A 57,671-nucleotide genomic window follows, 5' to 3' on the forward strand; every position below is an offset into this window, starting at 1 on the left:
CCGGCAGACTGTTCCTTCGGCATACCTGCATCCTCGTTTCCAAGGTCAGGAGCCTCCAACATTTCCAGGGCGATTCAGGAATGCCATTGGCGACGGCCTCAGCAAGCCGGAGGCAAACGCTCTTGGCTGGATAGTCAACGAGCAGTTCCTCCAAACCCAGATGGAAAGGGGCGTTCCTCGCATCGACTACATCGTCGAAGGCACGCGATTCACGTCGATTGAAGACGTGATCCGCACCGACCCAAATTCTTTCTCAGCGAGGGAGATAAAGTTCCTCGTGCAGAACGCAGCAACATATGGATATGAGCGCGTTGGCAATTCGTGGGTGAAGAAGGAAGGTTGATGGAAATGGATGACTTCTTGAGCCAAGTGCAGTCCACCGTCGGTCCTCTGTTGACTGAACGAGGATTTGAGCTGGAAGACGTCGACCTCAGCGTGGACGAGGGGGGAAGGTCGGGCGGTGTTGTCTACTATCGATCTAGTGACTGCAAGATCCAGGTCTACGAATCCTCTCGCGAGGGCAGTATCAATTGCATGATCGCCCCTCTCAATGCGCCCAACGAATTCGGACCTCATGACAGGTCGCATCGGTGGCAGTACTTGACGGAATTCGCCCCCCCACCTAATGCGCCCCTCGAAGAGTTAGTCGAATCTGTCAGCTTCAAGACGAAGACGACAGCTGAGCAACTACTTTGGGTCCGAGACATCATTGGCGAACACTACGAAGCAGCGCATGCTGGAATCCTCGAAGCGAACGGACACCGCTGACTTCCGCACGCAACGAGATAGCAGAGTCCACGGACCGAATACGTTCTAGGCAAGTACTTCCGCATTAGAGGACGTGCTGCTGCAGCGACAGGCTTCACTATCGGAAGCCTTGAGGCGCCTAATGAACATGGAAACGCGAGGGTGTTCGGTACATGCCAGTTTTTCGGAGCGTGGAGTCGATGAAAGAGTTCTACGAGCGCATGAACCGCGCCGCGTAGCACGGCAACCACACGCCTAGGTCGCGGGACTGAAGCCGTCAGACCGGTACCGGCTTTCTCGCCAGCAGCCACGCTTCGCCGTTACCTTCGCCCGCTGCGATAACCGTGAGTTCGGCGAACGCGGCGACCAGTTCCCCAGGCGCGACTCGAAAGCGCCCCGGCTCCGCGTCGACCACGCTCAGCGCCGAGATCGCCAGTAGTCCACCGGGCGCCAACCGCTCAATGATCGGTTGATCAAGCCGAGTGTCCCGGAACCGGTGGCAGACAACGGCATCGACGGACAGGCCTGCGGGCAGGCCCAGATCGAGATCGACGACGTCGAACCGACATCGATCGCTCACGCCGCTACGCGCGGCGAGGTCCCGTGCCCGCCGGATGGCCGTCGCCGAGATATCCACTCCCCAAACCTCCATGCCGCGACGCGCGAGCCAGACGCTCGCTGAACCCAGCCCACACGCCAAGTCCAGTGCTCGTCCCTCGGTCGGAAACTCGTTCGCAAACGGAGCGAACACGGCAGGGAGCTCGGCCGCAACCGCTCGCGGTGCCTCGCGGCTCTGATACCGCTCCTCCCAGCGGACGCGGTCCTGCTCGCTCACGCCCGCAGCTTACGCAGCGTCCTGACTTTAGGACGCGGCGGTCAAATGCGTGCCTGATTCTCCTCAGGCGTCAACGACTTCATCCCAAGTTGTCACCGACGACGCGCTTTTCAAGCGAATCGAGAAGCAGGTGCGCGCAGCCGCGAAAAGCTAGCGCCCGGGCGGCAGTTCGCGCGGACCGCGATGGCCGCTGAGCTCACGCGCACCGCCGCCGGCGAGTTCGGCGTGGCCCTCGCTCGTCACTGCGGCCGATGCGGGCCCCGCGCCGCGCCCGACGTGACCATAGCCGTAGTCGCAATCGTCGTCCCGGACGGTCGTCGCTCTCGCGCTACCCGACGCATCGGAAACACTTTCCTCCATGTGGTTCGTCACCTTGCGGGTGCGCCGCATCGAGAAGTGAATCTCCTCGGTCTCCTCGAGAATCTGCCGCACACCGCGCAGCGGCTTGGTGGTGGTGTCGATGGCGTTGGCGATGATCGGCGGTACCAGCGGACGAATCCACCGCGCGGCGGCGCGGGTGACATCCGGGATACCGGGAATCAGCGAACGCCCGCCCTCGCCGGTGGGCTCCACCGAGCGGTCGTCGTCGACCGGCGCGGGCAGGTTCTGGGGTGTGACAACCTCAGGCGTCTCGACGGAAGGCGCCTCGGCCGCAACGAGACTCGCCGCTTCGGCCTCCGCGGCGATCGGCAAGTACACATCCTGAGGCTCAATGATGCGCTCGGCGCGTGCGGAAACAGCCGGCTCGATCGCCTCGATCACCCGTCGGCGCTGCTGCTCCCGGTCGATCTCCAGCTGCGCCTCGACCGCCATTCGGGCACTGGCCAGCTGCTGTTCGGCCCACATGTTCTCGATCGCGGCGCGCACCTCGGCCCGTTTCACCGCGACTGACGTGTCGGCCTGCAGCTCGGCTCGATCCCGCTCGGCATCGGCGGCGATCCCACGATCCTGTGACGTCTCCCCCCGCCACAGCCGCAGGATCAGCGGCAGCAAGGCGAGCAGGACGAAGAACGCGTCGACGAGCAGCCGCAGCATCAGCGCACCAGCCTCGCCGAGCGTGTGATCGTTCATGGCGACCCACCGCGCGCCCAGTCCGCGATCCGCGCCGGCCGCCGCGGCCTGCCGGGCCTGCGACAGCGCCTGCTCGGCGTCGGCAACCTGGGCGTCGAGCTCGGGCGCAAGGCGGTCCCGTTCAGCCAGCGTGGCGTCGAGCGCGAGTTGAGCGTCGGCGAGGAAGTCGTTGGCCGTCCGGTTCTCCGGCCCGGCGCCGGGCACACCGGTGATGAATGTCTGGGGGCAGTCGGGCCTCGGATTGAACTCACAACGCGCCACCACGAGCGCTTCCTGGCGGCGTTGCACCGCCTGCTCCACAGCCGCGTCGAGCCCATCGCGCGCCGCACGACTTCGGTCCAGGTCGGCCGCGGCTCTCGTTACCGCGGGCGTCCCGTCGGCAGCCATCGCCGCGCGCTCCTCCAGCAGCCGATCGACCGATCCGGAGAACACGACGACGGCTGCGAGCTCGCCGACGACGAGCCCGACAGCAACCGCGACGGCCGCACGTCCCACCACGCCGGCGCCTCGGACCGCCCCAGCTGCGAGCACACGGCTCACCGCGCCGACAAGCAGGCCGAACGTCGAGGTCACCGCGACGACGGCCATCAGCGGCCAGGTGGTCGACGAATCCAGCGCGACGGCCGCCACGAGCCACGCCAGCAGCGCGGCGACCAGCACCACCACACCTGCGCTGACCAGCGTCGACTGCTCATGGCGGGCGCTCAGGTCACGCCGATCGCCGCCGCCGAGCCAAACGAGCGCAGACGCGACCGGTGAGACATCGTGGTTCTGCTGAGATGCTCTGTGAGCGGACATGGAAACTCCAACATCTTCCGTGCTCTACCAGGCGTGATGAGGCGCAGACCGACGACCATGTCGGTGCGGTGCACCAGGCGGAACCCCCCGCGGATCGCACCATCACGCCGATGCGAATGCCGAAAGTCTCCCATACGCCACCGCCGCCTGTCCGTTCCGGACGACGCCGCGGCGGCATCGCCTCGTATCGTGACCGAATGCGCAAGGATCGATTCCTCCACATCGCCCGGCAGGTCGCGGCGCTGGTGGTCACGGCGGTGACAGCGGCCTCGACGCTCAACGGCTACCGGCCGTTGGCGCGTAGGGGCTATCCGTCGATCTTCTCGTTCGGCTTCGGTCTGGTGGTCAGCGAGTTCCCGCTGCAGACGCTGGTGAGCCAGCTCGGTGGTCTGGCGTTGACAGCTCGTCGGCTGACCCGTCCGGTGCGGATCATCGCCTGGCTGACGGCTGCTGTCTCGGCGGCTGGTCTGTTGAACTTCAGTCGCGCGGGTCACAAGGCGGCGGCCCCGCTGACCGCCGCGCTCGACAAGGGCCTGGGGACGCGTCGCCGCACCGACTCGACGGGCTTGTGGCGCCGAGCTGCCGGGGGCGGCACCGCCAAGAGCCCGGGCGCGTTGCGGATGCTGCGGATCTACCGCGACTACGCCCATGACGGTGACATCAGCTACGGCGAATACGGCGGCGCAAACAAGCTCGACATCTGGCGGCGGTCCGATCTCGACCGGAACGGTAAGGCACCGGTGTTGTTCCAGATCCCCGGCGGCGCGTGGGTGACGGGAAACAAACGCGGACAAGCGCATCCGTTGATGAGTCATCTCGCCGAGCTCGGCTGGATCTGCGTGGCGGTCAACTACCGGCACAGCCCGCGCAACACGTGGCCCGACCACATCGTCGACGTGAAGCGCGCGCTGGCGTGGGTGAAGACGCATATCGCGGAGTATGGCGGCGACCCGGACTTCATCGCGATCACCGGAGGCTCGGCCGGCGGGCACCTGTCGTCGCTGGCCGCGCTGACGCCCAACGACCCGCGGTATCAGCCGGGCTTCGAAGACGTCGACACAAGCGTGCAAACCGCGGTGCCGTTCTACGGGGTGTACGACTTCACCCGCTTCGAGGACGCGATGCATCCGTCGATGCCGGAGCTGCTCGAGCAGATGGTCATCAAGCAACCGCAGAAGACGAGCTTGGAGACGTACGCCGACGCGTCGCCGGTGAACCATGTCGCCGCCGACGCTCCGCCGTTCTTCCTCCTGCACGGCACCAACGACTCGCTGGTTCCCGTCGAGCAGGCGCGGGCGTTCGTGTCGAAGCTGCGCGACGTCAGCACCCAGCCGGTCGTCTACGCCGAATTACCGTTCGCACAGCATGCTTTCGACATGTTCGGCTCGGCGCGCGCCGCTCACGCCGCGGTCGCCGTCGAGCACTTCCTGGCCGAGATCTACGCGAACTGGCAGCAGACGACGCAGCCGGCGAGCCTCCGCTCGTCGTGAGGCAGGGACCGCTGCTATTGCGCGGCGCGGACGACGAAAGCGCGACGGCCACGATTCATGCGTTGGACAGGGCGGGGACGGCGGTAGGCTCGGGAGCGTGGAGCCTGACAACCTCGAAGCCCGCGTGGAGGCGTTGGAAACCCAGGTGCGTGGGCTTGCGCAGCGGGTACAGGCGAGTGAGCAGGACGCCGCAGCTGCCCGTGTCCTCGCCGGCGCGGCCGACCGCGACGTCACCGAATTCCACAACGAGCTTCGCGACTTTCGTCGGGCCACTGTCTCCGGCTTCAACGCCTTGCGCGAGGACCTGACTGATTTGCGCAGCGAAATGCGCGGAAAGCTCGATGTAGCGGCCGAAGGCCAACAGCACATCGTTGACCTCCTGGAAAGGCTCATCGCCGATCAGGGCTGAAGCTCGGCGAGCCGGCCAATCACAGCGTTGCCATGCAGCGTCCGATTACTGGTTTGTGGTACCGAGCCAATACCATCGCTACCGCTATGACCGACACTGCTCTGACGGCTGCGCCGAGCGCCGATGCCTCCCCACCTGGCCGTATCTCCGCCGAGGCGGGCCGCCGCAGAACCTTCGCCGTCATCAGCCACCCCGACGCCGGCAAGTCCACGTTGACCGAGGCGCTGGCGCTGCACGCCCGGGTCATCACCGAGGCTGGTGCGGTGCACGGCAAAGCGGGCCGTCGCGCGACGGTGTCGGACTGGATGGAGATGGAGAAGGCCAGGGGCATCTCGATCACGTCTACGGTGCTGCAGTTCCCGTACCGCGAATGCGTCATCAACCTGCTCGACACTCCCGGCCACGCCGACTTCTCCGAGGACACCTACCGGGTGCTGACGGCGGTCGACTGCGCGGTGATGCTCATCGACGCCGCCAAAGGCCTTGAGCCGCAAACACTGAAGCTGTTTCAGGTGTGTAAGCACCGCGGCATCCCGATCATCACGGTCATCAACAAGTGGGACCGGCCCGGCCGGCACGCCCTCGAGCTCGTCGACGAGATTCAGACCCGCATCGGATTGCGACCCACTCCCCTGACCTGGCCGGTCGGCATCGCCGGCGACTTCAAGGGGGTACTGGACCGCCGCGGCGGCCAGTTCATCCGGTTCACCCGCACCGCGGGCGGTGCGACCGCTGCGCCCGAGGAACACATCGCAGCCGACGACGCGCACGCGGCCGCCGGCGACGACTGGGACACCGCAGTTGAGGAGTCCGAGCTGCTGAGCGCCGACGGCGGCGACTACGACCGCGAGGAGTTCCTCGCTGGGACGGCCTCGCCGACGCTGTTCACCTCGGCGGCGCTGAACTTCGGGGTGAACCAACTCCTCGATGTGCTGGTCGAACTCGCGCCGTCGCCGAGCGGAGCGGTCGATGTCGACGGGGCTCGCCGTGCAGTCGAATCACCGTTCAGCGCTTTTGTTTTCAAGGTGCAGGCCGGTATGGACTCCGCGCACCGCGACCGCATCGCCTACGCGCGCGTCGTCTCGGGAACATTCGAGCGCGGCGATGTGCTCACCCACGCCGCCACCGGTAAGCCGTTCGTCACCAAGTACGCGCAGTCGGTGTTCGGCCAGCAGCGCGCCACGCTCGACGATGCTTGGCCCGGCGATGTGATCGGGTTGGCCAACGCGGCTGCGCTGCGACCCGGCGACACGCTGTATCGCGATGTGCCCGTGCAGTTCCCGCCGATCCCGAGCTTCTCCCCCGAGCACTTCGCGGTCGCGCGTGGCACCGATCCGAGCAAGCACAAGCAGTTCCGGCGCGGTATCGAACAGCTCGAGCAGGAGGGCGTGGTGCAGGTGCTGCGTTCGGACAAGCGCGGCGAGCAGGCGCCGGTGTTCGCGGCGGTGGGCCCGATGCAGTTCGAGGTGGCGGTACACCGGATGGCCGCCGAGTTCAGCACGCCGATTGCGCTGGAGTCGTTGCCGTATCAGGTCGCGCGGGTCGTCGACCCCGCTGATGCGGAGTTCATGGACAAGCAGGTCTCGGCCGAGGTGCTGACCCGCAGTGACGGAGTCATGCTGGTGTTGTTCTCGACTCCGTGGCGGCTGGAGGGTTTTCAGCGAGACAACCCCGACGTCAAGCTCGGGTCCTTGGTGGCGGCATAGGGAGTCGGAGGGTCGCCTACGGGCTAGGGTCAGACGCGGATTATCACGAGGCCGGCGATGCCCTCGAGGGCATCGAAGTCGCTGTCCTGCGTGACGACTGGTAAGTGCTTGGCAGCTGCGATGGCAGCAATCCATAGATCATTGACTCGGACGCGTCGCCCCGCCTCGGCCAAGCGGACACGTAGCAGCGCCCAAAGTTGGGCCGCCTCCTCGTCGACCGGCAACGCGGTCATATCAGCAATCGCATCCAACGTTCGGAGGCGACGCGCCCGGATCTCAGAGGTCTTCGCCGCGAGCACGCCTGCATTCAGTTCGGCTAGTGTCACGACAGTCGTGGCGAGTTCATCCGGAATCAGCGACGTCTTCAGTTGACGCCCGCTCTCGTCGGCGATGAAGACCGAGGTGTCGAGGATGCCGGCCGGCGGCCGATCTGTTGTCACAACTCGTCGAGTTCGTCGGTCGTTTCGCCGGCGAGCTCCGCGAGGTCGTCACGCAAACCGGGGTCCGCCTGGCTGGCCTCGAGCCGTTTGACCAACTCTGTCTTTGTTATCCAACGTCGACGCATCGGCTGCACGGCGGCGATCACCGCGACGGCTCGCCCGTTCACCGTGATGGTCACCTCCTCGCCCCCCTGGACTCGACGAAGCACGCCTGCTGTGTCGTTTCGCAGTTCGCGGGACGCAACCGTGGACATGCTACGACCGTAGCACATTTGTAGCACACCGGCCGCGCGCAGTTTCGGTGCGCTGAACGGTCAAGCCGGCTGGAGTTATGCCGCTGAGCGGTCGTAAGGGCCTTCGGCACCCGGTTCTTTAGCAGCCGCTTGGGGTTGGCCCGTCGCTGTTCAGGAGACCGCTGCGCCGAGCTCGGCGTAGACCGCGGCTTCGAAGCCGAGGATCGTCTCGACCATCTTTGCGTCGAAGAATGGCAGCAGCTGCGTCGCGATCACGGCGCCGATCCCCGCTTTGCGGTCGATCCAGAAGAAGCTGTTGAACAGCCCGGACCAGTCGGCGGAGCCGGCGCTGCGCATGCCGGGCAGATCGACCAGATACAGGTGGAAGCCCAGACCCCATCCCTGCGGGACGTCGAGCAGCTGAACAGGATTCGACAGTTCGGGCACTGTCGGTTCCATCGACATCGGCAGCGGCACTCCGTCGAGGTGGTCCCGCAGGGCGAGCTGCACCGTCTCTTCCTTGAGGATGCGCGCACCGTCGAGCTCGCCGCCGTTGAGCCAGGCGCGCACGAATCGGCCGTAGTCGGCGATCGTCCCGTAGGAGCCGTGGCCGGCCGCGTCCCACTCCGGTTCGGCGGGCAGGTCGAGCTCGGTCTCCAGAAGGCTGCCGTCGGGCGCGCGGAATCGAACCGGTAGCAGCCGATCGCGCTGCTCATCGCTGGGGGCGAAGGTCGAGTCCGTCATCTTGAGTGGGCCGTAGACGTGCTCGGCGAGGTAGTCGGCCAGTGTCTGGCCGCTGACGGCCTCGACGACCAGACCGAGCCAGTCGGTGCTCACGCCGTACTCCCAGACCGTGCCGGGATCGTTGACCAGCGGCACGTGCAGGCCCTGCTTGACCCCGTCGAGCGGCGTGGGGAGGCCTTGCTCGGTGCAGTAGGTGTAGAGCTTGTCGTTGAGGAAGTGGTAGCCGCAGCCGGCTGTGTGGTTCATCAGCTGGCGGACAGTCGCCTGCGCCTTGGGTGCGCGCAGGACCGGCTCGCGGCCGTCGAAGCTGTCGAGCACCTGGAGTTCGCCGAATTCGGGCAGGATCGAGGCGACGGGCGCGTCGAGCTGAATACGATCTTGTTCGACGAGCTGTAGCGCCGCGGTGGTGGCGACGGCCTTGGTCATGGACGCATTGCGGAACATGCTGTCGGGCTTGGCATCTCCGGCCGCGCCTTGGTAGAGGACGCCGTCGCGGCCGACCACTGTCGCGGAGACGCCGTGTAGCGACCCATCGGCGGTCACGCCGTTCAGCAACTCGTCGATTCGCTCAAATCCCATCTCAAGCTCCTTTGCTTTCGAGATATTCGCCATCATCGCACGCGGCTCGGGGCATCACGACGGAGCTCAACTGCTGCAGTCACTCCGAGGAAAAGGCTCGCAGCTTCGGTGCGAGTTCTGAAAGCTGCAGATCCCCCTCGGTCGCAACCGAATTCATGAAGTTCTCCGTGTCGTCGACGTCGAAGTCAGGGTCCAACTCGACGCCATTGAGGTACAGGAACGTCCATGCAGCGGCCCATGCCGTGCGCTGTTGCCATCGACCAGCGCATGGTTGCGCACGAGGAACTGCAGCAGCGCCGCCGCCTTGGTGAGAGGTCGGGATACGCATCAACGCCGAAGGCGGTGGCTTGGGGTCGAGCCACCGCCGCGTCGAGCAAACCGTAGTCGGCGACCCTGAGCTCCACTCCTACGGCCGCAGCACCGGCGACGAGAACATCGTCGCGGTCGAGGTATTCGCTCACGCCAGACGGCGATTGAGCTCTGCGCTGCGTTCGGCGACGATACGCGCGCCTTCGCGCACGCGGCACTTGTGATCGCTCGCGGCATCAAGAACGGCACGGTGCACGAACGCGCGCAGCGACAGCTCGCCCGCCGACGCCGCGGTACGCAGCTGCTCCATCTGCTCGTCACTGAAGTTGACGTTCAAGGCAGGCATAGTCCGAAGGTATCGGCATCAGTACCGACCTTGGTACCAACGCGTCTTTGCCTGCATGACGAGCAGGTATAGGGCACCGCCTCAACGCGGCGGGTCGAAGCTGACGACCTCGCCGCGGTTGATCGAGACCCAGTCCCGAGCCCCGAGGTAGGGGCGGAAGGTCTCGGTGATCGCCTGCTGATCGGCGGGCGTCTTGGGGCGTTGCAGTTCGTAGAGGTGCGGAAACTCCGTCCACGCGGCGACGGCGTCCCACAGCCGCAGCGCCGCCTCCCCGGTCGGCGGGTCGATGAGTACCGGCCCGAACAGGCACTGCCCGTCGGGGAAGAACAGGGTCGGCACGCCGTAGCCGCCGGCGTCGACGACGCGCTGGTGGTCGGCCATCACCTCGTCGTTGGTGGTCGGGTCGGCGATGGCCTGGTCGACGAACCCGGGGTCGAAGCCGAGTTCCTCCAAAAGAGCTCGCGCGACGGCCTTTTCGTGCGGCTTCTGTCCGTCGACGTGCAGGGCCCGCGCCGCCCTTTCGTACCAGGCGTCGAGGTCGGCCATCGACTGCCGGCGCAGCAGGGCGCCGATGCGCATCATCGACCACCCGTAAGACCACTCCCGCTCCCACGGGTGCTTCTTGCCGTCCTGACGGTTGATCTCCTCGAGGCTGAAGAAGCGCCAGTTCACCTCGAGGCCCGTCAGGTTGCGCACCTCGCGGATCCATCGCGACGTCTGATACGCGAACGGGCACATGACGTCGAAGTGGAAGTCAACGGAGACAGGACGATTGATCACATCGAAACCCCAGACTAGGCGTGAACGTGAGCGTCATCCTGCCAGCTGATCACGCCGGAGTCGATGGCCGACCATCACCGATCCGGAACGAAAATTGCCGCGCGGCCGCGACCCACAGCGGCGTTAGGGTTGATTCGCGACGCTCGTCGAGGTCCAAGTGATCAAAAGGGGGACTCTTGCTTGTCGATCCGGAAGTACTTCGCGCCTTCGCAGGACAGGTAAGTACAGCGTCAGAGGCCATCGATGGCGCCGACGTGGGCTCGCACGCGATGACATCAGCCGACGGTCTTGCCGGGTCAACCACACAGTGGGCAATGCGCCTCGTCGGCGAACACTTGGCCAAGAAGGCGGATGCGATCGCCACGAACGTCGAGGATATGGGGGTGGCCGTTCGTGGCGCAGGAGACCGGTACGAGGTGACCGACAGCTCCCTTGCGGGAACGTTCGACGGGCTGTTTTGATCCGTGCTGCCCTCACGCCCGCGCCTACAAGCGTGGAATCCCGAATCGCCGACGGCCGGCGCGTCGGCTCTAGCAACGGCGGGTCATTCCGTGTACACAGCGGTGCGCGATCTCGACGATGGAATCGACCGGATGTCGGCGGCGCAGACATGGTCGGGTGGGGCCCATGACGCGGCCACGGCGATGTTTGGCCGGGCCACCGATGCGACCTCCGAATTCGCCCACTACACCGAAGCGGTCGCCACAGCGCTGAGAAAGGGCAGCGGTTCGATCGGAGGTGCCCGCGCTGCCCTGCTCGAGCACGCGGAGTCGGTGGATGCCGGTGAGCTCCAGGTCACTGATATGTGGGTAGTGCTCATCAAGCCTGCCCGCGTCTCGGCCGAAAAGGCAGCCAGCCTATTGGCACAGGCCCATGCAGAGCAGAAGGAGATCAACCGCCTACTGACCGCAGTCGGCGACGCGGATGACGCGACCGCGGAGTCGGTGCAGGCTGCTGCTCAGAATCTCGGCTTCGCTCTGCCCAGGCCGAATGACTTTCCGCATCTGAATCCTGCAACGGGAGCTGCCCGACCCGCTGACGAAGTCCCGGATCCGATGACGCTCCACGGGCTTATCCAACAGGGAGTCGTTCGAGACAACGACATGGCGCAGACGGTTCGTGAGAGCCGCGAGTGGGTGACCGAAGACGGGCAGGTGCGACAGACGCTGATGATGATGGATGGCAGCCGGCACGAGATATATGAGTGGAACGATTTCGCTCCGTGCGTCGAGGACACCTACTACGACAAGCACGGCAACGAAGTGTCCAGCACGTTCTCACAGGACAAGACCAACTACGACGGCACGAAGTACACGTCCATCAGATTCGCTGACGGCATCGAAGTCACCATGACGCAAACTCCAGATGGCAAGACCACCGGAGGCGTGACGGCGGCCGACGGCCGCCATGGCGTCTTACCCGACGAGTTCTTCACTCATCCGATGGTCACGACCGTCGGGGGTGCACTCACGGGCCTGGAGGAACAAGCCAAGCGCGGGATCCCCATGCTCTCACCGCAGTCGGTCGAAAACCTCGGGAAGGCGGCCAAGTATGGCGGCCCGACGCTGGGTGTGGCGACGGCCCTGTACGACACGGTGACCGCCAAGACGTTTCACGACGGCTGCGTGGCTGCGATCTCCGGAGGCGCAGGGGTTGGTGGGGGTTATGCAGGTGGCACCTTGGCGGCGGCCGGAGCCTCGGCTTTCGGCGCTCCGCAATTGGCGCCGGGGGCCGCCGTGGTCGGAAGCATCGCCGGCACTTGGACATTCGGTTATATTGGCGGAATCATCGGCAATATCGTGTGTCCCAAATGAAGGTTCTCCCCATCGCGTTGCTCTGCACGCTGTTCTTCGGACCGCTCGGCATTCTGGCGCTGGTGTGGACGATTATCTGCATCGGGCGCGGCGACTTCCTGACGGCGGTGGTGTCGCTGGGGTTCGCGATGTTCTTCCTGGGTTTCATCGTCCCGTTCGCACGGGTCGTTCCGGGGAAGCTCGTCCCGAGTGGCGATTTCGACGACGAGGGGACGACCATTCGGCCGGATCGAGGCGTCGACCTACCTCTCCAGGTCGCACTCATCGGATCAACGGTGGCTTGTGGTTTGTTCGCGATATTCGGACCGCTCGGGATGGTTGATATCCCGGTGCCCGAGCACACGCGCATGTACTTTCCCCTCGCCAGCGCTCTCGCTGCGATCGTAGGCGCGCCAATTCTGTGGCGAACGCTCCGGCGCGGCGGCGTGCATTACCTGCGCTTGACGCCCAACGGATTCACGTTCGTGCAAGGGTCGCGGCCGAAGGGCGGTGACTGGGCGCATGTTGTAGATGTCACCGATGCCTCACCGAAACAGTCCGCACCATCACCGAATGCGATAGTCGTCGTGATGTCCGATGAGGAGGTCCTGACCTTCGCAGCGGCCTCGTTCACGCCGGAAGGACGAGCTCTGCGCGAGCTGGTCCGGTTCTATTGGCAGAATCTGGATCGCCGTGACGAACTGACCGACGGCCGGGCGCTGAAGCGCCTGGCTGACGGTCGATTCGCTTGAGGCGGCCGCACAGAAAGAACTAAACGACGAGAGCGTTTAGGGCCGCACGGTCGGCCAAAAGAGGTCGAACAGTCGCCCTTCCCAGTCCTTGGCGACGCGGCCGGTCCGTGCGCGCTCGGCGATGATCGCGCCGACCACGGCGTCGATGAGGGTGGCGTCGTCGACATCGGCGCGAAACGATCCGTCGGCTTTGGCCGCATCGATCACCGATTCCAGTTCAGCCCGCTGCTTGGCAAGAATGCGCCGGAAGAGCTTGGTGAAGTCGGGGTCTTCGTCGGTGAGCATGGCGGCGAAGCCGCCGTAGCCGACGCCGACCCCGATCGCCTTGACCGCTTCCGCGATGAGCCAGCGGAGCCGATCCGGCGCCTCGGTTTCCGCGCGGAGTGGTTCGGGAGAGGTCACCCGCGAGAGCGCGTCGGACAGCATCTCGCGGCGGTCGCGATGCCGGCGGTAGATGGTGGTCTTCGCGATGCCCGACCGTGCCGCCACGGCTTCGACGGTCACGGACTGAGGGCCTCGGGTGCGCAAGAGGGCCAGGGTGGCGTCGGTGATGCCGTCGTCGACGTCGCGTCGCTGTGCCATCGCACCTCCTACTAGCCGGGAATACATCCGACCGGAAAAACGCTACACTAGACGTAGCGCTACGATACGCGTAGCGTATTGCTGAAACTTAGGAGAGGTGATACTGGTGTTGAAGGCGTTAGGGCGGATTCCGCCGACGTTGGTTGGGTACGTGTGTCTGCTGCTGAGTTTCGCGGCACTGGGAACGTTCGTGTACGCGCTGGCCGCGCAAAGTGCGGTGGCCGGGATCATCGGGGCCAGCCTGGTCGTCTTGATGGTGATAGCGGTGGCGGGGTTCCGCGTTGGTGCCCGGAAGCGCGCAGAGTTCAACGACAGTGGGATCGAGATCCCCAGCGAGAACATCTGGGCGCGACCGCTGCGTCGCGAGCAGATCGACCAGTATCTGTCGACGTACCGCGGTGTGCGTGACAATCACGAGCAGTTGCTGGACGCCGCCACAGAGGTGTCCGTCGTGCCGACTAGGGAGATGGAGCGCCAAGCCGCCTGACGCGCGGCATGCGCTTTACCGGTGCGGGCATATCGAGCAGATCCTCAAGGCGTGACCCAGGAGTGAAGCAGCGGCACGCCCTCCCAAGCGCCGCCGCGGGCGACCGCGACGACGGCATGCGGCCGGTCGAAGGTGACCTCTACGCGGTGGATGGTGCGCTCGACGAGCTGCGGGGCGCCTGTCGCCATCGCCAAGGCTGTGACGGCAGCGGCCTCAAACCCGTACTCGTCGTAGGCGGCCGTGGCCCCCTGCACGCATTCGATCGACCCGTCGAGGCCTGGCACAGCCTCTGTCAATGACGAGGCGAGCTCTGCCACCCCAGGGGCGCCGGTCAGTGCGCTCTGCACGGTGGCGTCCCAGCGCGGCAGGTGACTGCGCCAAAAATCTTCATAGTCGTCGGGTGCGTCCCATATGACGAATGTCTCGGTCGTTTCGCGGACTGTCCACGCGTGGCCATCGGCGGGAATCCCACCGTGCCACAGTGCACCCTCGTTGAGCTTGGCGATGACCTCGTCGACAGCTTCCCACACCTCCGCCGGTGAAATATTCGGTGCGGCAATGACACTGACGACATCAACGCCGTCCTCGCTGAACGGCTTGGCGACGGCGACGAGTCCCGCGGCACTGGTGTCGGCGATGGTCTGCAGTCCCCCGTCGAGGACAAGCCGCCCGTCCTCGTCGATGTCCAGTTCCGTGGTCCACCGCGGCTGCAAGACCAGTGCGGTAGCGAGGACGAGCTCGGTCAGCGAGTCGACCTGTAGCGGGAACTGCTCGATGAGTCCGCGGGTGTGCTCGGCCGCCCAGCGGTCCAGCGCAGCCTGGTCGGGCAGCTCGTCGAGCGTGACAGGCAGCGTCGCCGTCGCTGGGGAGCGCGACCACGCGCCGAGCGCCGCCGCGACCGTCGGGTGCGGCGAGTCGAGCAGTTCGGCGGCCAGCGTGGCGGCTTCATCGCAGGACACGCCGAGCACCTCGGCCAGTCGCGCGCGGTGTGCGCCGGTCGCGACCGGCGCGAAGCGGGCGAGCAACAGCCACAACCCAAGATAGGAGATGGCCGGCGTCTGCGCCGTGCCCAGCGCCTGCCGCGCCGACGCCGCGTACGCGGTGACGAGGTGAGCGGCGACGCCCGGCCGAGTCGCCGTCGTCCATGCGGAATCGCCGCCTCGGCCAATGATTTTGCGCTGACCGCACGTCACACACTCGGTGGTCCAGTCACCCGGCATCACGCAGCACCCGGCCAGCGCAAGATCCGGCCGGCGCTCCGCCTCTTCGAACAACTCGGGGGTCGGCATGCCGTGGACCTTGTGGTGCAGCGCGGTCGATCCGCATCGGCCGCAGGCAGGGCTCTCGTTCGTCATGGCGGGCAAAGTACCTTGACGCCCCGACAATCGGATCGCAGAACAACCGAGTACACAGTTATTGCGTAGGCATCGCGGTGGTGACGCGACGCCTACGTCCTCGTGCGGGCCCGCTACGACTAGGACACCGGAGCCGCACCACCGCCATGCGGGTGTTCGCCCGCATCGCCACCACAGCGGCGGCACAGTCCATTGATGACATAAGCGGGCGGGTGCGGGCAGCGATCCGGCGAGGTGCATCCGCACACCACCGGGTACTGCTTGTACCGGGTGGCGTAGCCGCACCGATCGCACGGGCGGCGCATATGGGGAATGGAACCGACGTGGTACGGCATCACAACCTTCCTCCCTCGACAGGCCGAGTCCGTAACCAATAGGCGCCGGGGTTCATGCAGCCAGGACGACCGTCTCGGTCGTCTTGTGGTTCAGTGGTCGCAGTCATTGCCCGTCCTCGTTCGGGCCTCCACTCAGGAGGCGCTCTTACCGCCACCGATTGGCGTCGGCCGCTTCGTCATCCGAGCCACCCACGAGCGTGGGGTTGGCGTGCCGTCTAGTCGGAGCTTGGCGACGGCATCTCGTGAAGCTGCGGCCACTATACCTCGGCCGGTCGATGAGCTCGGTGAACCGATTGCATTGACGTACCGCAACGAACCGGCCTGCATGGGTCCTAAGAGGTTGGGTTGCGGCACCGTCCGCGTGGAGCACCTTCAGGACCCGCGGCGACGCTTCGACTCAGTCTCACGACGCCGAAACAACTCTGCAGGACGACCCCTCGTACCAACCGTGGTACTGCCTGTGGGAACGAGGTGCGATTCCATCGCTCGACGGAAGGTGTCGCGTTGAAGGGTGTACCCCAGAACAGCCTCGTGTGCGATGCGCAGCTGGCGGAGCGTGAACTCCTCGTCGAGCAGACCGTCAGGGTCCGGCTCGTCGGCATAGCGTGAACGTACGTGCTCGACTGCGCGCACAATGATTTTGTCGTGGTCGAATGCTAAACGACCGGTCCTGGAGATCGGAACGATTCGGGTCGTATCCGGAAACCGCGAATCGAGTCGATTCGCCTGCACCACGGCCACGTGAGCGACTGATAGCACCCATCCGCGGTCATCTCGCTTGGGGTCATCGAAGACGTGCAACTGTCTTGGGCACAGGCCTCGCACGTTGGCCTTGTCGCGCAGCGAGCGGTCGACGGCCTCGGTCAGCGTCTCTCCCTCATGCAGGAACGTTCCAGGAAGCGCCCAACCCGACTTGCCTCCGCGGCGCACTTGCAGGACTGCCAACCCATGCTCGGGATCGAGCGTCAACACGGCGGTGTCGACGGCGACCGACGGCCGCGGATAGTCCTCGAGGGTTCTCCCGCTGCTATCTCGGAATACGTTCCGGCTCATGTCGGTCACTCAGAGTACAGTGTTGACATTAGCGCATAACTGCGCAAAAGCTCTCTTGGGAGGAGGCGGACGAATGACTTCATTCAATGATCGTGTCGAAGGTGTGCTTCTGGCGACCGCGGCAGGAGACGCACTTGGGGCACCGTACGAGTTCAAACCACCGCGCGGGCCTGAGTTCGAGGTGGAGATGGTCGGCGGAGGCGGGTGGCGTCCGGGTGAATGGACCGACGACACGTCGATGGCGATCGCGATCGCGGAGGTGGCCGCGACGGGCGCCGACCTGCGTGACGAAGCCGCCCAGGATGCGATCGTGCGGCGTTGGCTCGATTGGTCGCGATCCGCCAAAGACATTGGTATCCAGACCAGTTCGGTGCTGAGGGCAGCAGTGCGCGGTGGTGTTATCACCGCGGCCAGCGCCCGCGCGGAGTCGGAGAAATATCACCGTCGCACCGGACGGTCGGCCGGCAACGGATCGCTGATGCGGACCGCGCCGATAGCGCTGGCGTATCTCGACGATGAGGGCGCGATGGTGGAGGCGGCACGCGCCCTCAGCGAGCTCACGCACTTCGACCCCGACGCGGGAGACGCGTGTGCGTTGTGGGTCTGCGCGATCAGGCACGCCGTGTTGACGGGGAAGCTCGACGTTCGGGTCGGCTTGCCGCATCTGGACGCGCGTCGGCGCGAGCTGTGGGCGAAGCGTCTGAATGAAGCGGAAGCAGCTCCCCCGGCATCGTTCCCGAACAACGGTTGGGTGGTGACCGCCCTGCAGGCGGCATGGTCGGCGATCTCGACAACGCCTGTACCGGAGGATGATCCGGTCAACGGTGTGTTCCGTGCGGACTACCTTCGGTTGGCGCTGGATGCCGCCGTCCGAGCGGGATACGACACCGACACGGTCGCGGCGATTGCCGGCGGTCTACTGGGGGCCGGCTACGGCGCATCGGCGGTGCCCGCGGCGTGGCGCGTGCAGCTGCACGGGTGGCCGGGGATCACCGCGCGCGGGCTTGTCTCGCTTGCGTCGGCGATCGGGCGCAAGGGCAAGCCGGACGAGTTCGACTTCTCCTATCCGCACTCTTCGGTCGACACCTGCGTTCGGCATCCGTACGACAACGGCGTTCTCCTCGGCGGCATCGGTGCGCTTCGGCAGCTTCCGGCCGAGGTGGACGCGGTGGTCTCGATGTGCCGACTGGCGGACGAGGATATGCGCGCCGACATGCCGCACGTCGAAGTGCGGCTGATCGATCGGCCGGAGCGCGACGAGAACCCGCATCTGGACTTCGTCCTGCACGACACCGTGCGCCTCATTGAGCAGTTCCGTCGCGAGGGACGCACGGTGTTGGTGCACTGCGTCGGGGCGTACAGCCGGACGCCGACGATGGGGGCGCTATACGGAGCAAGGCTGCGCGGGATCAGCGGCGACGAAGCACTGCGCGACGTACTGGAAGTGCTGCCGAATGCCCACCCGAATAGCGCGTTCCGATCAGCTCTGCGCAGACTCCAGACGCAGCAGACCGCCGATGGACAGCGGGAGCGAAGCTCATGACATTCGTGTGGAACGGGGTGCACGACACCTCCCTGTTGCATGACGCCGCGGTGTCGTCCGGTCATCGGTTCGCCGATGCCGCGAAGTCAGGTGACTGGTCAACCGTTTTCGAAATGCTGGATGACCCGCGGCAACCGGTAAACGTCAACTAGTGGCGGCCGGGCGGAACAGCGTGGTTCACGGTTCTGCATCAGGCCGCATGGCATGACGCGCCGAATGACGTTGTCGCCGCCCTGATCCAGCGTGACGCGTTACGGTCGTTGCCTGACTCACGAGGGCGCACACCGTATGAAGTTCGTTGCGAAGGGGAATATGAAACGGTCACTGCGGGCGGTTATGGCGAACACTGGCGGCAGTCGCTTACAACGAGCGCGCGGCGCCTGAAGCCGCCATCGTCGGAGCTCGACGTCGAAGAGCTGCACTCGTTGAACCGCCACCTGGCCGGCTTGATCGACGGCAGGATCCGTGGTCGGTTGTTCGGCGGCCGGGACCCACGTGCCGAGCTTCGATATCCGCTGGTCGAGATCCTCCACGAACTCCCTGGTAACCACCTGTGGTTCCCGGTCCCCGGTATGTACGGCGGCTTCGATATTTCATTGCGGGGCAGCGTTTTAGATGTGAAGAGTTGGTGCCGAGTCGTCGGCGGTTCGGGCCAGGCCCACCTCGTGACGACGGCCGGATGCATCCTCGTTGACGAAGGATTCGTGTGATCGCGATGGCGTTCTGAGTTTCTGCTCGACGGGTACTACGACCGACAGGAGCCTGGGCATGATAGCGAGCCAACGTTGGCACCGACTCCGCGCGGGGGCACACACCATGACGGGGTGGATCGGCGATTCTCAGCTGACTTATCTGGCAGTGCGAGGTAAGTCAGGCTGGGTGCTGACAAGAAGTGTCGCCGGGGCCGGAACGACCGTGATTGGTGAACCGACGCCGACCCTACGCGCATCGAAGGCGGTCGCTGCGGCGGATTTGGACACTGGCCTGCTTCGATTCGTATGAGAAGCGTCGGGCTTCGGGGGCTGTCAGCTCATTTCGCGCAAAATATAGGAGTTGTTGTGGCCAAAGGCTCGACCTAAATAACTGGCGGTTGCCGTACCTTGTCCGGCCCCATGCCCTGGCGGGTCAAGTTCAGCCTTTCAGCACCACTGGTTGTCTTTCGACGGGAAGGAACTTGCGATGACGCCATCGACACCCGGCGAGGCAATCTACCGAGACGACTGGCATTTACGGGTGCCGTCCGGCAGCACGAAGGTTTACGAAGGCGAAGCGCCAATCGATCCCGGTAGCGGCATGAATCACTATCTAGAGATTTGGGCCCATGACTCCCCCGATGGCTTCACCATCTACGTGTCTGACGACGGGAGAGGCTGGGCTGACGACCTCAGCAAGATTTTTCACATCGATGCGACCGAAGTCGCGGAACTGAGGAATGCTCTGAGGGCGGCAGATGACGACGGTCTAGTCGAACTGTTCGCTACCGGCATCCGGAATCGGGAGATCAAGGTGCCGGGTCCCAGCGACCATTGGATGGACATCGTCGACTTCCCGTCGAAATGGCTGATGGAGAATAGGATCAGCTACTCCTGGGCTCAAAGAATCGACGAAGCCTGACGCCGAGGATGGCTGACACGAGGGAGCTACCGAGGTGACCGAGAGACCGGACTATTCCGACTGGCGACAATCGTGGCCCGCCTTGGTGGTCAGCTGTGACACGGACGCCGCGCTCAAAGTCCTTCACGACTACTACGCGGTCGATGATGAACAGCTGCCGCTCTATACGGGATCGCGCTTCGAGGCGATCGCGAGAATGAACGCAGATCCGTACGCGCTGAAAGCCGAGGATTTCGTCGCGGTCTCGATGCTGAGCGTCACTGTACCTGCTAAGGCGGCCATTCGGCTCCTCGGCCGCGATGCGGAAATCATCCACCGGTTGCTCCGGCAGATCCCCGACGATCTCGATATCATCGATGCCAATCCCGAGCTGCTCGATTCGGACTCGCGAGCGAGCCAGCTGTGGCAGATTCTCAGACGAGGTCGTGACGGTCTAGGTCCAACCACGACCAGCAAACTATTGGCGGCGAAACGTCCTCGCCTCCTTCCGATCTGGGGCACTTTCGTACAGCAGGCGACGGGTATGGACACAGTTGGCTATTGGTGGAAGTTCCGATTCGTTCTTAGCGAAGATCAATTGCGACTGTGGGACTGGCTGGGCGAACTGCGTTCGCGATCAGCCAGTGTGCCCGGATCGGTCTCTGAATTAAGAATTCTTGATGTCCTGCTTTGGATGTCCGTCCGGTCCGGTGGTGGCAAGAGAGCCGAAGAGCCGGTCTAGATGTACATCTAGACGGGGTGCCGATATTCAAGCCGGCGAGGCGGCTATACCGATATCCACATTCCACTGACGAGCACCGTCGACCGTCACGTGCATGCCGAGCTCCGTAATCCTGCCGTCGAGCGGATGCCACGGGCGTTTCGGTAGCCCTTGCCCCAGAAGGGGATCGAGTGAGTCAATCGCTGGCTTCCATAGGTTCAACCAGTTTCTGCGTGGTCCCACGACGAACGCGAGTTCGAGTCGGACGGGCCCCGGTGGCAGTTGTTCCGCGTCAGCCACTACGGCATAGACCTGCCTCTTGAAGTCGGGACTATCAGAGGACGCGGTGGTTCTCGCTAGCAGCACGCCTTCTGACGGCGGCGCCACCTCCTGCGCGGCGCAAATCCTGACCAACGACGACTCGCGATGTTGCTTTGTGCACCACACCGACACGAGGTCGCGGTCCTTCAAACGGGCAGCAAGCGGGTACGCGTAGTTGTCGAGGTCCGCCATGTCGAGGAGGTCCCGTTCTGCGGGGACGCCGACATCAAGCCTAAGCGAGCACGGACCGTCGATTCGCGAGGATGACAGCAGGTCTTCAGTGTCATCCAGGTATGCACGAAGTCGGACTTGATCGGGATGATCTGACTTCTCCCAGGAAGCCAATCGTGGCGCCACGCGAAGTTGACGGCTGTCGTCACATTCGGGGCGGGAGAACCAACGCATCGCCACACAGTAATGCCGAGCACTGACAAGTCGCCCGTAAGCAGCGGCGATGCACTCTGATTGGGTGCAACAACCGCAATCGGCAGCCTCGATGCCGACAGCCGATAGAAGCCGCCCGAGGTCCGGGCTGACGACCTATCAACTCAAGATCACCGAATTACGGCAGCAGCTCCGCGACGACCCCGCACATGTTCTCGACCTCGGCGGCCGACGGCTGCATCTCGAAAGCGTGGACATGACACGCCTTGCTCAACCGGTGCCACGCCACCGCCGCCTTGTCGGCCGCGTCTGGACTGTCGAGCGCCCGCAGGATCAACAGCTTGCTGCGTGTCGTCGCCCATCGTGCCTCAGCGTCGAGGTCGGCGCATCGCTGGTCGACGACCTCCTCAAGTGCCCGACGCGCCAGAAATGCCGCCAACCGCGGCGAGTGCCCGCCACGGGTGGCCAGGATCCGCTGAGCCTGACCGAGAAGTTCGGCGGCTTTCATCGCAACCCCAGCACCGTCTCGACGGTGCGCTCGAGTTCGCGCGCCTCTGGCATCCCGATGCCCGCGGCTTCCGTGTGCACGGCGTTGCACAGCTTGAGTGTGCGACGACGTTCTTTCTTCGCGTCGAGCCAGCCGGTGAGATCCGAACCCGGATCGCCGTGTACCGCCAGCGCCAACCGCGAGGAGGTTTTCTTCGCCGAAGCCCACACCTCTTCGGACTCTGCGCGGGCGCGGCCGGCCAGATATTGCTTGGTGTAGAACGCCTGTCGGGCAGCCGATTCCACCGCGATGCGGAACAATCCGGGCAGGACGCGCGCCCGTATGTCGTCGGGTAGGCGGTCGTCCTTGATGAGGGCAAAGACGTCGTCGACGGCCCGCAGAGCCGGGTTAACGTTGTCGTGGACGGATACCTTGGAGTCGGCTCCGCGAACGACCTCCACAAGCCGGGCGTCGACACCGGTGTCGCGGATCACGGATGCCAGCCGGTCGTCGTGGGAGAACACTATGACCTGATGCGTCTGGGCGACTTCGGAGAGGACTTGGACGAACCCGTCGATCTTGGCAGGGTCCATCGCCTGGACGGGGTCGTCGAGCACGATGAATCGGAAGGGGCTGTCGGCGGCCATGGCTCTCGGCAGAAACAACGCGAGGGCAAGGGCGTGCTGCTCGCCCTGGCTCATCACCGACAGCGCCTTCGTGGGCTTGCCGTCCACCGACCCGCTCAGCGAGGCGCGCCGACGCGTCGCGGTGCCCTCCAGCGTGATGTCGCCGAGGTCGACATTGCTCTCCTGCCGCAATTCACTCCAGATCTGGCGGGCCTGTGCCGCAATGGGTTCGAGCCGCGAGTTCCGGAACGACGCGGCGTGATCGACCATCCACTTCTTGGCCGCAGTCATCGTCTTGACCGTGTCATCGAGCGCGCGGGCTTGTTTCTCGACGGGCACCCATCCGCCGATCTGCGCCGCCAGCGGTGCCCATGCACCTTCGCGCTGCTTGAGTGCCTCGTCGGCCTGTGCCCGCATTGCCTCCGCCGCATCGACGACGGTGACCAGCGTCGATTCGAGATGCGTTGCGAGCGCCTCGTCCCCGTCGGGAACCTGTCGCGCGGTTTGAACCGCCGCGATGAATGCGGGGATTGCGGGCAGGTCGACGCCATCGACCGCCTCAACTTCAGGCAAGCGGTCGAGCAACGAAGCGACCGAGGCCCTCGAGTTTCCGAGTTCTGCTGTAGCGGACCGATATTCGGTTAGGGACTCTTCACTGCTCGCAATGGACTCACGGGTGCGGGCCGCCCATTCGTCGTCGATTCGGCCCTGTCCGCAGACCGGGCAGTCGGTGTCGCCGGCGTGATCGTGGAAGCGGATCGCTGCTTGTAGGAGTTCCACGCGCTGGCTGGCGCTTTCGGCGATGGTGCTTGCGGTCGCGGCGGCGGCCTGAGCGGCGTTGCGTAGTCGAGTTGCGGTGTCGTCGATGTCGTCGAGGGTGGGGGTGTCGAGTTGGGCCAGTCGGCGCAGGGCGGGGACGACCTGCAGTCCCGGATCCTCGGCACCGGTGGCCAACGCGAGAACGTCGTCGAAATCGGCGCTCTTCTTCTTGAGTAACTTTGTTGCGTGCTGGGCTCGTTCGTCGGCCGACTCGGCGAGCAGCGTGAGCAGGCGCTTGCGTTCATCGTCTGCGCGGGCGCGGACGGCCTTCGTCGACTTGAGCTCAGCCGTAAGCCATTTCTCGGCATCGGCGAGCACTTCGAGGCCGAGCAGCTTGGCGAGCGCGTCGTAGAGCGCCGAAGGCCCGCCGTCGAATAACCGGCCGAGTTCGTCGTAGGAGAGGACGGGCCGCCACAGCTCAAGGGCGCGCGTCCAGCCCAACCCGTGGGTGCCCTCGACGTGCTCGCCGGAACCGATCTGCGTCCAAGTCTTGCGGTCGGTCAGGGCCGCGCCGGGTGACCAAGTCATTCCGATGGTGAACGGGCCGGTGCCTTCGGCGGTGAAGCCGACGCGGATGGCGCACGGGTCGGCGTGGTGCAGGTTCTGCCACGACTCCGACCAGAGGGTAGCCTTCTGCAGCCAGCGGTAGCTCGTGCCGGTAAGGGCGAGTTCGAGCGCTTCGGCGAAGCTAGATTTGCCGGAGCCGTTGCGGCCGCTGACGACCATCAGGCCGGGCGCCGGGTACAGGTCGAGACGGGCCTGGCGGCCGATGCCCCGGAAGCCCGCGACCGAGATACTTGTCAGGAAGGTCGGTGTCGACTGCGATTCTGTGCCGTCGGACTCTTGGTCGACGACCTCGGCGAGCGCGTTGAGTACAGCATCCTTAACCGCCGCGTTGAGCCCGACATCCTGCTCAAGCATCTCAAGGATGACCTCGTGGACAGATTGTTCTGCTGGTTCTGCTGCGGCGGACGCCGCATCATCGATTGCCCCCATTCGTCGATTGAACTACGACGGGGTGGGCGACGGCGGCAATTGGACCCCGCGCCGATGCGTAGGCTCAGACAATCAGCGCGCCGGGACGGGCCACGTCGCAATATTTTGGAACGCTTTCAGCCTGTTCGGCCACCCGAAAGGTTGACCCTGAACCCTGCGCTCCGCCGGAAGACGCGCTGATCTCCGCATAAGCCGGAGCGTGTTCCGAGCCGCGACTCGGACCAGATCTTCAATCGTGGCTCTGTCGGTGGGAAAAGCGAAAATCGTCGAACGGTGCTTCTCATAACCATCAAACAATTCGCTTTTTGGTTATTCGATGGCCACGAAACTGCACACCACAGCGTTCGAGTTCGGCCCTCCACCCTTCTTCGAGGCCAATTATTGTTGGATTTTGATATAAGCCCGCGCGGACCTCTGCTGCAGTCAGACGACTGTACTTGTCGTAGTTCGGATCGTCCCGGTCAAGGAACTCCTCTTTACGGTGAAGCAGCGGACGGTTCAACCGGTCACCGAAACGCTGGTAGCTCGCTTCAAGTGAGGTCATCTCGACGCCGTAGGTCCAGTCCAAGGTCGGATGTGGATCTGTGTCGAAGGCAGGATACGATGACCACGAAACTCGCCTGCCCCGGTGGTCAAGTTTGAGAATGTTCCAGCCGTCTGGTCGTCCCGCCGCGACGAAGCCACAGTATTCGTAGAGGCGAAGAACCACAGGGATTTTCGACACCGCACGCCGATGTACGTAGAGAGCTGTGGCCGTGAGCTTGCCCGGCGAATTCCGCATAGCACCCCGGACATACGTATCGTCGCGAATCTTCGATAATAGCCGGTCAGCGCGAGTACACGCTTCCCGATAGCTCCTGAAACAATGCTTGATATCCGCTTGAACCGTTAAGGGAAGGTCCTTTAACGACGGGCGGCCGTTGAATATCGAAGTACCGAGGTACAACAGCGTATCGAGAGTCGACCGTTTGAACCCCTCAGCGACGCGTTCGGGCGACGCTCCTTTCTCGATGGCGTCTAGCATAGCGCGACGGGACAGCGAGCCAAGAACCGGAAGGAGCTCGTCTGGTATCTCCTCGAAGAGTGGCGGTCGACCGCGTCGCTCGGTGAACGAAACCAATTCCGCGACAGCCGACGCGTAGTCGCCGCTATCGGTCCATTTGAAGTCTTCAATCATTCCTCGTGCGAGGTACGAGAATCTGTCTTCATCCTTGCGGAACACATACACGACACCAGGTGTGGGCGAAACGCACCGGGTTCCGGTTACATCCTCGACGAACTTCCGGAGTTCGTTTGGGCTGAAAAAGTGCTGAAACGTATTGCGACTCGTGACAAGTCCATCGCCGAGAAACACCCCGGTAACGGAGCTGAGCTCCCATTTGAGTCGGCACGCTACGATCAGTGCCCGCGAAGTGAGATCCCAAGCTGTCTCGAGAGTCTGTCGCCGTTCGACAGGGTCCTCGATAACATTCAGGACATAGTTGAGGAATACGACATCATTGACGCCGAGAGCGGTCTCGGGAGCGTAGAACGGATCCCATCCATTCGCCTCGAAGCCCATGCGCCGGAGCCTCTGGACATCCTGGCCTCGGCCACAACCATAATCGAGAACTGAGCGATCTAGCAGCATCACGCCGTCACGTAGAGCATGCCTCACGGGCATCGAAAGGTCGCTGCGACCTATTGCGGTGCGTTGCCTAGCGATAGACCGGTTCTGCATCGTTCGGCACATCCCTCCAAATGGCCCGATCTAGCGCTTCTAGGAAATATGCCAGTGCGCAAGGCGCGTTACCTGAAGCCACGCTGTCGGCGGGGGTTACTACTTGTCATGCGCGATCTCGTCATGGAGTTCGTCAACGGCGTGGCATTGCGGGACTAGCGAGCGAAAACACCACCTTAGAGTGCACACACCGAACACTGCGTCGTGTCGTCGTCATCGTCGAGCGCATCGCCTAGGACCTCCCATACCGGCCGGTTCTTCTTGCGCTTCTTAGCTTGTTCTTGCGCTTCTGCGTGTCGCGCAAGAATCTCTTCACGCCGAGACAGAAGGTCTGGTAGAGACTCACTACCGGACCACGTGTATTGGCGGCCCTTCATCGCATAATCACCAAACGAAGCATCCCCGTCTGCGCCCGCATCTTGTCGAACCTTCGACTCGATCGCGATGGCCCGCTGAAACAACTCGGGATGCCGCTCGGCTAGTCCCACCCACTCAGCCTTGCGTTGGTAGAAGCAGAAGTAGCAACCAGATCGCGTACGCCATTCGTAGTACTTCGGCAGCCCTATACCGGCTTGTTCCAAGATCCGCAATACACCGTCGTGATCGATATTATTCTCGACAAACGGCAGGACCGTGCGAATATTTGGCTTGGTGCTTACATATCCTTTACGGCTGGGCTCGTCGGCTCTGATTGCTACGTACGACACCGCCCGAGCGTCTCCGATCCACTCTTCTAGGGGTTCGATCTTCATCTTCTTTGTGCACCAGCGCATCTGAGGGGACGGCAAGGTTCCGCGATAAACGTCGAACCAGTGGTCGAAACCCTTTCGCGCGTTAAGGCGCGCAATGGGCTTCGCGAGTGCCGTCTCGAGACGGTCCAGGTACTCATAGGTTTCGGGTAGCTCGGCACCTGTGTCGCAGAAAAAGTACTCCATCTGCGGCACGCGGTCTCGCAGGAACACTGCTAAAGCGCTCGAGTCTTTTCCACCGCTAATGCCGCAAATATGTCGTACAGTGTCAACCATTGATTTGGTTCCTCTCCTGGCCACTGCCTGTCCCCAATGGCTCGGCGTTCTCGTGCTCTATCGCCAACCTTGCCATCAGTATCCGACAAGCGGCTGCCCTCGACACTCCGTTCTCCATGATGGTGTCGAGCAATCTCTCGAAGTGGGGATCGAGGGCCGCTTTCTCCGGCTCGGTGAGAGCCAAGAGTTCGATCGTCTCAGTGCCATCAGGTCTTGTAAGAGTCATCCGACTCGAGGCGTACCCGTGCGTCTTGTTTGCGGCAAGACGGTCGTGCAGTAGAGCAGATGTGCGCCGTAATGCGCCGCCCAACTCTGCAACCCTGAGAAAAAACCGTCCGGCTACGTCGTCGGTCCAGACGCGAGGTGCTTGGCCCTCACAGACCACCATTGCGAGGTTTTCCAACCATTCATCGTCGTCCATTGGACGACAAAGCGCCCCGACGAATGCCTTCAGTCTAGGCTCCAGGATGTTTCCATCAAGCCGCGTCGCGTCAGCAGATAATGCCTGACGCAGCTCCCCAAGGTCACTCGATGTTGACGTTGCTTCTGCCAACTGCTGTCGTATCGACGTCAACAGTCTTGGATAGGCTTCGCGGAGCTCACGAACTGTCTTGGCTAGACGGTCTGCGAACTCATCCGCAACCTTGCTCTCCAGCCGCCCTCGTCCCCGAAACGGTTCCATACCGAAGATTCCCGGGAGCGTCTCAAAGAGTAGTACATCGGGCTCTGTCGCCTGATGAAAAGCCTCCCTCACGGCGATCGCCTGACGAGACAAAGCAACTCGCGTCTTCTGAGAGTACGGGGGCAGTAAACGTAGCTCACGGTAAAGCGCACTAGCAACGTTCAGGAAAGTTGGCGTACTGGCGCGGTGGGGATTCGTGATACCCATTCGGGTCGCAAGGGAGTCAATCACGACGGATCGCTTACCATGCGCGACTTCGGTGTTCTTAATCGTGAAGTGGCCGAGGTTCTTCGTAAGTCGTTCTGCGACAGCGTCATCGATCGATAGGACCAGGGTCCCATGCTCGTAGAGAGCAATATCGTCACCACGGACGACGAGACCGGCGATAAGGAGTAGAGGAACGATCCCGTCCTTCAGCCCCACGGGAGGCAGCGTCATGCTGTCGCGAATAGAGGCGAGGCTCGTGCGCTCATCCACAGCGCAGTCAAACAGCCTATTCATCAAAGACCATGCGGGCTTCCAACTGCGGTCTGACGGAGAGCGCAGCTCCCAATGCCCAGTATCTGACCTTCGGTGGATACCAGTCTTTCGGAAGACCGCCTCGTAAATAGCCCGCTCGGGGCCGTACCCTTTTATCGCAAATGCTTCAGCCTCTCGATGAGCCAGTAGAGCATCTGTGAGGGTTCGGCGCGCCTTCGCCCCCTGGCTCGTCAGCTCCCGACGAGCGATCATTTCATTCGCGATGTGAGGCGTCCGCGAGTAGATCACATCAGCTACATCAGACAGAAGCGCGGAAACGCCAGCAGAGGGGTCGAGCGGAACTTTGGTCCCAGCGAGAACCCAGCGCGCACGCACATTCCACGTATCAGCGATCACCATCTGTAGCCTCTGCTGCGCGGCGGATGCTCTCTCAACTAGCTCGGTTTGAGCGACCCAATCCGCTCCCTCCGACTTCGCGCTCTGCAGGGCCGAGTTCAGCGCTGCGGCGTCTATCGCGGCGTGGCGGACCGCCGAGATATCCGCTGGAATCACGAAGATCGCTGGACGCCCGTCTGCGGGACGGGGGGCAGACAACGTATCAAGTTTCGGATCCGTCGAATAGCAGATCACCCCGTCGAACTCCGAATCAAGCTTATCGAGCCTGCCTCCATCCCCGCGGTCGAAGATTCGCGCAAAGACGCGCAGTACTCCGGTCCGCTGGCTGTGTCGTCCCGCAATAACCGGGTCGAGGTTTGACGCATAGCTCAGCAACTCGCTCAGATCAGTCGCCGAATAATTGCTTCGGGCGTTTTCAATCACCTTGCGGAGGTTGTAATCGGACCCCTGCCATATCCTGTACTCATCAGAAAACGCCCGATATGTGATCAAACCCGCATCGATTAGCGACGCAATGTGGCTCTCGAGTTCCCCGCCACTCTCGACGTCGACCCCTAACGTCAGACGCAGCATAGCCTCTGAAGCTCTAATCCGGCCTCCGCTGGCCACAAGATTCAGGAGACCGATCGTCTTCAGAACCCTAAGCTCCATCAAAGTCAACCCGGGCGTGTCGCGGATACGGGTTTCGATTTCGATCCAGCGGCTAGCGCTGTCAGCCACGCCGATCATGCTCCCAGAAGATTCCAGAAAGTAGTCGTAAAGCAGATCCAGACCAGCAAACGGGATGGCTTCATTTGGTTTCCACGCCGTCTTCTCGAGGAAGGCGGGTAGCGCGGAAGGCTCGGAACCCGCCAAGAAAGAGAAGAGAGTGCGCTCGTTCTGGCCATACCGATTGCAAAGTTCAGGAAGGACGGCCAGGGCGACTGGATGCAACGGCATCGCGGGCGCCGCGTCATCCACAAGGTCCCGTAAACCGAGTGATTCGAGTGAAATTCGATGATCGGCTACCCAGCTATCCGCTGCGCGTCGAAATGGCTCCTGCTGTTCGAGCGTGGAAGCGATGAGCCTGCGTGACTGCGAGGGGGTTTCGATGTATGGGATGTCCTGGAAACGACCTTGAACCTTCGCCCACTCACGACGGCGGGTCGCTGAGCTACGTTGCACGTAATCATCGAAAGAGAGGTGCTGCATGGTGATAATTACCAGGGGGACAGCCCGATCGCCCTGAGTCATCTCAGCTAGCTCTTGCAGGAGGAAGGGATCCCCATCGCTGCCTGAGGTCGCGAAATACTCGAGATTCTTCCCAAATTCGTCCAGTACCAGAAGCACGGGGCTGCGCTGCGTCAACTCGTGAATGACCGAACGGACGCTGTCGGAAGCTGCGTCAAGTTTGCCCTTCCCGAATTCTGCCGGAATAAGCGAGCGAATGCCCACTGAATGTCGCTGCGCGCCGGAATGTAGCGCACGAGCGATGGTCGTGGCCACCGGTTCGCAACGTGCAGTCGCAAACGCTCGCACGAAACCAGAGTTACCCGTGTTTACGGAGCGAATCGCTGCCCGGAGAGCGTAATCGATATCGGGCGCAACGTTCTTGAGAATCGAGTGTGCACGCTTGAACTCAGAGCTAGATGATCCGGCGAGTAGCCCATCAAGGAAAACTGCTAGCGACGACTTGCCGCCGCCGTGCGGGCCGGTAATGGTGAAGGTTCGCCCCACAGTCGGATCTGCGATTCCGCTCGCCACCCTCGAGATGACATCAAGCGCGCGGCCGGTCGGAATATATCCGTCGATGACTGCGCCGCCGTGATCTCGCTCGACGTTAGCAGACCGGCTAAAGCGACTATTCGGCCGTACGTAGTCCGCGAGGTTGGTTGTCACGCTGCATCGATACCCGTCTGTGCACGTGTCCGTTCGGCTTTGCGGAGAACCCGTTCGACGCTCGCGTCGCCCAGACGCGGCTCAGTCGCCGCAACTCCCACAAGGGCGCAATCCGTGAGTGCCGAAACCTCAGAACCATGTTGCGCACGCCTGGCGGCGAGCAACTCAAATGCGACATCGTTGGCGGGCGCACTAATAGCGAGCTGCCTGGAACCAGCCGGCCGAACGAGACGTAGGTGACCGACAACAGACTGAGATTCTTCAATCGCATCCGCAATGTCCTTTTCAGTGATTTTCATGATGCGGCCGGGAGAGCCCGGATCTGCTGCAAGCCGAGTGAGAGTGACGGTTTGCGTCCCGCGGGCGCCTCGACTCAGATAATCGAGACAGGCGTAGGTGATCGCGGTGGCAGGGAGAGTTGGCTTGCTTCCGCGAATAATCCTGTAGGCGTGCCGCTTAGACGTCTGAGAGGGACGGATCAACCCTAGTTCGCGAAAGGGCGAGTCCAGTAAGTCGTCGACTGTCTGACGCCCCTTTGTCTCCCGTCGCGAATACATGCGTAGAAGGCAATCGACATCTTTCTGCACGCTGCTCTTCATTGGCCGGCCCCAGGTCGTGGCAGCGATCTCGTCAAGGCAGTAGTCAAGCAGTTCGGCCTCGGTGAACTCCAGCCCGCCAAAGTCGTTGAGCGCCAAACGCCAGACGGGAAGGATTGTCCTCTCCGAGACGGCGTGCCAGTGCAAAATCCAGAGTGTGACTGTGTCTTCGATGAACGGGTCATACCCAAGGCGGTCATCTAGAAGCGCCTGGCCGATGCATGTCGGCGTGTACACGGAAGTTCGCGGCCGGTCAGGATGAGGACGCCGCGTGATTACCTTCGTGGCTAGTGACCAGAAACGAATCGCCTCCACCATGTTCTTACCGACTCCGAGCTCAACCGGGGCTGTCTTCTCATTGAAGATGTTCGGATTCCGCGACGCCGCGTTGTAGCCCTTCTTGATCCAACCGAAGCGAGGGTGAAACGTCTGATGATTAGCGAACATTGGCATCGCAACTTGCTCAAGCGTCACGGATCGCCCTTTCTATTCTAGTAGTCAGACGCCATTTCGCGGACCCGCGTCACAGCCGCGCTTATCGATCGCGACGCGTGAATCACGTCGTCCTCTGTGGTTGGCCGCCCGAGGGAAATACGCAATGACTCGGATGCTTCATGTCCGGTCATCCCCATCGCTAGAAGGACGTGCGATGGCATAGAAACAGCCGATTGGCACGCGGAACCAGCAGATACCTCCACATCAGACATAGACGCCATCACTGCTTCAGCATCTGCGCCGACAAATCTGACGTTTAGCGTATTGCAGAGCTTCGGCACCCCCGCCCCGTTAACTACGAATTCGTCGAGGCCGCCTCTCAGTTTGGCAAGTAGCTTCTCGACCAGGGCATTCATGCGCGCGGTGTCGCTCGTTTGCTCCTTCAAGGCAAGCTCGGCAGCTAAACCGAACCCGACGATCGCCGGCGTGTTTTGGGTGCCGCCACGCAAGCCCCGCTCTTGCCCTCCGCCGGAGGCAACCGGAACTAATAACTTTTGGGTATGGCGATCCGCGACCAAGGCCCCAGCGCCCTTCGGCCCATAAATCTTGTGACTGCTGATGACGAACAGATCGGCGACGGCGCTTACTTCAGCTAGCGAACCCTTGCCCACCAATTGGGTCGCGTCAACGAGAACCAACGCGCCCTGACGCTTTGCGATGTTTGCGACTTCACTCAACGGTCCCAGGACACCGGTCTCGTTATTGGCCGCCATCACAGCAACCACGGAGACTGAAAAATCAGCCACTCGTTGAAATTCGTTGAGATCTAATACGCCGTTACGGTCGACGCGCACATAACGTACCTGCCCCCCGCTAAGCCGCGCACCAAGCTCCGCCGCCTCCAGGATGGCTTTGTGCTCTGTCGAAGACACGACGATATTCGGACGATTCTGCGCCCCTAGCATAGAACCGAGCAGAGCGAGCGCCGCCGCTTCGCTCGCACCACTAGTAAAGATCACGTTTTGTGCCGGACGTCCCACAAGTTGAGCGACACGGCCGCGCGCTTCCTCGATCAATTCAGCAGCCATTTGGCCAGCACGATGATGAAGACTGGAGGGGTTGCCGAATGAGTCGAACGCTTCAATCATGCCCGGGAGTATTCGCGGGTCAACCGGTGTTGAAGCGTTGTAGTCGAGGTAGACCATCGCGCCAATCCTATTCTCCGAGCGGGGTGTTCCGAAGCAGCCACGCGGGTGGACCACAACTCTTACACAGCCTGCCGACAAGCTGCGCCGGTCAGCCACCTGGGTCTCACCGAGCCGCCGGTGCTCGGATCCTAGCTGTGGCAGGGCAAGGGGTTCACAAGCCCGCACGCCGCCGCGGCGGGCGGGCTGCGCAGGATGAACCCGTTCAATGACTTCTTGTATGCAGACATCGCAACCGCCTACGACCAGTCATAATCGCGATAGCGGTAATAGGAGCTTGGAAGTCCGTGCAGCGCTAAATGATCATCGAACTCCCAAACTGTTGCCACCGACGATCCACCCGTACGTGGCCCTCGCGCCGCACGACCAACCATTTGCTCAAATAAGATAGGACTGCCAACTTCCGGCAGGAGAAAGACGTCGGTGACCGCCGGGCAATCGTATCCCGTCGCGAGTAACCGTTGATTGATCAAAACTCCTATTTCGCGAGTTGCAAATGCCGCGAGGGCGCCGACGCGCTCGGTGATCGGTGAATCAGAATCGATGGCTCTAGCAGCAACTTCGAGACCTAACAAAATATCCTGCAGTAAGTAGGCTCCGCCGACCGATGCAGTGAAGATCAGCAGATGGCGCCCACGATTGAATAACTCGCGCGCTGCCCGCGCTGCGATTTCGAGCCGCTCTACCTCATCTTCTCGCGGGATCTTGCGCGCTGTAAACTTTCGGAAATTTAGTTTTGCGAGGACACCGCTAGCTTGAAGCGCTGCGACCGGATTATCCCCAAGCCGGTCGCTCCGCAATAGCCGCCGCCCAAAAAGCTCCAACAAGTCGGCGGTCTCCGTCGGATCAGTTCTGCCCGGAGTGGCCGACAAGCCTAATAATGGCGCCGATGCTGGCCTTGAAGTAGAGCGGAGATCCTCAACGGCAGTCTTGTATGTTCGAGCCGCCATTTGATGAGCCTCATCGAATACGACGACATCCCAACTCCCTAATCGCCTTGACCGCTTGAGCGCAGCGTTTACTGCATGTGGCGTCGTGAACCAGATGAGATTCTCGCGCTTTTTGTCCACACGCCGAGTAAGAGTGATGTCTGGCGCAACACCAGTCTCCCGCCACAGCAGTTCGAAAGTATTCATCGCCTGGTCTAAGAGTTCGATCGTGGGAGCCAGCCAAACGAACCGTGTCCCTGAATTTTCGACAAGGCAATTGATTACGGCCATTGCCGCAGTCCTCGTTTTGCCACCGCCGGTCGGAAGCGAAAGTAGGGCGGCGGACTTTTCGTTGATAACCGCTTGAGCCTTTTCGACAAGATCTGATTGATAAGCGAACAGATGTGGTCTTGCCTCAGCGCGGACTAATCGGCGTTCGAGACTCTGATCCCGCCCGATATCATGTGACTCGAAGCGTGTGTCGGGCCGACGGGAACTCACTCGAAATTCAGGAGACAGCTGCAAGCGCAACTGCTGGTACCGTCGTTCCCACTCGGCTGCTATAGTTCTAACTCCTGCCAAAGAAACCAGAGCCGCCGGCGGGCCTCCTCGTACCCAAATTCTTCTGAATATTCCTCGCCGCGTCCGCGAATAGCGCGCCCGGCGGCGCTACCTTCGCCTTTGGAGAACCGAGTCACTGCTCTACCAATGCTTGCAGTGATAGCAAGCTCCGGATCGGCTGTGCAGTCGTTCCAGAAAGTATCGAAATCGGAAATAACATCGGGCTCGGTTCGGTCGTCATAGAGGACCATCGCAGCAGCCAAGAATATAAGATCGCGCGCCCTTACCGAGGCTGACTGGGTGAAATCTATCGTATCTTCGGGCTGTCTGAGAAGTGTACCGGCCCAGAACTCGTCGACGCGGCCATCTTCGTCGCTAAACTCTCCGTCGATCATGAGAAAATCCGGATACACGTCGACAACGCGGTTGATAGATTGAATAAATTCCTCCGCGCGCGCAGCATACTGACTTCTAAGAATTACTTGCTTCGTTTCCCTGATCGGATCGGCAAATTCCTCCTCAGCTGAGTCTGCTGAGGGCTCATAATCATCACTTGGGGCGTCTAACTCACCAAAATCAGGGAATTCTTCTTCTTCCGAGACAGCAAGCGCTTCTACGTCAGGTGTGCTCAACTTGGCATACTCAAGGAACCCCATCAAAAGTGCGCGTTGAAACGCAACGTTGAACGCAAGGTTGTCGACTTTCAACCCGTTGATACCCGCGGCGGTCGCCTCGAATGCCTTCTCGCTGATTGGGTCGACCGGCCTGTCGGCGACCCTCCCCAGGAATTGCCGATACTCTTGCGCAGCACGCCCATCGTAGGTGTCCTGTTTCTTCCTCTCTAAAAGATGGAACCACTGCTGATGATCGAGCGACAAGCTCCCGTCGTGCAAACGTTTTGCAATGAGCTGCTCATAGGGTCTAAATTTGGTGAGTATCTTCGTAATCGGACCTCCCCAAACGTCAGAGAATGCAGATTCGATATGATCTAGATCAGAATCCGTATACGCAAATGGCCGCAGTTGGAAGCTCTCGAGGTCTTGAAGACGCGCCCGCGCTTCTAGAAGCTCAATGCCAAGCCGGTTCTCAAGCTTCTTAATCTGCTTCGCAACCGCTGAGTAGTCGGTAAAATCCTTTATCGACTTTGTCTCAAGGACATTGCCTACCAACCAGTCGAGGCCAAGAACCGTAGTAATGTATGGTCCAGTATCGAATTTCGCCTGCTCGGAGTGCCAGTCCACTAACGAAAGAGGTAATCTGGGCGGTGCGTCACTGAGAGCATCCAAGTTACCCGATAGTTCCTCTTGCAGGACCGCCCGCACACACAAGGATTGTGGGTCGCGATCGTCTAGAAGGATCTGGCGGCCTCGGCTGACCGTCTGAGCATGCTTGTTCAGATCAATGAATAGACGCCGAAGTAGTTCCACCGTGGAGCTGCCGGGGCGCCCCATATAGCCGAGGCGTTCATCGAACACTAGAAGGATGACTGGCACACGCGTTTGAGCGGTGTTTGCCGGCTGTCCTGATGATCCCACCAACGTTTTAATCGCGGCTAACCGATGCTGTCCGTCGATCGCAACGCCAAAAATCTGATCTTTGTTCCAACGCATTCGGCCGCTGCGGAAGGCGGCGTCGGTTACGTCATTCCAGCTATCCCAGAATCCGAATTTTATAGGCCCTACGACAAGCTCTTTCTTGTAAAGAGCATCAGTTTCGTGATTAGGAGCGCGCCAGGAGTCGCTATCCGTGAAACTGTCAGTAGTCTCTCGTCTTTCAGCATCATATGGTAGCAGTGCGATAGTAATCGAATTGAAGAATTGAGGGCTTTCCTGATCACGCAGGTATGGCGTAATGCGCTGCTCGACCCGACGCCAGTCGATGTCTCGCTGATAAAGCTCGTCAAGGCTCCACCGGATCTCCTCACCTCCCGGAATCTCGGACGTAAGATGCAAATCGTTGGCAGCGTCGTCAAGGGAAACCGTCGTTGCGAAGTATGGAATCTTCCATTTCGATAGGTTGAAGCGTCCATAAAGAAAATCAAAGTGTGCTGACGCCCTGATATCGTCTAGTGCTCTTGTCATTAGGCCCTCCCTAAATCTAGCCTGGCCGCTTGGTTAAGCCTGCTATTGTCAATGCAGCCGATATGTATTCGACCGACTTGCGTAACAACTCGGGCTTAGTCTCGAATCCTTTTAGGACCATGTAATGGAAATCTAATTTCTCCCAAGACAGATCGCTGCTTTCTTGGACGGTGAGGCCAAAGTCGGTAACGTGTCGAACGTGCTCTGCAGCACGCTTCTGGAAATTCCCCGTTTCCCCCACGTATAGCGTGGGGGCGAAATTCTCCAACGATTCTATGTATTGCTTCATCCACATTCTAGATTGTGGCGTCTTGAGGAACTGGAGAAGGTAGTTAGCTTTATCTTTGGTGAGGCCCCTCCCCCTTAGCTCGACGCTCGGAATTTGGAGGATATGCGAAATTGCACGCATTTGAGATTTCCCGCGAATCCCGGTAGTCAGGCTTTCGAGCCAAGCCACCATGCTTGCCGCGTCACTCCATTCCCACGGTTCCGGACGAAATCGGAGTTTCCAGAAGTAAATGCCACCTCCATCCTCGATGTATGGCTTGAGAGAGTCATTCGCTTCAACCGCACTCGAGAGCACCGCTCCCCTACATATGTGCCACTTGGCCCCTGCCGCCAACTTTACTCCCACTCACACTCATCCTGTTCAGCCCAAATCAAGCGCGGTGCCGGTTTCGTCGCCGGGCCCGCACTCCACCTATGGTCCGCTCGCCACCTTATCGGCGCTGCGAGTGGTCGCGGTTGCGGTTCGGGGTTGTTGTCGCTTGAGATACCCTCGCGAAACTGCGGATGGCCGCATAACGATCTCCCCGGGGCTGCACGAATTCACTGCTCAGACCCAGCCAATCGCAGAGCTTTCCGCAGTACCGTCCTCGCGTTGTCCGTCAGACGCTTGAGTCCTAACACATCGAGGACCGCGCGGAATAGACACTCCTCAGCGAGGGGGGCATCTTCCGTCAAGAACTGGCGGAGATGGTGTGCAACCTCAGCTGGTGGAACCATGTCGAGGCTTCGCGGCCCCAATCGCCGCGGTAGCACCTCCGGCTGGGATGCGATCCGGAACGTCCGTGGCTTAACTCCGGGTTCGTTCAGCGGATTGCTCGACACGATGAGTGATCGCCGCTCCGCTAGTAGGAGTGCTTGGTTAAGTTGACGCGCAATTTCGCGACCTACCCGCTGTCCGCCATAGGCTTCGCGATAAGCCTGGTGCACCCGATGACCCAACACCGGCCCCTCGATCTCAACGATCCGGATCACGTTGGCAACCACTTCGTTCAACCGACTCTCCGTGATCGGCGGAAGTGGGTCTCTAAACACCACGTACGGCTCGAGAGACGAAGCGCCTGCAGCAATCCCGATGACGTCTGCATCGTCGTCATACGCGCGGTGCCGTCCCTCGCCATCACCGAGCAGCACCGAGGAATGCACTTCGTCAACGGTTTGCACCATCTCGTCGTCGCCCTCTGCGTGGTGTCGGCCGACCGCGACCAATGACGTCGCTACCGGGACCTTCGACTCAACCGTCTCGTCAATATGGGACACTGGCTCGATCTGCGCTGCAAGCACTTCCAGTCGCTCACTATCGGTGGTCGAGCCATCGCTTTCACCGGCTGCCGATTCGGCATCGGCTGCCTCCTCGGTTACTACTTCCTGCTGGATAGCCACTTCTTCGGCGATGGGATCAACCCAGTCCGCAGGCCGGATATCCAACTCATCGAGTCTTTCCCACAGTTTCGCCAAGGTTCCTGGCATATCGGCATAGAACATCGACTCTCGGATGCGGAAGAACTTCCAATCGCACCGTTCGAGCTCGCGCTGGCGTGCCAGATCTGCTTCGTACGCCTCCGGCCCATGCCAGAAGTCTCCATCGCATTCGACTGCAAGCCGGCCGCGTGCACCGAGAATGACAAGGTCAATCTTGTACCCCATCGCTTCGTGTTGCGGCAGAACGGTATATCCACGATCGATGATGCGGTTGAATACTCGCTGCTCGAACAGCGAGTCGAACGGCGGAACGAGAACATCCTCGGGCACGGGGCCAAAGTCATTCGCGTCGCCGTCGCTCTGCGTCCGGTTCACGACGCCATAGCAGTAATCGAGGAGCTGGTATCGCATGTCCTCGGGATTCGTGAGTGCGTCTCGTGGCATTGAGTGATAGACCCACATTTGATTCTTCGCGCGCGAGGCGGCGACGTTAAATCGTTGCACGTATTGGCCCATGGTCAACGCACCCATCCGCTTGTCCTCCCGCGGCGACTTCACCATCGACAGGAACATGACGTCGCGTTCGGACCCCTGGAAGTCGGGGGCGTCCCCGCATCGCAGATCGCGCGCCGCCCATTCCTCGGGTGGAACTGCGTCGAGCAGCTTGCTCTCGATCAGCCTGGCCTGCTCCTTACCTAGCAGCGAGATCACACCAAACGTGGCGCCGTCGTACTCCGGCTCTGCGAGACATTTCACGATCTGATCAACGATCGCCTCAGCCTCCACAGGATTGGTCTTATTATCGGCCTCGTACCCATCCGCGAGATAAACGACCTTGATCGGGTCGAGTCGTGCTGCACCGAACTGACGTACCGGAACAAGCCGAATACCTTCCGGTTCGTAGGCAATTCGATTGGAGAACCCGATGATCTCGGGCACGCAACGACGGTGCTCCGTCAAGGTGATGCGACCACCGAACCGCATATTGGCTTCATCGAAGTAGCTCCGCTTCGGATCTAGCCACGAAGCCCGATACGTGTCGTTCGCCAGGTACAGATTCGCTAAATCGCGCAACTGCTGCTGATCGACACCGACCGCTGATGGCGAAACTTGCTTATCATCACCGATCACCACAATCTTCGGCGCCAGATACTGCAGGAATGTCGCCTCCAGACCGGCTTGCGAAGCCTCGTCGACGATGACGACATCAAACGAATTCGGTTGCACACGAAGCTGTTCTGCGATCCTGTAGATCGGCATAATCCACACCGGGACTGATGACCGGCACCGGTCCATTGCCTCAGTGATTTCGACGCGTTTCTTTGCCGCGTACTTGCCGGTGCCCTTGCCCAACGAGGCGACGAGCTGCGCATACTGAGCGAGATTCGCCCGGGCACGGCCGGTTAGTCGGCCTGGAGCTACCGCGTGGCCCCAGGCCCGCTCGGCGGCGAGATGCTCGACCTCGCTTCTGATCTGCTGCTCGATGCCGTTGAGTTGCACCTTCAACGCGTTCGCATCTTCGACGTCCTGCGCCATAATCCAGCGGCCGGTCATCTCCCATCGCCAGGCGTCGCTGTAAGAAGGCAACCGGTCGGCCCATTCCGACGCATCCGGCTTAGTCATGATTGCCGCAGCAAGACGCGGTGCAGAGGCTTCCAATCGCGCATGGACTCGGTTGCGCTCAGCGACCATCTCAGCGACCCGATGCAGGTGAACCAGTCGTCTATGAGCTGCTGCGTAGGCGTCCGTGTCGCGGTTACGCACTGCGTCCAGCAGTGAGGAGACGACCTGTGGTGGGTCCGGCCACCGAGCCTCGGACTCCAAATAACCCACCAGCGCCTCGACCGGCGCCGATGCGCTGACCGCACCGTCGGCAGCCGTTGCTGCTTCGACGAGTTCGGCGTAGCGCCTGATCTCATCAAGCTTGTTCCAGTCCGGCACCGGAAGGTCGTTGGCTTGGAACCAGGCCCGCTCCACCTCGAGCTGCTGACCGAGCTCGAGCACTTTGTCGAGCTGAGCCACCTCCGTGCGGTGCCAATGCAGCTCCTCAGCGAGCGTGTCCTCATCGGGAATCTGAACTGAGGCGGGCCAGGCTTGATCCATCGCGGTGATGGTTCGACTGGCATCCACCCAGTCGACGAACGCGGCGAGCTGCTCCTTTGTCACCGCCGGCAATCCGTTGATCTTGACCTCTGTGAAGAACGGCTCGGCCAGCTTCACTGTCTTGGGACTCAATGCGCCGATCTTTGGCGAGCCGTTCGGCAGCGTCTTGATCTTTCCGCCTGAATCCAGGTGCGCTAGTAGGGATTTTGCGATCTGCTGCTGCACCCCCACGTCGCCCGAACCAGTAGCCACCGATGTTGTCGGACCGATCCGTCCGATGAGCACCTCGACTTGTTCAGCCAGCGACTTGATTTGCGCGGACCGGGCCATCCAGATCTGATGACGACCGCTGCGAACATCCCGCAGCGCCTCGTTCATCCAAGCTTCCTCGCGTCGCTCTAAAGCTCCGGCACGTTCGGCCAACGCAGAAACCCGGCTTCGCAACTCTTCACGAACATCTGGTGCGAGTGACCTCACGAAATCGAACGACTCGTGTGACAGTAGGTTGTCGAACCTTGTCTTGTGGGCGATTGCTTGTCGTTCGGCGACGACGAGTGTGGAGAACTCCTGAGGCGGCACCAATGACTCGACGGCGGGAAGTCGGCGGGTAGCTTCGCCCTCGTTCTCCGCTACGTCCAAATTCATGAGAACTTCACGCCACCACACGATCTCCTCCGAGGAGACGCTGGTGCCTACGTTGTTGGGATCGACGTCGAACTCCCGAATCCACGAGAGCTGCGGCTCCTGCTCGAGGTGGCGGTACGCGATCGCGGCGAGGGTGTCCTCCTCGGGACCGTCGCTGCGGATCTCTACCTCCTGCAGGCGGATCGCGATCAGCCTGTCGTACGTCTCGGCGCGGCGGCGGCGCAGGTCGTCGATCCTGGCGAGGTGACCTTCGATGGCGCGGCGGGACTCATCGGGGTCGAACTCGTCGGCACGCTGCGAGATGCTGTCGACGGCGGTGCGTAAATCGGCCATGTCGGTGCGTGATTGGCCAATAACCGACACCGCAAGCGACCGAATTTCACGCGGCAGTTTGTCGCGGACTTCATGTAATGCTCGATCAGTCTGCGCGGTGATCAACACCCGCTTTCCCTGTGCGAGGAGATGCGATACGAGCGCGGCAGCGGTATGCGTTTTGCCGGTACCAGGCGGGCCTTGCACCACTGTCTGTGCATTGCGGTCGACCCGCTCGATGATCTTGCGTTGCGCCTCATTGACCGGCAGCGGCAGGAAGTCCTCTTCGTCGATCGTGATCACTGCGCCGGACGCGGCCGCTCCGTCTGACTGCGACGGTTGCCGGTCCGGATCGATCAGCGGCAGGACGCCCGCCGGCACGTCACCGGTGGCTTGGATCTGGCTGACGATCTGCTCGTATATCTGGACCAGCCCTCGCTTGGTACGCCGCCGGAGGATCAGTGCTGGAGCGAAAGCGCCCCGCGGTGCCGATCCGGTGTGCGGCGACAGCGCATCCTCGTCGTATTCGGCGCTGGCGTCGAGTCGATGGGTGAGGCGGCGACAAACGTCCCCGATCGCCGGGCGATCGAGGAGGTGGCCCTCGTACTCGGCGGCCAACTGCCGGATCTCGTCGATCTTCGACGGACTAGGAATCAGCGCCGGGTCGAGCATGTCGAGTTCGATTGACACGTTTTCGGGCGACGGCACCGCTACGACGGTCAACATGCCACTGTTTTCGTCGAAGTTGATCGTGATCGGTGCGGTGGCGACGTGTCGCTGCACCTGTTCGTGGTCCTCAGGCCGCCACGTCAAACATCCAATTCCCAGGACTAGTTCGAACTCTTCGCTGTGATCGGTGGATGTGAGGTGGACTCCGAAAAGATCCTTGTAAATGTTCCGGACGACGCTGTCGCGGCGCTCTCGTTCCGCCCACAGCCTCCAATCAGTCGTCCACGCGTCGAAGGCGGCGGCGACCTCGGGGACGTCGACCAGTTCGATCGTCCGCGGTTCGGTCTCGGCGCTCTCGTCGTCATCATCGCTCTCAACGCCATCGAAATTGTCGGACTCTGATTCTCCGACGTAGATGGCCTCACGGATCATGGGCTCGTGGTGTGCATCCTCGATTGGGCCCTCGACCCACGGCTCGAGTTCAGCTGGGAGGATCGGTGGATCCAGCCGTAGCGCCCTGTCGACTTCGAGCAGAGGGCTATCTGGCTCTGGGTTTGCGGTTCGGTGTGCCGACCGCACGGCAGCATGGTCCGGAAGGTCGGCGAACCACATCACATGCTCAAATTTGTCCACAGTGTAGACAGGCTTGATCAATAGCCGCTGCGTACTGCCGAGAAATGTGAAGAGGTTGACCGCCTTGCGGACCAAATCCACACCATCAGAGTCGTTCTCGTTCAAGACCACTGCTTCCCCACAGTTCGGACTTCCCCCAGCTCCCAGCAGGGAGCGCATACCAGATGCTAACTGTTAGCTCCGTCAAATAGCTACCGATTATGGCGTACCCGCCCGACATGTTTAGTACCATTCCGTATTTTGCTGCGGATAGCTCGTCGTCCGGTCGGCGACCACCACTCGCCGCTGGGGTGGCCACCACGCCGGACCAGCGCTCTAGGCGCACGCCGTTCGTGAGCGCTACCGCGATCGTCGTATTCGACCGCGGGCGGGCCCGGATGCGGGAGTCGCGCCGGGGCAGATCTCCGCGGCCCGGAGAGCTCACTGAGCGCGGTGTAAGACTGCTTTGAAGACGGCGGGCGCAGCCCACCAGACCACCACCTAACCGATCTGCTACGCCGGCAGGTCGTCAGCAGGAGTGGTAAGGGGCGCGCGGCGGCCAGAGCAGGCTTAAGACTTAAGAATCACCGGAGCGCCAACCCCGACCGCACCAACTCGACGCTCTCCGCAACGATCTTCCCAAGGTCGCCCGCGCAGCCGCCGCGCCCCCAGTTCTCCACGGCGACAACGAGTGCCGCCGCCAAGACGGCCCCCGCCACCTCGCCCTTCAACTCGATGCCCGGCACATCGGTGTACCGCGTCCGCACGAAGTCGGTGATCACCGCCGCGAACGATGCCTGCACCACCCTTAGATGCCCCGCCGCCCGCTCACCGATCAGACTTGCCCGCAGCAGCGCCGCCTGGCGCACTACCTCCAGATCGTGCGGAAAGCTCCCGACACTCGCCATCACCGCATCGAACAGTGACTCCGACGCCGGCCGCCGCGCCAGCGCCTCGGCCAGCCACTCCAGGTGCGTCTCGTAGTCCGCGAACAGCACCGCTTCCTTGGTCGGAAAGTGCCGGAAGAACGTCCGCTCCGTGACACCCGCCTCCGCGGCCAGCTGCGACACCGTCACATTCGCGAACCCGTCCTTCGCGAACCGCGCCAACGCCACCCGCCGCAGCGCCTCCTTCGTCGCCTGACTGCGCTGCTGATGCAGGTTCACGGGCGTCGCCATAGTCCCGCGATCGTATCGCACAAATTCGTCAGTACCGCCACAATTATGTCAGTACTGACATAACCTGCCCGCATGACTGACTTTGACGCAATCGTCGTCGGCGCCGGCCACAACGGTTTGACCGCCGCCGCTCTACTCCAACGCGCCGGCCTGCGCACCCTGTGCCTTGAGGCCAACACCTACGCCGGCGGTATGGCCGCCACCGTCGAACTCATCGACGGCTTCCGCTACGAGATCGCCGGGTCCGTCCAGTTCCCCACCCCAAGCGAGATCACCAAGGATCTCGGCCTCGACACCCTGCCCACCGTCGACGCCGACGTCATGTCGGTGAACATCGGCGAGGCCGGCGAAGAAGCCATGGTCTTCTACCGCGACCCCATGCAACTGATGACCCACCTCGCCGACAAACACGGCACCGACGCCGTCACCGGCATGGCCGAACTCATCGCCTGGAGCCAGGGCCCCGCCCGGGCGCTCGGCCGCTTCGACGTTCGCAAGCCACCCAAGACCGTCGACGAGATGTACGCCTGCGCCACAAACGAATCTGAGCGCCGCGCCATCCACGAAACCTTATTCGGCTCGGCCATGGACGTCATCGACCGCTACCTGCCCGACCGCAAGCGCCACGCCGTCATGCGCGGCATGCTCGCCTTCCTCGCCATCAACTCCACCTACCGCGGGCCCTACACCCCCGGCAGCGCAACCTGCCTGGCCTTCGCCCTCGCCGTCCCCGACGAAGGCACCGCGATGATGACCAAACTCGAAGGCGGCATCGGCGCCCTCACCGAGCACCTGCGCGAGATGTTCGAAAGCCGCGGCGGCGAGATCCGCTACCGCACCAAGGTCGAGCAGATCCTCGTCGACGATGGCAAGGTCACCGGCGTCCGCTGCAAGGACGGCCACACCATCACCGCCCCCGTCGTCGTCTCCAACCTCTCCCCCGACACCACCCTTACCGAACTCATTGGGCCCGTATACGTCTCGACCCAGCTCCTCGAACGACTCCAGGGCCGCGACCACCGCGCCTCCTTCGTCCAGATGCACTTCGCCCTCGACGGCCTACCCGAATTCGCCCCGCCGTACGACCTGCTCAACGAGCCCGGCATGCAGCCCTCGGTCGGCATCTTCGGCTCACCCGAAGAACAACAGCGACAATGGGAGAACGCCTGCCGCGGAATCGTTCCCGACAACCCGTCCCTCGGCATCCAGATCCCGTCCGTGCACGACCCCAACATGGCACCACCCGGAAAACACGCAGCCAGCGCCTACGCCTACGCGTTCCCCGTCGAGACACCTCGCGATCAACACGGTCACCTGAAAAACGAGATGGCCCAACGCGTCATCGACAAGATCACCCGCTACGCACCGAACTTCAAAGATATTCAGATCCGCCACATCACCTTCGCGCCGTACCACATGAACACCATGTTCGGCGCGCCCGCCGGCGACTTCTGCCACGGCCTGCTACACCCCGACCTCATGGGCCCGAACCGCCCCGGCCCGAAGGGCTTTCGCGACCTGCCGATCGGCATCGACGGCCTCTACCTCGGCGGCGCCGGCTGCCACGGCGGACCCGGCATCACCTTCATCCCCGGATACAACGCCGGCTACCAAGTACTCGACGACCTCGGCTGAAGCCAGGCGCGAGATCAGCGGAGGTAGACCTGGCCCTCTTGCGGATATCCGCCACCCGCCGTGGCGATGTGCACGTGGTCGTAATGATTCGCCGTGTCTGAACCGCGATCCGACATGACATTTTTCGAGCCGTTGGGGCGGTAGATGGTCTGCCGCCAGATCGCGTGCTCGAGGCCGAAGCGTTCCGCATTCGCCATGACGTAGGCCAGGACCTTGTCCCCGAGCTCTATCCCCGCCGCCGAGCGGGCATCCGGAATCATCACGTCGATGGCCAACCCATGCGGATGCCACTTCAGAGAATCGGAGCGGACGCCGCCGATGGTGAGGATCTCGGGAAACGTCGCGCTGACGGCACGCGCCACCAAGATGGTGTCCACCTGCAGTCCGTTCTCCGGCGCCTTGCCCTGCGGCAACGTGGGCGGAGGAATCGGGACGGGCGGCCGCGCGGCCATCAGGTTCACCGCCGGGGACGGTGGTTGTGGCGCCGCGGTGACGTCGCGAACCTCAGCGTCGCGAACCTGGGGATAACTGTCTGCGCCGACGCCGAACAAAGCGACCGCCGAAACCACGCCCGCCACTACCGCCAAACGCGAAGACCGCCGCATCTTGGCAAGTGAGTGCCTTCCCATCGCCGGCGGACGATACCCACCACCCCTATGCGTTGCCCAATCGCCCGCAGCACTCCCAGCAACGCGCTCGTTGATTACGGCTTGCCCGTACACCACCTGATCAGAGATCGCAGAACGGCAACCGGGTGAACCAGACGGCAAACTTTCTGATCGAGTTACCCGTGGCCTAAGTCATGAACCACAGATGGGTGTGACCCAGCCTGAATCCACCGGAAAGCCCGCGCCCGTTGCGGCCGGCTTGCCCCCGCCGGAATGCCACACTGATCCCGTGGTCCGCACAGGTGCTCGGGCACAAGCGCTACAGAACCTCATGGTCCGCGCCGGTTTCGTCGTCGCCACGAGTAGCCCACCCGCCCCTCGACTGGAAGCCCTCGGCTCCGAAGCTCGCGAGCGGGTGGTCGAGTTGTTTGAGTCACTCGGCGGGCAGACGCCGACGCCGCGCTTGCGCCCCGGGGCGTGGGACCTCGCGTTCTCCGATGGGCTGGTGATCGAACTCGACGAGGAGTTGCACTTCAACCGCTACCGCGCGCAAACGCTCCAACCGCAGTGGGCGGCAACGCTTCCCTGGCGCGATACCTATCTCCACCTCTGCGCGGACTTCGAGAAGGAGTGTCTCGCTGCGGGCAGGTGGGGTAAGCGGTGGACCACTCCGTCCTGCGAGTCGATGTTCGGGCCGTCGAGCCCACCTGGTGTCCTGGACGGGCCGGGCTCCCCTCGATGGAAACAACGCGCTCTCTACGACGCGGTCAAAGACCTCGCGGCGCTGCAGTCGCCAACACCCAGGCTCTGCCGGCTGTCGGTGTGGGACCAGGTTGGGGAAACGACGATCGGTGACGCACTCGCCGGAGGACCCATCGATCTTGACCAGTTCACCGACTTCATCGCACGACGGACGATCTAGGGCGCTCGCGCTGCATCAGACACCGGCCAGTGCGGAACCCGCGACTCGGCGCTGATCAGCGCGTTAAGCTCCGGCGGTGGCCAACTACGTCACCGAGATCGGGCTGTTGATCATCGGGACCTTCCTGCTGTTCCGCGGTCTGCCCGGCGTACTGCAACTGGTCGGCGCCCTCGGCTGGCAACAGGTCCCCGGCGTCATGCTCGGCTCCGGCGTCGCCGGATACCAGACCCAAGCCGGCGCCGGACGCATGGGCGCCAACGTCCAGCGCTCCGTCGTCGCCTATCAATATCAAATGAACGGACACACTTTCGTCGGCCAGCGCGCAGCGTTCGGTACGCCCCTCGGCTTCGGTATGGGCCTCGGCGGCATCGCCTCCGCGCAAGCCTCGCGCTACGCACCAGGGCAACCCGTCGAGGTCTGGGCCGATCCCAAGAACCCGATGAACTCGGTGCTCCGTCGCAGTGCCCCTTCGTCATTGGTGATGACGGCGCTCGGCGTGGCCGTGCTGATCGCTGCCGCCATATCCCTACTGGGCTGACCGTGCGAACCGACAACCTCAGCCGCCGACGACTCCTGCAACTGGCCGGCCTGGCGACCGCCGCCACCTTCGCGCCGCCCGCATTGGCAAGCGCGACTCCGCGACAGGCGCCCACGAGCGCGATGCTGTGCCGGGACGCGTGGGGCGCCATGCCTGCTCACCCCGGCGGCACACCCCACACGCCCGTCCGCATGACGATCCACCACACGGCGGTCACGCTGGGCGACAACACCAATGCGCCCGCACGCCTGCGCCAGCACCAGCACTACCACCAAGACACCCAGGGCTGGATCGACATCGCCTACCACGTCAGCGTCGACCGCAACGGCAACATCTACGAACTGCGCAAACCTGAACTCGTCGGCAACACCGCGACCGACTACGACCCCACCGGCCACTTCCTCGTCGTCTGCGAGGGCGACTTCGACAAGGAGCCGATCACCGAAGCACAGCTCAACGGCGCCGCACTCGCCTTCGCCTGGGCCGCCCAGCGATTCGACATCCCGACCGACACCCTCGCCGGTCACCGCGACGCCAGCCACGACACCTCATGTCCGGGCGCCAACCTCTACGCCCATGTCACGTCGGGCGACCTCGCGAACCGCATCGACCGACTTCTGGCCAGAGGAACTGTCGAACTCCCCACCATCTGTGGGCCCGAGGCGGCCCAGGCTGTCACCGACATCGAGGCGGGCCTTCGCTAGCAAAAAGGGGCGGGCAGCCCAACCTGCGTGACGCCTGTGACGCATGAGGCCCGAAACGTCGCCAGCCGCCGCGAGAGACCCCTCCAGCAAACAATCGATAGGGAAACCCCTGATTCCTCTACGCAGGGATCTCCGTACCGTCGACACCAGACGCACCCCCGAAAGGGACTGCTCGTCCGATAATTCAAGATCAAGAACCAGCGAACCACCGCTTGACGCGCACTCGAAATACGGCGGCATTACTTGTCGCAGCAACTTCCGGCGAACCCGCCTAGCGCCGCCGCTCGCCGGGGTCGGAACCGACCTCGCAACGCCCGGTCGGGGCACCCTCCGGCGTCTCGCCCGCGACGACGACGGCATCGCCAGCAGTATCCGCACGACGAAGAAGTAACCCATGAAGAAACTGCTCGCCAGCCTGGCGCTGGCACTGACCCTGGGCATCGGCACGACCATCGCAACCGCCGCCCCCGCGGCCGCCGACGAATTGAGCTACCTGAACGCCATTTCGCGGCTGGGCATCACCCCCAACGACGGCAACTACGTCACCCTGCTGCGCTGGGGCTACGCCGTCTGCGCGGACAAGTCGATGTGGGTCCCGTTGGACACCACCGTCGAGAAGGTCGTCTTCAACCCGTACAACGACATCACCTATACGCAAGCCCAGGCGATGGTGATCGCCGCCAACACCTTCCTCTGCTGACGGCGTCGGCCGTAGCGACTCCCCGTATCGAAGGACACGACCATGGTTTATCCCCACCCGTACTACGACCACCACCAGCCGGCCGTCCCGTGGCCCGATGACTACGACGATTCAGAACCCAAGCGCGGCAAGAGAAATCCGGTCGTCGCCGCCTCACTATCCGGCGGCGTCGCGGTTCTCGTGTTGGCGGTCGGCGTTCTGCTGGGTCTTCAGCTCAGCGGATCCGATCCCGACGCGCCTGACGCCGAGCGCCCGTCACCGACGGTCGCCGCGCCCGCCCCGACCGCACCAGCACCTACGGTGCAGCAAGAGCCAACCGCGCGCCGGCCCGCACCCGACACCACACGCCTAGACCGGTCGACATACGCCACGGTGACTCAGCGCGAGTTCGCCCTCATGGCCAAGGATCCTGACGCGTGGGCCGGGCGCAAGATCGTGGTCTACGGGGTGATCACGCAGTTCGACTCCGCTACGGGCGCAACGTCGTTCCGCGCCGACACCGGGCCGGCACCGATGATGGACGTCTACCACTACGACCAGAACACCGTCATCACCGCCTATGACGCGGACATGGTCACCGACTTCGTCGAGAAGGACAGGGTGACGATGTACGTCGAGGTGCAGGGGGCGATGACCTATGAGACGCAAATCGGCGGGTCGACGACCGTACCGTCGTTGATGGCCAACATCATCGAAAGCACCAGCCGGCCCGTACCACGCCCGGCGCCGCTCCCGGCGTCCCTGCCCGACGCCGAGACCGTAAGCGGAAATCAACTGCGCTCGATCGCCACGAGCGACAAGCCGATGGTGCTGGCGACCATGACCGATACCTGGGTACCGCAATTGAGTTCCAAGCGGCTCGGTCTCGTCGCCGAAGGACGCACGTGGACACACTCGGCGATCTTGACCGAGCACCAGCGACTCCGGCAGACCTACCCCGGCGCTCGGCTGCTGTGGTCAGGAGACTGGTCGACATTCTCGAGTTCCAACTTCTGGGTGACGATCGCCGGGTCCACGTTCCCTACCGCCGAGGGTGCGTTGGCGTGGTGCAGAAGCAACAACTTCGACCGGGACCACTGCTTCGCGAAGCTGGTCAGCACCACTCGACCGGTCGAGGGCAGCACGGACTACAACGAGTAGCCCGAAGCGTACCGACGCCGCACAGTCGATTCACAGCGAACCTCCACCGCCGGTGCGAGTACGGGACGCCGCTATCGGGTACGCGACCTGACGGACGGTCGCCCACCGCGCATCGCTACCGGTGATCGACCGGGCCTTCAACGAGGAAGGAACCGATGGCACACCCGTCGGTTGGCGGAAGAGGTAGCCCATGCCCGAAGTCGCGCAGCACCACGACGGATACCCGAAGTACCGCAGAATGGTTCGCTTCGACTGGTCGGAGACGCCGATCCACTGGGTCCCCGGCGATCCGTTCTCCACGCACATGATGAACGTCCTGCATCTGCTCCTGCCCGAGGGTGAACGGCACTTCATCAAAGCCGTGCTGGAGGCGTCATCTCTGGTCGACGATCCCGAACTCGAGGCGTCGATCAAACCGTTCATCCAGCAGGAGTCCTGGCACGCCTGGGCACACCAGGTGGTGTTGGACCACCTGGCCGAGCAGGGCATCGACACCAAGCCCTACACCGACCGGCTCGGCAGAACCTTGTCGGTGACGTTGGGTGACCCGCCGAAGTTCTTCCCGCCACCGCTGAAGCGGTGGTGGCTCTACCGTCGGCTGGCCGATGTGGCCGCGCTCGAACACTTCACCGCGGTGCTGGGCCAGTGGGTGCTGCAGAACCGCGGGCTCGACTACGCCCGCACCGACCCCGTCATGCTCGACCTGCTCCGCTGGCATGGCGCCGAGGAGGTCGAGCACCGTTCGCTGGTCTTCGACGTCTACCAGCACGTCTGCGGAAACTACTTCATCCGCGCATTCGCGATGCTGATGACCGCGCCGCTGTTCGTCGGCTGGTGGATCGCCGGGGCGCGCTACCTGATGGCCAACGATCCGACCATCGACCAGAAGTGGCGATTCCGGGACTGGCTACGCGCCGCGCGCGAGTACAAGCTGCCGGGACCGTGGAACTTCCTTGTGACGGTGCCGCTGCGTTACATGCGACCCAGCCACCACCCGAGCCACGAGGCCAACACCCAGATGGCCATCGACTACCTGGAGCACTCGCCGGCAGCGCGGGCCGCACGCGAACGTGCGGGGTCACCGAGTCGGCAGAACACCACCGCGACGGAGATGGAAGGGGCCGGAGTCCGATGAAGGTCATCGTCGATTTCGACACATGTGACGGCAACGGCGTCTGCATGAGCATCTGCCATGAAGTGTTCGACCTGCGCGAGGACGGCTTACACGTGCTTCAGGAAGCGCCGGGCGAGGAGCTGCGCCAACAGTTGAAAGGCGCCGAGGTCTCCTGTCCCACCCGCGCGATCCTGGTGAAGGACTGACCATGGCGACTAGACTGCGAGAAATTGTTGTCGTCGGCGCCGGGGTCGCAGGCGTGCGAGCTGCGGAGACTCTGCGGCAGAAGGGCTTTGACGGTGCGCTGACGATCGTCGGCGACGAGCGTCAACCTCCCTATCACCGGCCACCGCTGTCGAAGAAGCTCTTGTCCGGCGAGATTCATCGGGCCGGAATCGACATGGCGCCGCAATTCGACCTGGACGCGACGGTGTTTCGGGGCGCCTCGGCGGTGGGGCTGGACGACAAATCGTGCACCGTCCGCGTTCGAGACGAGGATCGAGAGCTGTCGCTGCGCTACGACGGGTTGGTGATCGCCAGCGGCGCCGTTCCCCGCCAATGGCCGGGCGGTCCGGTGCCCGACGGAGTGATGATGCTGCGCACGGTCGACGACTGCCTCGCCATCCGGAAACGGCTCGCCTCGCGCCCCCGTGTCGCGGTGGTCGGCGGCGGCTTCATCGGGGTCGAGGTGGCGGCAACCTGCCGCGCGCTCGGATTGAAGGTGACACTGATCCAACGGGGTTCGAACCCACTGCTGTCGGCACTGGGCGCAGAGCTGGCGCCGCACTGGGCCGAGCTGCACCGGAGGCACGGTGTCGACCTGCGGCTCGGAGTCGGTGTCGAGAAGTTCGTGGGCAAGCGCAAGGTGAAGGCAGTTCGGTTGACCGACGGTTCCCGGGTCGCGGCCGACCTCGTCGTCATCGGGCTGGGCGTCACGCCCGCGACCGATTGGCTCGAGGGCTCCGGAGTGCGCATCGACGACGGCGTGCTCTGCGATGCCACGGGCGCCGCCGAGGGCGTCCGCGGCGTCGTGGCCGCCGGCGATGTCGCGCGTTGGTGGCATCCGCGCTACGAACGCCATCTGCGGATCGAACACTGGGACGTCGCCAACCGCCAGGGCGAGGCAGCGGCGCAAACCCTGTTGACCGGTCCGCAGCACGCCGAGCGCTTCGACGAGATTCCCTACTTCTGGTCGGATCAGTACGACGTGAAACTTCAGATGCTGGGTCTGCCAACCGATCACGATTCGGTCGACATCGTCGAGGGCGACCTCGACGAGTGGGAGTTCGTCGCGGCGTACGGGCGTGGCGGGCGCACCGTCGCGGTGCTCAGCACGATCCCCGGGCGGGTGCACGCCTACCGCGGCGCCCTCGAGGAGAACGCGGCGTTTCCGCCGAAGCCGCCGGCATAGCCCAGGCGCTACTCGGATCCCCGCCTGAACCAGCGTCGCGATCTGCGAAGTGCCACTGCGGGGACACAGTACGATCCCGCCGTGGGCATATCCGGTCGGGCGGTCGCCAAGCCGGTGGCCATCTTCGCGGCCACTGCGCTGCTCGCGCAGTGCACCTCCTCGCCACCGTCGGCCGAGTCCACGCCGCCGTCGACATCGCCCACCACCACGACGCAGACCACCACCGCCGCGCCTCCTCCCCCGCCAACGACCACCCCCACACCTGCCGAAGTGCACGCCGTCACCGCGGCTGACCTCGGTGAAAGTTGGCGTCCCGGTTGTCCTCTCGGCCCAGAGCGACTGCGGCGCATCGAAATCGACCACCTCGGAATGGACCTGCAGACCCATCGCGGAGAGTTGGTCGTGCACGAAGACCTCGTACCCCAGGTCATCGAGATCTTCGAGCAGCTCCGTGAAGCGCGCTATCCGATCGAGAAGATGCGCACGCCCGACCGTTACCCGGGCGCCGAAGACGAACTGTCCATGCGCGACAACAACACCTCGGCGTTCAACTGTCGCGACATCCCCGGGTCCGGCAACTGGTCCCACCACGCCTACGGCCGGGCCATCGACATCAATCCCCTCATCAACCCCTACATCGACAATGCGGGTGACCTCCAGCCCGCCAACGCCGCACCGTATCTCGATCGCACCCGCATCGACCCGGGCCTACTGCACGCCGGCGATCCTGCGGTGCGGATCTTCACTGACCGCGGCTGGACGTGGGGCGGCGATTGGCAGAACCCGAAGGACTACCAGCACTTCGAAAAGCCCGAATAAATTCCGCCGTCGTGTTTCCCACTCTCACTTTACGACGGGGGGTGGGGCTTGCGGCAAGGCCCCTGACGTGCTGCACAATCGTCCGGCCATCGCCGCTACTGATGAAGGAGCAGTGTGTCGAACCCGCCAAAGCCATTCGAAGTCCACGAGTCTGGCGCCTACCTCCACGGCACCAAGGCGGACCTCGCCGTGGGTGATCTGCTGGTGCCGGGACGTCCGTCGAACTTCGAAGATGGGCGCATCTCGAACCACGTCTACATCACGCAGACCCTGGACGCCGCCACCTGGGGAGCCGAGATGGCACAAGGCGAGGGACGCGGCCGCATCTACATCGTCGAACCCCTTGGCGCCGTGGAGGACGACCCGAACGTCACGGACAAGAAGCTGCCCGGCAATCCGACGCGCTCCTACCGAACCCGCGAACCGGTGAGAATCGTCGACGAGATCACCGACTGGGTCGGGCATCCACCCGAGCAGCTTCAGGCCATGCTCGACGGCTTGGAAGACCTCCGGCGCCGAGGCCTGGCCGTCATCTACGACTGAGCCAAAGAGCTATTTCTTGAAGGCGTCCTTGATCTTCTCCCCGGCATCCCGGAGGTTGGCCTTCGCCTGATCGCTGCGCCCCTGGTCGCGGGTCAGCGGGTCTCCGGTCAGGTTGCCGACCGCTTCCTTCGCCTTACCCGCGAGGTTGTCCACCTTGTTCCTCGCCTTGTTCGCTGCGCTCACCATTCCTCCTCGAAGTCGACGTGCCGCTCGGTTACCCTCGGCAGCCGTCCGCGGAAACCTCACATGCGGGAGTACCGGGCCAGCGCAAAGCTGTACAACCCATAGGCCGCGAAACCCGTTGCCGCGACGATCAAGATCGCCTCACCGTAGTGCGCGCGTCCGAGTGCCTTGACCGCACCGTCGAGGCCCGTCGATTTGGCCGGATCGCTCACGTACGTCGCCACCACCACCGACAGGCCCGCGGCGAACAGCACCAGACCCTCGGCGACATGGCCGCAGACGCCCAGCACCGTGACCAGCCGGCCACCCGGGACGGTGAGGTCTTTGAGGAACTTGCGCGTCGCGCCCTTGTGGACGAAGTAGGCGCCGATCACCGCGATCGCGAGCCCCGCGAGCACCAGAACCGCCTTGCCGCCGTCGGACTGCATCAACCGAGCGCTCAAGCCGGAGGTCTGCTCGCTGCCCCGCGTCCGTGCACCCAGCGCAAACTGGATCGCGGTGAACGCGACAGCGCAGTACACCAGCGCCAGCCCAAAAGCCCTGAGCCGGTTCATGAGTGGTGAATCGCGTTTGTGCGCCTCGGTGCTTTCGCCGGGATGCAGCCCCAACACCGTCTCGGCGAACCGCCACATCGCCAGCGCGATGAGCCCGGCGGCGACGATCCACAGCGAAAAGGTTCCGCCGCCCTCCGTGGCCAGCGTCCTCAGGGCACCGGATTGGTCGGCTTCACCGCCGAGGCCCAGCGCGATCCGCAGAATCGTGTAGGCCACCAGCAGGTGCAATGTCCCGCTGACCGGGTATCCCGCACGGGCGCAGAACTGGACCACACGGCTTCCGGTGGCATCGTTGACCGCGCCCTTGAAGCTCATGTTGTCACCGGACCACCTGACACCCGGCTCTATTACCCGCGCCGTTTTCCGGCGAAACGGCCGATGACCGCCCCCGGCGACACCCCGCCGGGGTAACCTCCCCACGCCAGAGGAAGGTGACTCATGCGATTGCGGTCCAGTGGTGTACCGGTGTTGGCGGTGGCAGCGCTCGTCTCGGGATGTGGGCTGGTCGGACCGACACCGACCGAAGAACCCGCCCGGTCCGGACGGATCGTCATCGACGGCAACGGCGTGGACACCCAGACCGTCGAGTGCACCCAGCATCAGTGGTCGATGCAGATCGACGCAAAGGCGAAGACCGGCAGCGCGCAGGTGTACCTGGAGCTCGGCGGCGAACAACCGGTCGTGCGGACCGTCAACATCGAGAACGTCAACGAGATCAACGGGGTTTCCGGGGGCGAGGCGGGCAAAGCCGAGGCCACCATCAACGGCAACGTCTACACCATCACCGGCACCGTCGTCGGCGCCGACGGGCGCAATCCCGGCCAATCCCGCACGATGCCGTTCGAGATCAAAGCGCCCTGCTGAGTCGCCGACGGTAAATCCCCGCGGAACGACGGACTGCTCCTACGTTGGGGGTCATGTCCCTCATCGACCTGGCGCTGCTGCCACTGCGGATCGGACGCCGTGCGGCAGACACTGTGCTCAAAGCCGTCACCCCCGAATCGCGTGGCCCGCAATCGGAACTCGTCGTCATCGGCGGCATGCCCGAAGGCGTGCCCGACGCGGCATTGCGCCCCGAACCCGAGCTGCCCGCGCCGCAGAGCTGGCCGTTCGGCGAAGACTTCCCCCGCACCTGCGGAACGGGTCGCTACGCCGACGGCGCGTTCTTCTGGACCGACTTCCTCTACGACGACCACGGCGCCACCGGCCTGCTCGTCGACATCCCGACCGGCGGCCTAGTGCCTCCGCGCGGCACGTACGTCTACCCTGACGGGCCCGCCGCCCGCAACGGCGCCGACATCTTCCGCGCCGCGATCGGCCTCACCGACACCCACACATGGTGGCGCGTCGACTGGAACACCCTGATCGACGCGTCAATCCCGATCGCGCTGTTCACTTTTGACACCAGACCCGCTCCGGCGACATCAGACACCGACCGCACCGCGGCGCCCACCAACGAATGGCCCGCCGGGGCCGGCGTCACTTCGGCCGGCATCGACACGGCCCTGCTCATCTCCGCCACTGGCGCGCGGCTGATCGACCTCGCCACGCAGTCGTCGACTCCCGCGGAACACGAGGTCGACATGCAGTCCCGGTCCTTCCTCGCCAAAGTCCCCCGCTCGCTTGCCGAACCGGAGGGCACCTGGACGGTCCGGCTGGCCGCCGGGCTGGCCAACGACGCGGGCGACGGCTTCGCCAACGTGCCCGTCAGCCGCGGCGCGCGGCCCGGCCAGCCGAACATCTACAACGTCGCCTTCCGCACCCACCAGCAGGAAAAGGCACACCTGAACTTCTGGTCGGACCAGGCCCAAGCCGAAGCGCTCAACGACGGCGACGTCACCGAGTTCTCGGTTGCGCTCGCCTGGGACCAGCTCGCCGAGCGCGCCACCACCGAGGAGCCGATCGTGCGCGGCACCTCCACCCGCTGGTACGTCTCCTCGATCGAGCTAGGCCAGGGGGTCGCCAAGACGAACATCCTGAGCACCGACCCGCAGTTCCTCGGCCGCGTGCAGCCCTACTCAGTGTGCCTGCCCTCGACCTACACGCCCGGCCGCCAGCTGCCGTTGACGCTACTGCTGCACTCACTTGCGTTGGGGCAGAACCAGTTCGCCGCGATCGACCCGCGGCTGCTGCACCAGGTCTGCGAGGACCGCGAATCGGTCGTGGTGACGCCGCTGGCCCGCGGTCCGTCGTGCTGGTACTTCGACGAAGGCGAACTCGACGTGTGGGAGGTGTGGGCCCGCGTGGCCGAACAGCTCGGCACCGATCCCAACCGCACCGTCGTCTCCGGCTACTCCATGGGCGGCTACGCGGCCTACAAACTGGGGCTGACGTATCCGGAGGTGTTCGCCCAGGCCGTCGTGCTGGCCGGGCCTCCCGTCTGCGGTGTGCGCTTGCTGCCCGACGTCGACGTCCCCGCCGACCTCGACTTCGACTCGCACTGCGCCCGCGAAGGCGATACCTGGGAACTGCTGCCCAACGGGCGATGGCTGCCATTCGTCATCGCCCACGGCGTGCTCGACCAGTTCGTGCCGATCACGTCGGTGCTGTCCCAGGTGCTCGAACTCGACCGGCTGGGCTACCGCTACCGGTTCACCGTCTACCCCTTCGAGGACCACGTGACGTGGGTGCTCGAGGACGAATTCGACGACCCGATCGCGCACATGGGCACCGGACTCCGCCAGCCCGACCCCGGGCACATCACCTACTCGTGGTACCCGGAGCTGGTGCGGCCCGATCTCGGCCTCGGGCCGCAGCACGTTTGGTGGTTGTCGAACCTGACCGCCGATCCCGACCTGGCCGGCAGGCGCGGCGCCGTCGCGACCGTCGACGCGCGGTCGTATGCGCGCCCCGACCCGACGCGCACGATCCGCCGTCGCCGCGGCGTCGAACCCGACCTCGACCTGTCCCCCGGCCTGTACACCGAACTGCTCTGGCGCACAGGCCCGGGCGTCGAGCCCATGCCGTTCCTGACGCTGAAGCTGACCGGCGTCGCGGGCATCACCGTCGACGTCGCCCGGGCCGGGCTCGCGTCGCTGGACACGTCGAGCATCGATATCTCCACCGACACCGAGACGCGTGTCGAACTCGTCGCTCTGCCGCCCGATCTGGCGGTTCTGCTCGACGGCGAACCGGCCGGTGCGGACGTGCTGGTACCCGTCGGGCGGCACACCATCGCTCTCACCGCGGCGACCGTGCCCTCGAAAGAGGTGATGGCGGCGTTGCTGCGCCGGTAACATCCCGCGCGTGCCG

The 57,671-nt window shown here is 63.2% G+C and carries 51 protein-coding genes, 2 pseudogenes and 1 riboswitch (1 of these 54 running past the window's edge); of the genes and pseudogenes, 27 read left to right on the forward strand and 26 right to left on the reverse strand.

Annotated elements, in window-relative coordinates; translation table 11 throughout:
* Both AU192_RS25670 and AU192_RS10340 read left to right on the forward strand, forming a co-directional pair.
* Positions 1-343: pseudogene (locus AU192_RS25670) on the forward strand (hypothetical protein); the annotation flags it as partial.
* Positions 343-768: a hypothetical protein gene (locus AU192_RS10340; protein ID WP_082694967.1), complete on the forward strand. Its 426-nt coding sequence runs from the start codon at positions 343-345 to the stop codon at positions 766-768. The pseudogene AU192_RS25670 and the gene AU192_RS10340, both read left to right, overlap by 1 nt.
* Before the next feature lie 256 nt (positions 769-1,024).
* Here AU192_RS10340 and AU192_RS10345 read toward each other — a convergent pair whose 3' ends face one another.
* Together AU192_RS10345 and AU192_RS10350 are read right to left on the reverse strand one after the other, a co-directional pair.
* Positions 1,025-1,582 (reverse strand): class I SAM-dependent methyltransferase, encoded by a 558-nt coding sequence (locus AU192_RS10345; protein WP_064395739.1) that lies wholly within the window; start codon positions 1,580-1,582, stop codon positions 1,025-1,027.
* Between the two features lie 150 nt (positions 1,583-1,732).
* On the reverse strand, positions 1,733-3,451 hold the full coding sequence (locus tag AU192_RS10350) for a DUF4407 domain-containing protein (RefSeq protein WP_064395740.1): 1,719 nt from the start codon (positions 3,449-3,451) through the stop codon (positions 1,733-1,735).
* 197 nt (positions 3,452-3,648) lie between these two features.
* On the opposite strand from AU192_RS10350, the gene AU192_RS10355 reads away from it, so the two are divergent.
* The 3 genes from AU192_RS10355 to AU192_RS10365 all read left to right on the forward strand — a co-directional run bounded on the left by AU192_RS10355 (position 3,649) and on the right by AU192_RS10365 (position 7,056).
* Positions 3,649-4,941, forward strand: a complete 1,293-nt coding sequence (locus tag AU192_RS10355; protein WP_064395742.1) for an alpha/beta hydrolase — start codon at positions 3,649-3,651, stop codon at positions 4,939-4,941.
* Between the two features lie 97 nt (positions 4,942-5,038).
* On the forward strand, positions 5,039-5,350 hold the full coding sequence (locus AU192_RS10360; RefSeq protein ID WP_064395745.1) for a hypothetical protein: 312 nt from the start codon (positions 5,039-5,041) through the stop codon (positions 5,348-5,350).
* An 86-nt stretch (positions 5,351-5,436) separates the two neighbouring features.
* Entirely contained in the window at positions 5,437-7,056 is a 1,620-nt protein-coding gene (locus AU192_RS10365) for a peptide chain release factor 3 (protein WP_064395746.1), read from the forward strand.
* Between the two features lie 29 nt (positions 7,057-7,085).
* Here AU192_RS10365 and AU192_RS10370 read toward each other — a convergent pair whose 3' ends face one another.
* The 6 genes and pseudogenes from AU192_RS10370 to AU192_RS10390 form a co-directional block, all read right to left on the reverse strand.
* Positions 7,086-7,496: a type II toxin-antitoxin system VapC family toxin gene (locus AU192_RS10370; RefSeq protein WP_120275559.1), complete on the reverse strand. Its 411-nt coding sequence runs from the start codon at positions 7,494-7,496 to the stop codon at positions 7,086-7,088.
* Positions 7,493-7,750: a type II toxin-antitoxin system Phd/YefM family antitoxin gene (locus AU192_RS10375; protein ID WP_064395748.1), complete on the reverse strand. Its 258-nt coding sequence runs from the start codon at positions 7,748-7,750 to the stop codon at positions 7,493-7,495. Before AU192_RS10375 ends, AU192_RS10370 begins: the two co-directional genes overlap by 4 nt.
* A gap of 150 nt (positions 7,751-7,900) precedes the next feature.
* Positions 7,901-9,052, reverse strand: coding sequence for a serine hydrolase domain-containing protein (locus AU192_RS10380; protein ID WP_064395750.1), 1,152 nt, complete (start codon positions 9,050-9,052; stop codon positions 7,901-7,903).
* Between the two features lie 79 nt (positions 9,053-9,131).
* A pseudogene (locus AU192_RS25050) lies at positions 9,132-9,513 on the reverse strand (type II toxin-antitoxin system death-on-curing family toxin).
* On the reverse strand, positions 9,510-9,707 hold the full coding sequence (locus AU192_RS10385; RefSeq protein WP_064395751.1) for a hypothetical protein: 198 nt from the start codon (positions 9,705-9,707) through the stop codon (positions 9,510-9,512). The pseudogene AU192_RS25050 and the gene AU192_RS10385 overlap by 4 nt, the downstream one beginning before the upstream one ends.
* Before the next feature lie 81 nt (positions 9,708-9,788).
* Entirely contained in the window at positions 9,789-10,487 is a 699-nt protein-coding gene (locus AU192_RS10390) for a mycothiol-dependent nitroreductase Rv2466c family protein (RefSeq protein WP_064395753.1), read from the reverse strand.
* A gap of 176 nt (positions 10,488-10,663) precedes the next feature.
* On the opposite strand from AU192_RS10390, the gene AU192_RS10395 reads away from it, so the two are divergent.
* From AU192_RS10395 to AU192_RS10405, 3 genes are all read left to right on the forward strand, one after another.
* A complete protein-coding gene (locus AU192_RS10395) occupies positions 10,664-10,948 on the forward strand; it encodes a WXG100 family type VII secretion target (RefSeq protein ID WP_064395754.1) in 285 nt (94 codons plus the stop codon).
* A 90-nt stretch (positions 10,949-11,038) separates the two neighbouring features.
* Positions 11,039-12,301, forward strand: a complete 1,263-nt coding sequence (locus AU192_RS10400) for a hypothetical protein (protein ID WP_082694968.1) — start codon at positions 11,039-11,041, stop codon at positions 12,299-12,301.
* Complete coding sequence (locus tag AU192_RS10405; RefSeq protein WP_064395757.1) at positions 12,298-13,032, forward strand: hypothetical protein; 735 nt, start codon at positions 12,298-12,300, stop codon at positions 13,030-13,032. The genes AU192_RS10400 and AU192_RS10405 overlap by 4 nt, the downstream gene beginning before the upstream one ends.
* 36 nt (positions 13,033-13,068) lie before the next feature.
* On the opposite strand, the gene AU192_RS10410 is transcribed toward AU192_RS10405, so the two are convergent.
* Complete coding sequence (locus tag AU192_RS10410) at positions 13,069-13,614, reverse strand: TetR/AcrR family transcriptional regulator (RefSeq protein ID WP_064395759.1); 546 nt, start codon at positions 13,612-13,614, stop codon at positions 13,069-13,071.
* Between the two features lie 106 nt (positions 13,615-13,720).
* On the opposite strand from AU192_RS10410, the gene AU192_RS10415 reads away from it, so the two are divergent.
* Positions 13,721-14,101, forward strand: coding sequence for a hypothetical protein (locus tag AU192_RS10415; protein ID WP_064395847.1), 381 nt, complete (start codon positions 13,721-13,723; stop codon positions 14,099-14,101).
* Between the two features lie 44 nt (positions 14,102-14,145).
* Here the strand turns inward: AU192_RS10415 and AU192_RS10420 are convergent, their stop codons facing one another.
* Positions 14,146-15,456, reverse strand: a complete 1,311-nt coding sequence (locus AU192_RS10420; RefSeq protein WP_064395761.1) for a serpin family protein — start codon at positions 15,454-15,456, stop codon at positions 14,146-14,148.
* Between the two features lie 471 nt (positions 15,457-15,927).
* A riboswitch (SAM riboswitch) is annotated at positions 15,928-16,039 on the reverse strand.
* A gap of 124 nt (positions 16,040-16,163) precedes the next feature.
* Positions 16,164-16,844 carry an NUDIX hydrolase gene (locus AU192_RS10425; RefSeq protein ID WP_064395764.1) on the reverse strand — a complete coding sequence of 227 codons (681 nt, stop codon included), beginning with the start codon at positions 16,842-16,844 and terminating at the stop codon, positions 16,164-16,166.
* Between the two features lie 73 nt (positions 16,845-16,917).
* Between AU192_RS10425 and AU192_RS10430 the strand changes: the two genes are divergently transcribed.
* From AU192_RS10430 to AU192_RS10445, 4 genes are all read left to right on the forward strand, one after another.
* Complete coding sequence (locus tag AU192_RS10430; RefSeq protein WP_064395765.1) at positions 16,918-18,387, forward strand: ADP-ribosylglycohydrolase family protein; 1,470 nt, start codon at positions 16,918-16,920, stop codon at positions 18,385-18,387.
* 425 nt (positions 18,388-18,812) lie between these two features.
* Positions 18,813-19,097 (forward strand): hypothetical protein, encoded by a 285-nt coding sequence (locus tag AU192_RS25940; protein WP_242656926.1) that lies wholly within the window; start codon positions 18,813-18,815, stop codon positions 19,095-19,097.
* A 469-nt stretch (positions 19,098-19,566) separates the two neighbouring features.
* Complete coding sequence (locus AU192_RS10440; protein WP_133148022.1) at positions 19,567-20,001, forward strand: hypothetical protein; 435 nt, start codon at positions 19,567-19,569, stop codon at positions 19,999-20,001.
* A 34-nt stretch (positions 20,002-20,035) separates the two neighbouring features.
* Complete coding sequence (locus AU192_RS10445) at positions 20,036-20,722, forward strand: DUF6308 family protein (protein WP_064395770.1); 687 nt, start codon at positions 20,036-20,038, stop codon at positions 20,720-20,722.
* Positions 20,723-20,749: 27 nt separating this feature from the next.
* On the opposite strand, the gene AU192_RS10450 is transcribed toward AU192_RS10445, so the two are convergent.
* From AU192_RS10450 to AU192_RS10505, 12 genes are all read right to left on the reverse strand, one after another.
* Positions 20,750-21,427: a hypothetical protein gene (locus tag AU192_RS10450; RefSeq protein WP_064395849.1), complete on the reverse strand. Its 678-nt coding sequence runs from the start codon at positions 21,425-21,427 to the stop codon at positions 20,750-20,752.
* Positions 21,428-21,584: 157 nt separating this feature from the next.
* On the reverse strand, positions 21,585-21,914 hold the full coding sequence (locus AU192_RS10455) for a hypothetical protein (protein WP_064395772.1): 330 nt from the start codon (positions 21,912-21,914) through the stop codon (positions 21,585-21,587).
* On the reverse strand, positions 21,911-24,259 hold the full coding sequence (locus AU192_RS10460; RefSeq protein WP_242656927.1) for an AAA family ATPase: 2,349 nt from the start codon (positions 24,257-24,259) through the stop codon (positions 21,911-21,913). The genes AU192_RS10455 and AU192_RS10460 overlap by 4 nt, the downstream gene beginning before the upstream one ends.
* Positions 24,260-24,623: 364 nt before the next feature.
* Positions 24,624-26,066, reverse strand: a complete 1,443-nt coding sequence (locus AU192_RS25055) for a DNA phosphorothioation-associated putative methyltransferase (protein ID WP_341271747.1) — start codon at positions 26,064-26,066, stop codon at positions 24,624-24,626.
* 164 nt (positions 26,067-26,230) lie between these two features.
* Positions 26,231-27,079, reverse strand: coding sequence for a phosphoadenosine phosphosulfate reductase family protein (locus AU192_RS10470; protein WP_064395777.1), 849 nt, complete (start codon positions 27,077-27,079; stop codon positions 26,231-26,233).
* Positions 27,072-30,515, reverse strand: coding sequence for a hypothetical protein (locus AU192_RS10475; protein ID WP_064395779.1), 3,444 nt, complete (start codon positions 30,513-30,515; stop codon positions 27,072-27,074). Before AU192_RS10475 ends, AU192_RS10470 begins: the two co-directional genes overlap by 8 nt.
* A complete protein-coding gene (locus AU192_RS10480) occupies positions 30,512-31,585 on the reverse strand; it encodes a DUF4007 family protein (RefSeq protein ID WP_064395782.1) in 1,074 nt (357 codons plus the stop codon). The genes AU192_RS10475 and AU192_RS10480 overlap by 4 nt, the downstream gene beginning before the upstream one ends.
* A gap of 17 nt (positions 31,586-31,602) precedes the next feature.
* A complete protein-coding gene (locus tag AU192_RS10485; RefSeq protein ID WP_064395785.1) occupies positions 31,603-32,751 on the reverse strand; it encodes a cysteine desulfurase family protein in 1,149 nt (382 codons plus the stop codon).
* 239 nt (positions 32,752-32,990) lie between these two features.
* Entirely contained in the window at positions 32,991-34,181 is a 1,191-nt protein-coding gene (locus AU192_RS25060) for a DEAD/DEAH box helicase (RefSeq protein ID WP_242656933.1), read from the reverse strand.
* Positions 34,182-34,240: 59 nt separating this feature from the next.
* Complete coding sequence (locus tag AU192_RS25065; protein WP_082694971.1) at positions 34,241-36,322, reverse strand: DNA sulfur modification protein DndB; 2,082 nt, start codon at positions 36,320-36,322, stop codon at positions 34,241-34,243.
* A gap of 828 nt (positions 36,323-37,150) precedes the next feature.
* Positions 37,151-42,502 carry an AAA domain-containing protein gene (locus tag AU192_RS10500; protein WP_064395791.1) on the reverse strand — a complete coding sequence of 1,784 codons (5,352 nt, stop codon included), beginning with the start codon at positions 42,500-42,502 and terminating at the stop codon, positions 37,151-37,153.
* A 452-nt stretch (positions 42,503-42,954) separates the two neighbouring features.
* The gene (locus AU192_RS10505) at positions 42,955-43,548 is read right to left on the reverse strand and encodes a TetR/AcrR family transcriptional regulator (RefSeq protein WP_064395792.1); all 594 of its coding nucleotides are present in this window, start codon (positions 43,546-43,548) and stop codon (positions 42,955-42,957) included.
* Between the two features lie 72 nt (positions 43,549-43,620).
* Between AU192_RS10505 and AU192_RS10510 the strand changes: the two genes are divergently transcribed.
* Complete coding sequence (locus AU192_RS10510; protein WP_064395794.1) at positions 43,621-45,183, forward strand: phytoene desaturase family protein; 1,563 nt, start codon at positions 43,621-43,623, stop codon at positions 45,181-45,183.
* A 14-nt stretch (positions 45,184-45,197) separates the two neighbouring features.
* Here the strand turns inward: AU192_RS10510 and AU192_RS25790 are convergent, their stop codons facing one another.
* Positions 45,198-45,812 carry a VldE C-terminal domain-containing protein gene (locus AU192_RS25790; protein ID WP_207544926.1) on the reverse strand — a complete coding sequence of 205 codons (615 nt, stop codon included), beginning with the start codon at positions 45,810-45,812 and terminating at the stop codon, positions 45,198-45,200.
* A gap of 268 nt (positions 45,813-46,080) precedes the next feature.
* On the opposite strand from AU192_RS25790, the gene AU192_RS10520 reads away from it, so the two are divergent.
* From AU192_RS10520 to arr, 10 genes are all read left to right on the forward strand, one after another.
* Positions 46,081-46,713, forward strand: coding sequence for a DUF7255 family protein (locus AU192_RS10520; protein ID WP_242656929.1), 633 nt, complete (start codon positions 46,081-46,083; stop codon positions 46,711-46,713).
* 76 nt (positions 46,714-46,789) lie between these two features.
* The gene (locus tag AU192_RS10525) at positions 46,790-47,251 is read left to right on the forward strand and encodes a DUF3592 domain-containing protein (protein ID WP_064395796.1); all 462 of its coding nucleotides are present in this window, start codon (positions 46,790-46,792) and stop codon (positions 47,249-47,251) included.
* Positions 47,252-47,253: 2 nt separating this feature from the next.
* On the forward strand, positions 47,254-47,955 hold the full coding sequence (locus AU192_RS10530; RefSeq protein WP_242656930.1) for a peptidoglycan recognition protein family protein: 702 nt from the start codon (positions 47,254-47,256) through the stop codon (positions 47,953-47,955).
* A 394-nt stretch (positions 47,956-48,349) separates the two neighbouring features.
* A complete protein-coding gene (locus AU192_RS10535; RefSeq protein ID WP_064395798.1) occupies positions 48,350-48,655 on the forward strand; it encodes a DUF732 domain-containing protein in 306 nt (101 codons plus the stop codon).
* 42 nt (positions 48,656-48,697) lie between these two features.
* Positions 48,698-49,795 carry a hypothetical protein gene (locus tag AU192_RS10540; RefSeq protein WP_064395800.1) on the forward strand — a complete coding sequence of 366 codons (1,098 nt, stop codon included), beginning with the start codon at positions 48,698-48,700 and terminating at the stop codon, positions 49,793-49,795.
* Positions 49,796-49,985: 190 nt separating this feature from the next.
* The gene (locus AU192_RS10545) at positions 49,986-50,930 is read left to right on the forward strand and encodes a metal-dependent hydrolase (RefSeq protein WP_064395802.1); all 945 of its coding nucleotides are present in this window, start codon (positions 49,986-49,988) and stop codon (positions 50,928-50,930) included.
* The gene (locus AU192_RS10550; RefSeq protein WP_064395805.1) at positions 50,927-51,115 is read left to right on the forward strand and encodes a ferredoxin; all 189 of its coding nucleotides are present in this window, start codon (positions 50,927-50,929) and stop codon (positions 51,113-51,115) included. The genes AU192_RS10545 and AU192_RS10550 overlap by 4 nt, the downstream gene beginning before the upstream one ends.
* 2 nt (positions 51,116-51,117) lie before the next feature.
* Positions 51,118-52,320, forward strand: a complete 1,203-nt coding sequence (locus AU192_RS10555) for an NAD(P)/FAD-dependent oxidoreductase (protein WP_207544927.1) — start codon at positions 51,118-51,120, stop codon at positions 52,318-52,320.
* 87 nt (positions 52,321-52,407) lie between these two features.
* Positions 52,408-53,139, forward strand: a complete 732-nt coding sequence (locus AU192_RS25795; RefSeq protein WP_064395857.1) for a M15 family metallopeptidase — start codon at positions 52,408-52,410, stop codon at positions 53,137-53,139.
* A 114-nt stretch (positions 53,140-53,253) separates the two neighbouring features.
* Positions 53,254-53,682 carry an NAD(+)--rifampin ADP-ribosyltransferase gene (gene arr, locus AU192_RS10565; protein WP_064395809.1) on the forward strand — a complete coding sequence of 143 codons (429 nt, stop codon included), beginning with the start codon at positions 53,254-53,256 and terminating at the stop codon, positions 53,680-53,682.
* A gap of 9 nt (positions 53,683-53,691) precedes the next feature.
* Here the strand turns inward: arr and AU192_RS10570 are convergent, their stop codons facing one another.
* Together AU192_RS10570 and AU192_RS10575 are read right to left on the reverse strand one after the other, a co-directional pair.
* Positions 53,692-53,865 (reverse strand): CsbD family protein, encoded by a 174-nt coding sequence (locus AU192_RS10570; protein ID WP_064395859.1) that lies wholly within the window; start codon positions 53,863-53,865, stop codon positions 53,692-53,694.
* A 59-nt stretch (positions 53,866-53,924) separates the two neighbouring features.
* A complete protein-coding gene (locus AU192_RS10575; RefSeq protein WP_064395811.1) occupies positions 53,925-54,734 on the reverse strand; it encodes a DUF1206 domain-containing protein in 810 nt (269 codons plus the stop codon).
* Positions 54,735-54,857: 123 nt separating this feature from the next.
* Between AU192_RS10575 and AU192_RS10580 the strand changes: the two genes are divergently transcribed.
* The 3 genes in view from AU192_RS10580 to AU192_RS10590 are tightly spaced (at most 53 nt apart) and all read left to right on the forward strand, a layout consistent with a single transcriptional unit that may run on beyond the window.
* On the forward strand, positions 54,858-55,283 hold the full coding sequence (locus tag AU192_RS10580; RefSeq protein ID WP_064395813.1) for a lipoprotein LpqH: 426 nt from the start codon (positions 54,858-54,860) through the stop codon (positions 55,281-55,283).
* A gap of 53 nt (positions 55,284-55,336) precedes the next feature.
* Positions 55,337-57,655, forward strand: a complete 2,319-nt coding sequence (locus AU192_RS10585; protein WP_064395815.1) for an alpha/beta hydrolase-fold protein — start codon at positions 55,337-55,339, stop codon at positions 57,653-57,655.
* Between the two features lie 10 nt (positions 57,656-57,665).
* Positions 57,666-57,671, forward strand: the beginning of a protein-coding gene (locus tag AU192_RS10590; protein WP_242656932.1) for an MFS transporter. The gene runs 1,533 nt beyond the window's last position; only the first 6 of its 1,539 coding nucleotides appear in the window; it begins with the start codon at positions 57,666-57,668; its stop codon lies off the right edge, out of view.

This window comes from Mycobacterium lehmannii (genome assembly GCF_001499925.1).
Classification (GTDB): domain Bacteria; phylum Actinomycetota; class Actinomycetes; order Mycobacteriales; family Mycobacteriaceae; genus Mycobacterium; species Mycobacterium lehmannii.

What these genes read in the sequence shown, in the direction of transcription:
- AU192_RS10505 (WP_064395792.1), bottom strand. Translation starts at nt 43,548, where the DNA reads ATGGCGACGCCCGTGAACCTGCATCAGCAGCGCAGTCAGGCGACGAAG.
- AU192_RS10340 (WP_082694967.1), top strand. Translation starts at nt 343, where the DNA reads ATGGAAATGGATGACTTCTTGAGCCAAGTGCAGTCCACCGTCGGTCCT.
- AU192_RS10355 (WP_064395742.1), top strand. Translation starts at nt 3,649, where the DNA reads ATGCGCAAGGATCGATTCCTCCACATCGCCCGGCAGGTCGCGGCGCTG.
- AU192_RS10555 (WP_207544927.1), top strand. Translation starts at nt 51,118, where the DNA reads ATGGCGACTAGACTGCGAGAAATTGTTGTCGTCGGCGCCGGGGTCGCA.
- AU192_RS10460 (WP_242656927.1), bottom strand. Translation starts at nt 24,259, where the DNA reads ATGCTTGAGCAGGATGTCGGGCTCAACGCGGCGGTTAAGGATGCTGTA.
- AU192_RS10385 (WP_064395751.1), bottom strand. Translation starts at nt 9,707, where the DNA reads ATGCCTGCCTTGAACGTCAACTTCAGTGACGAGCAGATGGAGCAGCTG.
- AU192_RS25055 (WP_341271747.1), bottom strand. Translation starts at nt 26,066, where the DNA reads ATGTGCCGAACGATGCAGAACCGGTCTATCGCTAGGCAACGCACCGCA.
- AU192_RS10575 (WP_064395811.1), bottom strand. Translation starts at nt 54,734, where the DNA reads ATGAGCTTCAAGGGCGCGGTCAACGATGCCACCGGAAGCCGTGTGGTC.
- AU192_RS10540 (WP_064395800.1), top strand. Translation starts at nt 48,698, where the DNA reads ATGGTTTATCCCCACCCGTACTACGACCACCACCAGCCGGCCGTCCCG.
- AU192_RS10510 (WP_064395794.1), top strand. Translation starts at nt 43,621, where the DNA reads ATGACTGACTTTGACGCAATCGTCGTCGGCGCCGGCCACAACGGTTTG.
- AU192_RS10430 (WP_064395765.1), top strand. Translation starts at nt 16,918, where the DNA reads ATGACTTCATTCAATGATCGTGTCGAAGGTGTGCTTCTGGCGACCGCG.
- AU192_RS10410 (WP_064395759.1), bottom strand. Translation starts at nt 13,614, where the DNA reads ATGGCACAGCGACGCGACGTCGACGACGGCATCACCGACGCCACCCTG.
- AU192_RS10420 (WP_064395761.1), bottom strand. Translation starts at nt 15,456, where the DNA reads ATGACGAACGAGAGCCCTGCCTGCGGCCGATGCGGATCGACCGCGCTG.
- AU192_RS10545 (WP_064395802.1), top strand. Translation starts at nt 49,986, where the DNA reads ATGCCCGAAGTCGCGCAGCACCACGACGGATACCCGAAGTACCGCAGA.
- AU192_RS10455 (WP_064395772.1), bottom strand. Translation starts at nt 21,914, where the DNA reads ATGAAAGCCGCCGAACTTCTCGGTCAGGCTCAGCGGATCCTGGCCACC.
- AU192_RS10470 (WP_064395777.1), bottom strand. Translation starts at nt 27,079, where the DNA reads ATGGTTGACACTGTACGACATATTTGCGGCATTAGCGGTGGAAAAGAC.
- AU192_RS10450 (WP_064395849.1), bottom strand. Translation starts at nt 21,427, where the DNA reads ATGCGTTGGTTCTCCCGCCCCGAATGTGACGACAGCCGTCAACTTCGC.
- AU192_RS10425 (WP_064395764.1), bottom strand. Translation starts at nt 16,844, where the DNA reads ATGAGCCGGAACGTATTCCGAGATAGCAGCGGGAGAACCCTCGAGGAC.
- AU192_RS10365 (WP_064395746.1), top strand. Translation starts at nt 5,437, where the DNA reads ATGACCGACACTGCTCTGACGGCTGCGCCGAGCGCCGATGCCTCCCCA.
- AU192_RS10580 (WP_064395813.1), top strand. Translation starts at nt 54,858, where the DNA reads ATGCGATTGCGGTCCAGTGGTGTACCGGTGTTGGCGGTGGCAGCGCTC.
- AU192_RS10405 (WP_064395757.1), top strand. Translation starts at nt 12,298, where the DNA reads ATGAAGGTTCTCCCCATCGCGTTGCTCTGCACGCTGTTCTTCGGACCG.
- AU192_RS10380 (WP_064395750.1), bottom strand. Translation starts at nt 9,052, where the DNA reads ATGGGATTTGAGCGAATCGACGAGTTGCTGAACGGCGTGACCGCCGAT.
- AU192_RS10550 (WP_064395805.1), top strand. Translation starts at nt 50,927, where the DNA reads ATGAAGGTCATCGTCGATTTCGACACATGTGACGGCAACGGCGTCTGC.
- AU192_RS10375 (WP_064395748.1), bottom strand. Translation starts at nt 7,750, where the DNA reads ATGTCCACGGTTGCGTCCCGCGAACTGCGAAACGACACAGCAGGCGTG.
- AU192_RS10535 (WP_064395798.1), top strand. Translation starts at nt 48,350, where the DNA reads ATGAAGAAACTGCTCGCCAGCCTGGCGCTGGCACTGACCCTGGGCATC.
- AU192_RS10485 (WP_064395785.1), bottom strand. Translation starts at nt 32,751, where the DNA reads ATGGTCTACCTCGACTACAACGCTTCAACACCGGTTGACCCGCGAATA.
- AU192_RS25065 (WP_082694971.1), bottom strand. Translation starts at nt 36,322, where the DNA reads ATGACAAGAGCACTAGACGATATCAGGGCGTCAGCACACTTTGATTTT.
- AU192_RS10440 (WP_133148022.1), top strand. Translation starts at nt 19,567, where the DNA reads ATGACGCCATCGACACCCGGCGAGGCAATCTACCGAGACGACTGGCAT.
- AU192_RS10585 (WP_064395815.1), top strand. Translation starts at nt 55,337, where the DNA reads ATGTCCCTCATCGACCTGGCGCTGCTGCCACTGCGGATCGGACGCCGT.
- AU192_RS10350 (WP_064395740.1), bottom strand. Translation starts at nt 3,451, where the DNA reads ATGTCCGCTCACAGAGCATCTCAGCAGAACCACGATGTCTCACCGGTC.
- AU192_RS25790 (WP_207544926.1), bottom strand. Translation starts at nt 45,812, where the DNA reads ATGGGAAGGCACTCACTTGCCAAGATGCGGCGGTCTTCGCGTTTGGCG.